This window comes from Curtobacterium sp. Csp1, assembly GCF_013347185.1.
In genome coordinates this window covers 1,438,645-1,496,315 of record NZ_CP054594.1, presented here as the reverse complement: position 1 = coordinate 1,496,315, position 57,671 = coordinate 1,438,645, and the positions used below count along the sequence as shown (strand labels likewise).

Genomic DNA, 57,671 nt, shown 5'->3' with positions numbered 1-57,671 from the left:
GGACGCCGTACCGGTCGCTCGTCGTGCTCGACACCCGGGGGACGGGCCGCGCGGCGATCGCGGTCGGCGACCTCGGGACCGCGGCGGACGTCACGGTCGTCGTCCCCGGGATGTTCTTCACCGTCGGCGGCCAGATGCACGACTTCACGGACACCGCCGGCGACGTGTACCGGGAGCAGACCGCGGTCGCCGGACTGGCCCGGCCGGACACCCGGCACGGCAGCGGCACGGGCGAGGCCGTCCTGGCGTGGATGGGCTACGAGACGCCGGACCTGTCGAACATCCTGTCGCTCGACCTCGCGAAGACCGGCGCCGGGCGGCTCGAACGACTGGTCGACGGGCTCGACGCCGTGCGCGGGACGGGGGAGAGGCCGCGGCTCAACGTCGTCGCGCACTCGTACGGGTCGACCACGGCGATGATGGCCCTGGCCTCCGGGCGGATGCAGGCGGACACGCTCACGGTCCTCGGCTCGCCCGGCAGCGACGTCCGTTCCGCGGCGCAGCTCGCCGTCCGCCACGGGCAGGTGTTCGTCGGTGACGCGCACGACGACCCGATCGCGGGCACCGGGTACTTCGGTACCGACCCGGGTTCGGCAGGGTTCGGCTCGACGCTGCTCGACCTGTCGGACGACCTCGCGGCGCAGGGCGAGGGCACGTTCCGTCGGCCGGTCGGGCACAACGACTACCTCAAGCCCGGGACGGCCTCGCTGCACGACGTTGCGCTCATCGCGGTCGGCCGCGGCGACCTCGTCCGGCACCAGGGCGGCGGCGGACCGGGCGGTGACGGCTCGACCCAGCCCCTGCCCGACATGTACCTGGTGCGCCCCCAGGACCTGCAGCCGCGGGACTGACCGCACCGCCCGACCGCCTGCCGGGGCCGTGGCGAGGCGGGCCGCGGCCGACGGACCGACGTGCCACGATCCTCCAGGCCGGCCCACGTGCTTCCTGAAGGGGTTCCTGTGGGCCGGTGCAGCCACCGACGGTTCCACGGCAGAACCACCCCAGACCACGCCCGTACGGTTCCGCCATGCGTGCGTTGCGGTGGCCCGGTGCCCTCTTGTCGTTCGTGGCGATCTCCGGCCTGGCCGGGATGCTCGTCGCGGTCGCGGTGACGCCGGCGGTCGCCGTCGCCGGCGAGGGCACCTCCGGCGCGGTGGCGTTCTTCGAGGACCTGCCGAGCTACCTCGACATCCAGGCCCCGCAGCAGGTGTCCTCCGTCTACGCGACGCAGGGCGGCCAGCAGGTCAAGATCGCGTCCTTCTACAGCGAGAACCGGACCGACGTCACCTCGAACGCGATGGCGGACACGCTCAAGCAGGCCGCCATCGACACCGAGGACCCGCGCTTCCGGCAGGAGGGCGGCATCGACGTCCTCGGCACCATCCGCGGCGTCGCGGCGACCGTCGTCGGCGGCGACGTGCAGGGCGGGTCGAGCATCACGCAGCAGTACGTCAAGAACGTGCTCGTGCAGCAGTGCGAGGAACTGACCGGCAAGGACGCAGCCGACACGCAGAAGAAGATCGCCGCCTGCTACCAGGACGCCGCCGGGGTCACCCCCCAGCGCAAGCTCCAGGAGATGCGGTACGCGATCGCCGTCGACAAGAAGTACTCGAAGGACCAGATCCTCACCGGGTACCTCAACCTGGTCGGGCTCGGCGGACGGGTCTACGGCGCCGAGGCCGGGGCCGAGTACTACTTCGGCGTGCACGCGAAGGACCTGTCGCTCCCGCAGTCCGCGACGCTCGTGGCGATCCTGAACAACCCGTCGAACCTGCGCATCGACCAGCCGAACGACAAGGACAACGGGCAGGCGAACGGCTACGCCCTGACGAAGGACCGCCGCGACTACGTGCTGCAGCGCATGTACGTGCACCACGACATCTCGAAGGCGCAGCTCGACCAGGCGAAGGCCACCCCGATCACGCCGAAGATCACCGACACCGCCAACGGCTGCTCCGCCGCGGCGAGCACGTACGACGCCGGGTACTTCTGCGACTACGTGCGGAACCAGGTGCTGCAGGACCCCGCGTTCGGCAAGACCGCGGCGGACCGGATCGAGACGCTCGACACGAAGGGGCTCGAGATCCACACCTCGCTCGACCTCGACCTGCAGGCCCAGGCACAGTCGGCGCTGTCGTCCTACGTCCCGGCCACCATGGACGGCGTCGACGTCGGCGGGACCAACGTCACCGTCGAGCCGGGCACCGGTCGCGTGCTGTCGATGGTGCAGAACACGAGCTACACGCAGAGCGACAACGGCGGTGCCGGCGCGACCGCGATCAACTACAACGCGGACACCGCGTACGGCAACTCCGGCGGCTTTCAGACCGGTTCCACGTACAAGGTGTTCACCCTGGCGGAGTGGCTCGCGTCCGGGCACACCCTGTCCGAGTCCGTCAACACGACCGAGCACACCTTCGCGCAGTCCGAGTTCACGAACTCGTGCGTGCGACTGGGTGGTGCCCCGTGGAAGGTCGCGAACGCCGAGAGCGTGCCCGCGTCGATGACCGTGCAGGCGGCGACGTCGGAGTCGATCAATACCGCGTTCGGCGCGATGGCGAAGCAGCTCGACCTCTGCAAGATCAAGGAGACCGCGCAGGCGATGGGCATCCACCAGGCGGACGGGTCCGCGCCGGACTCCAACCCGGCGTCGGTGCTCGGGACGAACAACCTGTCGCCCATCGACCTGGCGGAGGCCTACGCGGGCTTCGCGAACGGCGGCATCGTCTGCACCCCGACCGTGATCGACTCCGTCAAGGAGGCCGACGGCACGAGCATCACCCCGTCGCCCTCGTCCTGCACGCGGGGTGTCTCGCAGGAGGTCGCCGGCACCGTCGACTACGCCCTGCAGGGGGTCCTGACCGGCGCCGGGACCGCGGCCACGGCGAACCCGGGCGACTCCGTGCCGAAGTTCGCGAAGACCGGCACCACCGACGGTGACGTGCAGAACTGGCTCGTCACCTCGACGACGAAGTACACGAACGCGACCTGGATCGGGAACGTGCAGGGGAACGTCGGGCTCGCGAACGTGCCGTTCCCGCACGGGACGACCGGGTACAGCGCGAAGTTCGGGGTCGGCCGCTCGATGCTGACGTACCTCGACCAGACGCTGTCGGGCGGGGCGCTGCCGGCGCCGGACCCGGCCATGATCGGTTCGGTGGCGAAGGCGCCGTCGCCGTCCTCGTCCGGTGACTCGACTGCGGGTTCGGCTGCGGGTTCGGCCTCGTCCGGGCAGGGCGCCGGTTCGACGCCGTCCGCGCCGTCCACGCCAGCTGCTCCGGCTGCTGGTGGTGCTGGTGCTGGTGCTGCGGCCGGGTCTGGTTCTGGTTCTGGGTCTGGTTCGACGGGCGGCGGTGCGTCCGGCGGCGGATCCGGGAAGGGCGGGACGACCGGGCCCGGCTCGGGTTCCGGCAAGTAGCGGACAGGAGGCGCGGTGCCGGCTCGGTGGGTCGGCGCCGCGCCTCCGCTGTGTGCGCAGGCCGCGTGCGGCGTGCGGCGTGCGGGGCGCGGCGCGCGGTGCGGCGGCGCGTGGCGTGCGGTGCGGCTGTGTGTGGCGCGGGGCACGTGGCGGCGAGCGGGCGAAGTACGCGGTGTCCCGCGGGAGTGGCGCGACGATTCCGCCCGCTCGGGTTCCGGGGTCGGCTGCGCGCCGCGGGACCGGGCCCGCGCGGCGGACCGGGGCCGTGCCTCCAGGCCGTGACGGGGCGATGCTCGCGACCGCGAGCGAGCGTTCCGTGCGGTGCGCGCTCCGGGCGGCGAGCGGGAAGCGCCCACTCGCGTGTAGCGAGGCGGCGAGCGGGCGGAAAGGGCGCGTCGCCTGGCGGGGTGGTCGCGGATACCGCCCGCTCGCGGTGGCGGGGCGGCGTCGCGACCGCGGGCGGCGGGGTCCGTGCGGACGGGAGGCGGCGAGCGGGCGGAAAGGGCGCGTCGCCTGGCGAGGTGGTCGCGGATACCGCCCGCTCGCGGTGGCGGAGCGGGGTTGGGACCGCGGGGACGCGGTTCGTGCGGATGGGAGGCGGCGAGCGGGCGGAAACGGCCCTTCACCTGGCGGGGTGGTCGCGGATACCGCCCGCTCGCGGTGGCGGGGTGGCGTCGCGACCGCGGGCGGCGGGATCCGTGTGGACGGGAGGCGGCGAGCGGGCGGAAACGGCCCTTCACCTGGCGGGGTGGTCGCGGATACCGCCCGCTCGCGGAACGGGAACGGGAACGGGAACCGGGGCGGGGTGGGAACGGGCCCGGAACCGGAGCGGGACCCGCGCGTCGGGACCGGCCAATAGACTGGTGCGCATCCCACGAACCGATCGACGGAGCACCATGCCTGACATCACGAGCGAGCAGGTCGCGCACCTGGCGAACCTCGCCCGCATCGCACTCACGCCCGACGAGATCGAGAAGCTGACCGGGGAGCTGTCGCACATCGTCGAGAGCGTCGCCAAGGTCGCCGAGGTCGCGACCGACGACGTCCCCGCGACGAGCCACCCCGTGCCGCTCGGCAACGTCACCCGACCCGACGTGGTGGGGCAGACGCTGACCCAGGAGCAGGCGCTGTCCGGTGCCCCCGACTCCGACGGCGAACGGTTCCGGGTGACGGCGATCCTCGGCGAAGAACAGTAGGCGACAGAAGATGACCGACGACATCACCAAGCTCAGCGCCGCGGCGCTCGCCGACGCCCTCGTGGCGCGCGACGTCTCGAGCGTCGAGGCCACCCAGGCCCACCTCGACCGCATCGCGGCCGTCGACGGGGACGTCCACGCGTTCCTGCACGTCAACGAGAACGCCCTCGCCGTCGCGAAGTCGATCGACTCGCGCCGAGCGGCCGGGGACGACCTCGGTGCCCTCGCGGGCGTGCCGATCGCGATCAAGGACGTCCTGTGCACGCAGGACATGCCGACGACCTCGGGTTCGAAGATCCTCGAGGGCTGGCGGCCGCCCTACGACGCCACCCCGGTCGCCAAGCTCCGCGCCGCCGGCCTCGTGCCGCTCGGCAAGACGAACATGGACGAGTTCGCGATGGGCTCGACCACCGAGTTCTCTGCCTACGGTCCGACACACAACCCGTGGGACCTCGACCGGATCCCCGGCGGGTCCGGCGGTGGTTCGGCCGCCGCGGTCGCCGCGCACGAGGCACCGTTCGCCCTGGGCTCCGACACCGGCGGGTCGATCCGTCAGCCGGGCGCCGTCACGGGCACGGTTGGCGTGAAGCCGACGTACGGCGGGGTCAGCCGCTACGGCGCGATCGCGCTGGCGTCGAGCCTCGACCAGATCGGCCCGGTGTCGCGGACGGTCCTCGACGCCGCGCTCCTGCACGACGTCATCGGCGGACACGACCCGAAGGACTCCACGTCCATCCCGGACGCCTGGCCGTCGATGGCCGCCGCCGCGCGCGAGGGCCTGCAGGCGGACACGCTCCGCGGGCTCAAGGTCGGCGTCGTGAAGGAGCTCGCCGGTGGCGAGGGCTTCCAGGCCGGCGTCACCCAGCGCTTCCAGGAGACCGTGGCGATCCTCGAGACCGCCGGTGCCCAGGTCGTCGAGGTCGACGCCCCGAGCTTCGCGTACGCGATCAGCGCCTACTACCTGATCCTGCCGGCCGAGGCGTCGTCGAACCTCGCGAAGTTCGACTCCGTGCGCTTCGGCCTGCGCGTCACGCCCGAGAACGGCGCGACCGTCGAGGACGTCATGGCCGCCACGCGCGAGGCCGGCTTCGGCCCGGAGGTCAAGCGCCGCATCATCCTCGGCACGTACGCCCTGAGCGCGGGCTACTACGACGCGTACTACGGCTCCGCGCAGAAGGTCCGCACCCTGGTGCAGCGCGACTTCGCGGCCGCGTTCGAGCAGGTCGACCTGCTCATCAGCCCGTCGGCCCCGACGACCGCCTTCCCCCTGGGGGAGCGGCTCGACGACCCGCTGTCGATGTACCTCAACGACCTCACGACGATCCCGGCGAACCTCGCCGGCGTGCCCGGCATGAGCATCCCGAACGGCCTTGCGCCCGAGGACTCGCTGCCGACCGGCGTGCAGCTGATGGCCCCGCAGCGCGAGGACGCCCGCCTGTACCGCTACGGCGCCGCCCTCGAGCGCCTGCTCGAGCAGCAGTGGGGCCACCCGCTCATCGACAGCATCCCGGACCTCGACCCGTACCAGCAGTCCGCTGCGCAGGAAGGTGTGATCTGATGGCGCAGAAGGACGCGCTGATGGACTTCGACGAGGCGCTCGAGCGCTTCGAGCCGGTGCTCGGCTTCGAGGTCCACGTCGAGCTCGCGACGAAGACGAAGATGTTCTCGGACGCCCCGAACTTCTTTGGTGGCGAGCCGAACACGAACGTGACGCCGGTCGACCTCGGGCTCCCGGGGTCGCTGCCGGTCGTGAACGAGCAGGCCGTGCGCTACTCGATCCAGCTCGGGCTCGCGCTCGGCTGCTCGATCGCCGAGTCCTCGCGGTTCGCCCGGAAGAACTACTACTACCCGGACAACCCGAAGAACTACCAGATCTCGCAGTACGACGAGCCGATCGCGTTCGAGGGCGAGGTCGAGGTCGAACTGGCCGACGGCACGATCTTCAACGTCCCGATCGAGCGCGCCCACATGGAGGAGGACGCCGGCAAGCTGACCCACGTCGGCGGTGCCACCGGTCGCATCCAGGGCGCCGAGTACTCGCTCGTCGACTACAACCGCGCCGGGGTCCCGCTCGTCGAGATCGTCACGAAGCCGATCTTCGGCGCGAAGGACCGCGCCCCCGAGCTCGGTGCCGCCTACGTGCAGGTCATCCGTGACCTCGTCCGTGCGCTCGGCGTCTCCGAGGCCCGCATGGAGCGCGGCAACCTGCGCTGCGACGCGAACATCTCGCTGCGCCCGTGGGGCCAGGAGAAGCTCGGCACCCGCACCGAGACGAAGAACGTCAACTCGTTCCGCGCCGTCGAGCGCGCGATCCGCTACGAGATCCAACGGCAGGCCGCGATCCTCGCCGCCGGCGGCACGATCACGCAGGAGACCCGGCACTGGCATGAGGACACCGGCCGCACCTCGGCCGGCCGACCGAAGTCCGACGCCGACGACTACCGCTACTTCCCGGAGCCCGACCTGCTCCCGGTCGTGCCGGACCCCGCCGTCGTCGAGGAACTCCGCGCGTCCCTGCCGGAGGCCCCCGTCGCGCGTCGTCGTCGCCTCAAGGGCGAGTGGGGCTTCAGTGACCTCGAGTTCCAGGACGTCGTGAACGGCGGCCTGCTGGACGAGGTCGAGGCCACCGTCGCCGCGGGTGCGTCGCCGCAGGCCGCCCGCAAGTGGTGGACGGGCGAGATCAGCCGTGTCGCGAACGCGCAGGAGACCGCCGCGGGTGACCTCGTGTCGCCGCAGCACGTCGCCGAGACGATCGCGCTCGTCGAGTCCGGGGACCTGACCGACCGCCTGGCACGCCAGGTGCTCGAGGGCGTCATCGCCGGCGAGGGCTCGCCCGCCCAGGTGGTCGAGTCGCGTGGGCTCAAGGTCGTCTCCGACGACTCCGCCCTGACCGCCGCCGTCGACGAGGCCCTCGCGGCCCAGCCGGACGTGCTCGCCAAGATCCAGGACGGCAAGGTCCAGGCCGCGGGCGCGATCATCGGCGCGGTCATGAAGGCCATGAAGGGCCAGGCCGACGCGGCCCGGGTCCGCGAGCTGGTCCTGGAGCGCGCGCAGCAGTCGTAGCGCGACCAGCAGACGGACTGGAGGCACGTGGCGGGTCCGCCACGTGCCCCCAGTCCGTCTCGCGGCCCGTCTGCGGTGCGGTCACCGATCCTGGGGACGCGTCAGCGACCCGGTGACAGGATGGGTCGTGACCGCAACGATCCGCGCCGTCGGGACCGCCGTCCCCACCACCACCCTCGACCAGGCGGCGGTGCGGGACCTGTTCGCCGGCCAGCCCGACCTCGGCAGGCTCGGCCGCCGACTCGTGCCGGCCGCCTTCGACGGGTCCGACGTCGCACACCGGCACACGGTCCTCGAGGAACTCGACAGCGCGCGGCCCGGCGGCACCTTCCGGCAGGACGACGGCGCACTCGTCTCGCCGTCCACGGGCACGCGGAACGACCGCTACCGGGACCTCGCCCCGGCCCTGTTCGTCGACGCAGCCCGGGACGCCGTCGAGCGCGCGGGGATCGAGCCCGCACGGGTGACGCACCTCGTCACGGTGTCCTGCACGGGGTTCACCCAGCCCGGGCCGGACATCGACGTCGTCGCGCAGCTCGGACTGCCCGCCGGGGTCTTCCGGCACCACATCGGCTTCATGGGGTGCTGCGCGGCCTTCCCGGCGCTCCGCATCGCCGCCGCGTTCACCGAGGCCGACCCGGACGCGGTCGTGCTCGTCGTCTGCGCGGAGCTCTGCACGCTGCACGTCCGCGCCTCGGACGACCCAGACCAGATCGTCGCGAACAGCGTGTTCGGGGACGGGGCCGCCGCGGTCGTCGTGACGCAGGGCGGGCCCGGGCTCCGGATCGAGCGCTTCGCCACCGCCACGGTCCCCGAGGGGGCCTCCGAGATGGCGTGGAACATCGGCGACGAGGGCTTCGAGATGATCCTGTCGACGGCCGTGCCGAAGCTCGTCGGCGTGCACGTGCCTGCCGCGGTGCAGGGGCTGCTCGGCGAGGGCGAGACCCCGTCGGACGTGCCGGTGTGGGCCGTGCACCCCGGTGGCCGGGCGATCGTCGACCGCGCGCAGGAGTCGCTCGGGCTGCCGGACGCGGCGGTCGCGTCGAGCCGGAACGTGCTCCGCGACCACGGCAACATGTCGAGCGCGACGGTGCTGTTCGTGCTCCGCGACGCCCTCGAGCAGGGTGTGCCGGACGGGTCGTCGCTCGTGGCGGTCGCCTTCGGCCCCGGGCTGACGGTGGAGAGCGCCCGACTGACGGCGGTCCCGGCGTGAGCGGACGTGCCGGAGTGGAGCCGCGCCTCCAGGCCGTGGACCTGAGCGCCCGGGCGACGGACCTGCGCGAACTGATGGACGACCCGGACTGCGACCCGCGCGCCCTGGAACGGACCTTCCGGCGGTTCGCCGTCGTGAACGCCCTGGTCAGCGGGTGGCGCGCGGCGTGGCGGACGCACGTCGTGCCGGCGCTGCCCGCATCGGGACGCGCGCGGATCCTGGACCTGGGGTGCGGCGGGGGCGACCTGGCCCGGGCGCTCGTGCGCTGGGCGGGGAGCGACGGGTTCGCGGTCGAGGTCGTCGGGATCGACCCCGACGAGCGGGCGATCGCGTCGGCGCGCCGCTCCACCCCGCGGGGCGTGACGTTCCGACAGGCGTCGAGCGGCGAGCTCGTGGCCGCGGGGGAGCGCTTCGACGTCGTGGTGTCGAACCACGTGCTGCACCACCTGGACGACCCGGCGCGAGCGGCGTTCCTGGCGGACTCGGAGCAGCTCGCGACGAGTCGGGTGCTGCACTCGGACATCCGGCGGTCGCGGCAGGCCTACCGGGCGTACGCGGTGGCGTCGCCGCTCGTGGCGGCCGGGACGTTCGTGCGGGTGGACGGACTGCGGTCCATCCGGCGGTCGTTCACCGTGCCCGAGCTGCAGGACGTGCTGCCGGCGGGGTGGCGGGCGGAGCGGGCGGCGCCGCACCGGGTGCTCGCGGTGCGGGACGCCTGAGGGGAGCCCCGCGCGCGCCGGGTGCGCCGCGCGCGCCGCCAGCCGCGCGCTACGGGCGCAGCAGCACCTTGATCGCCCGCCGCTCGTCCATCGCCGCGTACGCCTCGGCCGCCTGCTCGAGGGGCAGCTCGAGGTCGAACACCTTGCCCGGCTCGATCGCCCGCGACAGCACGTCGGGCAGCAGCTCGGGGATGTACGCGCGCGCCGGGGCCATGCCGCCGCCGACGGTGATGTTCTTCGCGAACAGGAACGGCATCGGCAGCTCGGGGTCGCCCGCCGGGACGCCCACGTAGCCCACCGCACCACCGGGACGGACGACCCGGAGCGCCTGGTCCATGCTCTCCGCGGTGCCCACGGCCTCGAGGGCGCAGTCCGCGAGGTCCCCGCCGAGCAGCTCCCGCACCGCCGCGACGCCCTCGTCGCCGCGGGTCTCGACGACGTCCGTGGCGCCGAACTCCCGCGCGAGGGCCTGACGGTCGGCGTGCCGGCTCATCGCGATGATCCGCTCGGCACCCAGGCGCGCGGCCGCGAGCACGGCGGACAGCCCGACCGCGCCGTCGCCGACGACCACGACGGTCTTGCCCGGCCCGACCCCGGCGGAGACGGCCGCGTGGTGCCCGGTCGAGAAGACGTCCGACAGCGTCAGCAGCGACGGCACGAGGTCGTCGTCCACGTGACCCGGCACGACGACGAGCGTCGCGGCGGCGTCCGGCACGCGGACGTACTCGGCCTGCGCGCCGCCGAGCGGGTGCCCGTACGCGTCGGGCGTCACGCCGAAGGTCGACCCGTGGTCGCAGCCGCTCGTCATGCCGTGCGCACAGGCCTGGCAGGTGCCGTCGTTCGTGGTGAACGGTGCGATCACGAAGTCGCCGACGGACAGGCCGGTGACCGCGTCGCCGAGGGTCTCGACGACACCGACGAACTCGTGGCCGATCGCGCGGGGTTCCGTCGTGTCGCGGACACCACGGTACGGCCAGAGGTCCGACCCGCAGACGCAGGCTGCGGTGACCTTGACGACGGCGTCGGTGGGGTCGATGACGGTGGGGGCGTCACGCTCCTCGACGCGGATGTCGCGGGGGGCGTGGATGACGGTTGCGCGCACGATGGGCCTTCCGATCGGTGGTGGTCACGGCGCGTGCCGAGACGCGCCAGGGTGCCGGCGCCGTTGCGGGACCCGTCGACACTACGCTTCCCGGGTGGACGACGACCGGTACGGCAGTGACGTGCTCTCGGGCGACTGGCGCTCGCAGGGCGTCAAGAAGGTGCGGCAGGTGCCGCTCGAGCGCGACATGGTGCTCGAGGACCCGGACTCCGGCTGGGCGGGCGCCGTCGTGGGCCTCGAGGCGGGCAACGTCTCCTTGGAGGACTGGAAGGGGCGCACCCGCGCCTTCCCCTTCACCGGGCAGTTCCTGCTCGAGGGCGAACTCGTCACGCTCGGCCGCCCGCAGGCCCCGGTCGGCCGCTCCGGGGGTGCGCGTCCGGCCGCCGGTCCGACAGGTGGTGCGGCTGTCCCGGCCGGGAGGATCGGGGCAGCGCCCGCCGTCCGGCACGCGTCCGACGGTGGTCGCCTCCGCACCGCGTCCGGGTCGTTCGCGGTCGAGCAGCAGCGCGCGCGGGTGGCGCTCCCGTCGCGGATCATGGTCGAGGGCAGGCACGACGCCGAGCTCGTCGAGAAGGTCTGGGGCGCCGACCTCCGCGTCGAGGGCGTCGTGGTCGAGTACCTGGAGGGCGTCGACAACCTCGCCGAGGTGCTCGACGAGTTCCGGCCCTCGCGTGACCGTCGTGTCGGCGTGCTCGTCGACCACCTCGTCCCCGGGTCGAAGGAGTCCCGCTTCGCCGACGCCGTGATGCGCGGGAAGTGGGGCGCGCACGTCCTGGTCGTCGGGCACCCGTTCGTGGACGTCTGGCAGTCGGTGAAGCCGTCGCGGCTCGGGCTGACCGAGTGGCCGACGATCCCGCGCTCGATCGAGTGGAAGAAGGGGATCCTGCAGCACCTCGGCTGGCCTGCGGACGAGCAGGCCGACGTCGCCCGTGCCTGGCAGCGGATCCTCGGGCAGGTGCGGACCTTCGCCGACCTGGAGCCGCAGTTGCTCGGACGCGTCGAGGAGCTCATCGACTTCGTCACCGAGCCGAAGGCCTGACCCACCCGGCCACCCGCGCGCTCCCGATGCGGGGCGGGCGCACCACGTGCCTCCCGGCGGTTGCGGCCTGTCCGCCTGCCCGCCTCGCCCACGCGATCGGGCGGGATCCGAGGGTCGCGTCCGGCTGAGCCATCCGTTTCCGCCCAATCGCCGGGGGGCGCTCCCGCGTCGGACGCGCGTGCGCGAGCGGGCGGAATCCGCGGCCCGCGCCCGGACAGGTGGTCCGTTTCCGCCCGCTCGCCGGGTCGGGCGCTGCCGGGCCGGTCCGCGCGTGCGCGAGGGGGCGGATTCCGCGGCGGGCGTCCACAAGCGTGGTCCGTTCCCGCCCGCTCGCCAAGGCGGGTGCCGGGCCGGGGGCGGGTGCTGCCGGGCCGGGGCGGGTGCGCGAGCGGGCGGAATCGGCGGGACCTGTCCGGCTGAGCGATCCGTTTCCGCCCGCTCGCGCGCGGTCCCGGGGTGAACGGCGTGTCGCGGCCTACTGTTGAGGGATGGACGGCATCGACGGGCGTGTACGCGGCGCCGTCGACGTGTGGCTCCGCTGGCTGCCGCGGTGGCAGATCGGCACAGCACGGCCGAGGACCCGGATCTGCCGGAAGTGCACCGGGTCCCCGATCGCGAGTGCGGCGGGCTTCGGGCCGGACGTCCCGCACGCCGTGCAGCACGCACTGATCGGGCGGATCTCGACGATCATCGAGGACGCCGTGGACGACTACACCGCGAAGAACCTCCCGCTGCTGCAGCGCGAGCTCGAACGGGCCGCGGCACGGAAGCGGCACGCGGGGTACCAGCCGACCGAGGGACTGTCGCCCGAGTTCCAGGGACTGGACGTCGATCCGGAGCCCTCGGCGGGGGAGCCGTTCCTGTTCACCCTCGGCGATCTGACCGGCACGGGCGCGGCGGAGCAGGCCCCGCGCGAACCCCTGTCCGAGGAGGCGAAGGCCGCGCTCCGGCACGAGATCGCGCTGTCCGACGAGTGCGCCCGCGCGACCGGGACGGCGGTGTGCCTGGCGCTCGTGGAGCACCGGCCGCGGATCGCCGAGGCCGTCGAGCGCCTGGTGGAACCGCAGATCGCGGCGCTCGTGTCGGACATGTTCCGCGGGTTCGACGGCCCGGAGGCCACTCGCGACGGCCTGTTCTGAGCGTGGAGCACCAGCGCGGCGATCGTCAGGACACCGCGCGGAGCGTCCGGCCCGGGATGACGGTGCCGCGGAGCGAACGGTGCTCGACCGGACGGGACGGGTCGTCGATGCGGCCGACGACGAGGTCGATGGCCTCGCGGCCGATCCGCTCGATGGGCTGCTCGAGGGTCGTGAAGCCGATCCAGTCGTTCGCCAGCGGGAAGACCCCGTCGAACCCGGTCACCGAGAGGTCCTCGGGCACACGGATCCCGCGGCGGGACAGCGCGTCGCAGAGCTCGAGCATCAGCCGGTCGGTCGGGCACATCACGGCCGTGGCACCGGACTCGCGCACGACGTCCTGGACGTCCGCGGCCAGCTCGGACACCGGTCGGACGAAGCTCGCGTCGAGGTCGACCACGCGCACCCCGCGCTCCCGGAGCCGCTCGACCATCGCGTGGGTGCGAGCGTGCTGGGTCAGGGCGTCCCCGACCGGGACGGTGAGCACGACCGCGGTCCGGTGACCCGCGGCGACGACCGCGTCCGCGATCGTCGCGCCGCCGTGCGTCTCGTCGCAGTACACGCTCGACAGCGCCGGGTGCAGCTCGGGTCGACCGGCGACGACCGTCGCGATGCGGGGCGCGAACTCGGCGATCTCCGCCGCGGGCATGAGGCCGCTGCAGACCACGAGCCCGTCGACGCGCATCGACACGAGGGCGGCCAGTGCGGACTTCTCGTCCTGCACGCGTCCGACCCCGGTGGTGGTCACGACGCGGTAGCCGAGCTCGGAGGCCCGCCGTTCCATCACGGCGTGCAGCGCGGTGTAGACCATCGACGAGGCGTCACGGACGAGCATCCCGATGGTGTGCGTGCGGCCGCTGACGAGCCCCCGCGCCATGGCGTTCGCGACGTACCCGAGCTCGGCCGCAGCACGTTCGACGCGCTCGCGGGTCCCGTCGGAGAACCGTCCGGTACCGGACAGCACCCGGGACACCGCGGACTTCGAGACGCCCGCGCGGGCCGCCACGTCGAGGATCGTCGGCTGCGCGCCGCGCCCCCGGGGTCGCCGGTCGCCGTCGGCCTCGCCGCTCACCTGCCCGCCGCGGGGTGCCGGGTCCGGCGCGAGCGACGCGCGCCGGTGACCGCGGCCACGACGGCGCGCCATCCGACCACGAACACGGCGAGGACGATCGTCGCCACGATCACGAACGACAGCGGCAGGGGGTCGCCGGAGACGTCCCCCTGACCGGTCAGCACGCGGAGCAGCAGCCCGACGACGACCGTGGCCACCCAGACGACCACGCCCGTGGGCCACACCCGCATCGGCGCACGCCAGGCCCGGACGACGAGGAAGCCGACGAGCCACCCGGCGAGGAACGGGTACGCGGTCGTCCAGACGCCGGCGGCCGAGGTGGTCTCGCCGTGTGACGAACGCCCGATGGTCGCGAACGCGACGACCAGGACGACGTCGACGACCGCAGCGGTCCAGGTACGGGTGCGTGCGTGCATGCCGTCATCATCGCAGGCTGCGCAGCGGACCGGAGCCTGAACGTCCCGGTACGTCGAGTTCACCCGGTGGCGACGTCTCCGGCACCCGTCGTTCACCCGGGGTCGCCACACTCGACCACCGTGCGGGAACGTTCCCGCACCGCGCGTCACCGCACCGCACCGCACCGCACCCCAGACCCACCCGCGTCCCACGCGCCCCACCCCACCGCACCTCCCGACCCCACGAACCAGGAGACCCCCGACGTGAAGACACGAGCCGTGCACCCCCGGTCCCTCGCCGGCATCGCGATCGCCGCCACCGCAGCCGTCGCCCTGTCCGGCTGCGTCCAGAGCGCGAACGCCTCGAGCGCGGGCGACGACGCGAGCAACGGCACCACGAACCTCACCGTGTTCATCAGCGGCGACACCAACGTCCAGGCGCTCTGGGACGGGTCGCTCATCCCCGCGTTCGAGAAGGCCCACCCGAACGTCCACGTCTCGACGAGCATCGACCTGCACGGGCAGCACGACGCCCAGACCCAGGCCAACCTGACCACCGCGGTCAAGGCGGACAAGACCGTCGCGTACGACCTGGTCGACGCCGGCTGGGTCTCCACCGTCGGCAAGGCCGGGCTGCTGTCCACGGTCAGCGCCAGCGCGATCCCGAACCTGAAGAACGTCCCCGAGGCGACGAAGCGCCAGGGTGGCGACGCCGCGATCCCGTACCGGGCGTCGAGCGTCCTGCTCGCCTACGACACGAAGAAGGTCACCGACCCGCCGAAGACGCTCGACGACCTGCTGGCGTGGATCAAGCAGCACCCGGGCGAGTTCGCGTACAACTCCCCGGCGTCGGGCGGCTCGGGCGGCGCGTTCGTCATGACGGTGCTCGCGAAGTACCTGTCGGGGTCGGAGCAGGCGTCGATGCAGACCTCGTACGACAAGTCGCTCGAGTCGAAGTGGGACGAGGGATTCCAGACCCTCAAGGACCTGGGCCCGTCGATGTACCAGAAGGGCGTGTACCCGAACGGCAACGACCAGGTCCTGCAGCTCCTCGGCTCCGGGCAGATCGCCATGGCCCCGGTCTGGAGCGACCAGTTCATCACCGCGCAGAAGGCCGGCACGATCGGCAAGGACGTCGCCTTCACGCAGATCTCCGACCCGTCGTTCACCGGGAGCGCGAGCTTCCTCGGCATCCCGAAGACCGAGCCGGAGGCGAAGAAGCAGGCCGCGGAGGAACTCGCCGACTTCGTCCTGTCGTCGAAGGGGCAGCAGCTCGTCGCGAGCGCCGTCTCCGGCTACCCGGTGGTCCCGCTCGACTCGCTCCCGAAGTCGGTCGCCCAGCAGTTCGCCGACGCCGACCCGTCGACCCTCCGCCTCGGCTTCCAGAGCCAGTTCGCCGCCGACATGAACGCGGCGTGGGACGCGAAGGTCCCGCAGTGACGCAGGTGACCGACCGGGAGGCCCGTGGCGACTCCGCCACGGGCCTCCCGCCCGCCCCGTCGCCGGCTCCGTCGCCGGCACTGACCGGCCGCACCGGTCCGTCTCGGCCCTCGCGCCCGCAGCCCGGTCCGTCGCCGGAGGAGCGCCGCCGTCGGCGCCGCGCCGCCGGGACCGGGCTCGCGCTCGTCGCCGCCCCGGTGCTCGTCGTCGTGCTCTTCGTCGGCGTCCCCGTGGTGAACGCCGGACTGTTCTCGCTCGGCTCCACCGGCGGCCTCAACCAGGCGCTCGCCGACATCGGGCAGGACACCGTGCACGGGTTCTCGTTCGCGGTGTACGGCGCGCTGCTCGGCGACCCCGTCTTCCGCCGCGACCTGGTGGCGACGCTCGGCGTGACCGCGCTGTCGACCGGCCTGACGGTCGCGCTCGCGGTCGTCGTCGCGGTCGTGCTCCGGCTCCGCGGCGGTGTGGTCGGGTCGGCCCTCAGCGTCCTGGCGGTCGTGCCGATCTTCGTGCCGGTCGTCATCGCGAGCTGGTCGGTGCTGACCTTCACGGACGGCCAGGGGTTCGTCAGGAGCCTCGGCGCGCAGGTCGGCCTCGACCTGCCCGTGTGGGGATACACGCTGGTGGCGGTCGTCTTCGGCAGCGTCTGGACGAGCCTGCCGTTCGCGGTGCTCATGATCGCGGGTGCGCTGCAGGGCGTGCCCGACGCGCTCGTGGACGCGGCCCGGGACGCCGGCGCGGGGACGTGGCGGGTGGTCTGGCGGGTGCTCCTGCCGATGGCCGCGACCCCGCTCGTGATCGCGACGACCTTCACCGTGATCGGGGTCCTCGGGTCGTTCACGGTGCCGTACTTCACCGGCCCGAACGCCCCGTCGATGCTCGGCGTCGACATCGCGAAGTACTTCCAGGCCTACAACCGCCCGCAGCAGTCCACCGCGATGGCGTTCGTCGTGTTCGCCTTCGCCGCCGCGGCGAGCGTCTTCTACATCCGCTCCACCGTGCGGGCGAACGCACGGGAGCTCGCGACGAAGGGAACGGCACGATGACGCAGCACGGCGGGACGATCCGGCGCGCCACGGGGACCGCGCTCGTGTGGGCCACCGCGGCCGTGCTGGCGGTGTTCATCGCCGGCCCGCTCCTGTGGCTCGCGGCCCGCGCGTTCGCGACGAGCTGGACGTACCCGAACCTGCTGCCGGACGGGTGGACGCTGCACTGGTGGACCACCGTGTTCGACGACCCCGGGCTCGGCGTCGCGGTGCAGAACTCGCTCGTGCTCGCCCCGCTCACGGTGGCCATCGCGGCCGTGGTGTGCCTGCCGGCGGCGTGGGCGATCAGCCGGATCGACTTCCCGGGCCGGCGGGTGGTGCTCGTCGGGCTGTTCGCGACGAACGCGTTCCCGAAGATGGGCCTGTTCGTGACGATGTCCGCGATGTTCACCGCGCTCGACCTGATGAACACCGTCGCGGGGATCCTCATCGTGCACGTCCTCGGCTGCGTGGTGTTCATGACCTGGCTGCCCGCCGCCGCGTTCTCCGCCGTCCCGCGCTCCCTCGAGGAGGCCGCGCGTGACGCCGGCGCCGGTCGCTGGCGCACGTTCCTGACGGTCACGCTGCCGATCGCGTGGCCGGGGATCCTGGTCGCCGTCGTGATGTCGTTCCTCGCCTCGTTCGACGAGGCCCAGGGCACGTACCTCGTCGGCGCCCCGACCTACATGACCATGCCGACCGAGATGTACTCGCTCGTCCTGAACTCCCCGCGACAGGTCTCGGCGGTGTTCGCGATCGCGCTGAGCATCCCCTCCGTCCTGCTCATGACCCTGGCGCGGAAGCACATCATGGGCGGCCGTCTGGCGGACGGCTTCCAGATCCGATGACCGACACGACCACCCAGAAGGGCGACCAGATGACGGACGCACCCTTGCTCACGGACCGCGCCACGCGCCTCCCGGCCGGTTCTCCCGACCCAGCGGAGGACCGCAGCGCGTCCACCGGACTGTCGGTACACGGTCTGCGGAAGACCCTCGGCGGGCGCGACGTCGTCGCCGGCATCGACCTCGACGTCGCACCGGGCGAGCTCGTCTCGCTGCTCGGGCCCTCCGGATGCGGCAAGACGACCACGCTCCGGATGGTGGCGGGGTTCCTGACGGCCGACGCCGGCGTGGTGACCATGGGCGACCGGGACGTGACGACCCTCGGGCCGGAGCGCCGGCCGAGCGCGATGGTGTTCCAGAACTACGCGCTCTGGCCGCACATGACGGTCGCGCAGAACGTGGCGTTCCCGCTCCGCACCCGTCGCGTGCCGAAGGCACAGACGGCGGAGCGGGTGCGCGCCGCGCTCGAGCTCGTGGGGCTGACACACCACGCGACCTCGAAGCCGACCGCGATCTCGGGTGGCGAGCAGCAGCGCGTCGCGCTCGCGCGCGCGGTCGTGCAGGAGCCGGACGTGCTGCTCCTCGACGAGCCGCTGTCGAACCTCGACGCGAAGCTCCGCGTCGGCGTCCGTGACGAGATCCGGCGCATCCAGCAGCGCCTCGGCATCACGACCGTGATCGTCACGCACGACCAGGACGAGGCGCTGAGCATCTCGGACCGGATCGCGGTCATGCACGACGGGCGGATCGAGCAGATCGCGACGCCCGCGGCGCTCTACGCCCGGCCGGCCACGCTGTTCGTCGCCGGCTTCATCGGGTCCGCGAGCACGGTGGCGGGTCGGTTCCTGACCGGGACGCCCGCGACCGTCGGCGCGGACGACACGGTGCTCGTCCGACCGGAGCAGGTGACGCTCTGCGAGGACTCGCCGCTCCGCGCGACCGTCGCCCGTGTCCTGGCGCGCGGGCACTTCGCCGAGGTCGTGCTCGCCGCGGACGACGCCGAGCTCCGGGCGTACGTGACGGGGCCGCCACCCGCGGTCGGGAGCGAGACCGGCGTGCGGTTGGGCGAGGTCCTGGTCTACCGTGACGGCCTGCTCGCCGAGGTGGTCCGGTGACCGCCGCGCAGCGTGCGGCCGACGTGGTCGGGTCGGTCCCGTCTGCCGCGTCGGACGTCGTGGTCGGGTCCGCCGGGTCCGTAGCGGTGGCACCCCCCGGCACGGCCGGGAGGCACGGTGCCCGTCCGCCACGCCTCGTCGCCCACCGCGGTGCGCCGCGGGTCCGGCGCGAGAACACGCTGCCGGCGGTCGCCGTCGCGGCGGCGCTCGGCGCGGAGACGATCGAGGTCGACGTCCGACGCACGGCGGACGGCGTCGCGGTCCTGCTGCACGACGAGACCCTCGGCCGGATGTGGGGCGACGCCCGCCGGGTCGCGGACGTCGACTGGTGCGACGTCGCCCGGCTCGGCAACGGGATCGACCGCATCCCGCGGCTCGATGCCGTGCTCGAACGACTGGACGGCGAGTCCACCACGCTGCTCGTCGACCTGACCGACCCGGAGGACGCCGTCGTCGCCGCCCGCACGGTCGCCGGGCACGGTGGGGCGGTCCCCGTCGCCTGGTGCGGCTCGGTGCCGGCGATGGTCGCGGTGCGCTCGGTGCTCCCGGACGCCGACGTCTGGTTGGTGTGGGAGTCGCTGCTGCCGCCCACGCCCGAGGACCTCGACGAGCTCGCACCCTCCACGCTGAACCTGGAGCTCGCGTTCCTGACGCCCGACACCGTCACCACGGCGCACGCCCTCGGCCTGCAGGTCTCGGTGTGGACCGTCGACGAGGCCGAGCCGGCCGCCTGGGCCGCCGCGCAGGGCGTCGACTCGATCACCACGAACGACGTCGGCCTGGTCCGGGCGGCGATCGAGGCCGCCGCGCGCCGCGGGCCGGACGCCGGGGACCGCGAGCCGACCGAGACCGAGGTCGCCTCGCGGGCGCAGGCGCTCGCGCACCGGTTGGCGCACGAGGTGATCGCGTTCACGCGCGAGCACCCCGTCGGCGAGGTCACGACGAAGGCGCACGCCGCGGACCTCGTGACCGACGTCGACCGGATGGTCGAGCAGTTCGTCCGCTCCCGGGTCCGCAGCGCGTTCCCGACGCACGGCTTCACGGGCGAGGAGTACGGCGCGTCCCCCGGCGACCGCCACCGCTGGTACCTGGACCCCGTCGACGGCACGACGAACCTGGTCAACGGCGTGCCGTGGACCGCGATGTCGCTGTGCCTGGTCCGCGGCGGCCGTCCGCTCGTCGGCGTCGTCGCCGACCCCTGGCGCGGCGAGGTCCTCGAGGCCCGGCGGGGGCGCGGCGCGGTGCTCCGGGAGCGCCCGCTCCGGCTCGACGACGTCCCGCGCTCCCTCGCCGGAGCCGTCGTGGGCACCGAGCTGGACGGTCACCGGCCGTGGCCGGGCTTCGAGGCGTTCCTGCACGCCCTCGCCGACCGGTCGTGCACGCTGCGGGTCCAGGGCTCGGGCACGATGACGATCGCCCAGGTCGCCGCGGGTCGGGGCCTCGGGGGCTGCGTCGGTGCGTTCTCGCCGGTCGACCACGGTGCCGCGGTGCTGCTCGTGCACGAGGCCGGTGGCGTCGTGCTCACACGGGGTGGCCCCGTCGACGGGTTCCCGCCGGAGGGGGAGCCGTTCCTCGTCGCCCACCCGGGTGCCGCGGACGAGCTGCACGCGGTGTGGACGGCGGCGCTCGCCGCGGGATCTGCGGCGGGTCGGGGCCCGTCGAGCTGACCGGGCGGGGGCTCTCGGCCGACTCTGTGCGTGCGTACAGTCAGCGGTCGTCGCCGCTCCCTAGGGTGGCAGTCCACGGCACGTCCCGACCGGGCCGTCCCGCACCGAAGGAGCATCGCCATGGGATTCCTCGACCGTCTGCTCGGCCGTCCCGACCGGGACCGCCAGACGCCGGACCAGTGGGGGCAGCCGCAGGCCGGACAGCCGCAGTGGGGGCAGCCCCAGCAGCCCGCGCAGCAGCAGGGGTACCGGTACGGGCAGCAGTCGTACCAGGTCCCGCCGCAGCAGCCGGAGACCGGGGGAGCGGGCGGGACCGCCGAGGACGAGCGGGCCGTCGAACGGTACCGCTACCTCCTCCGCACGGCACCGCCGGAGCGCATCGAGGAGGTCCACGCCGAGGCGTTCGCCACCCTGTCGCCCGAGCAGCGCCGGATGGTCTACGACGAGTTCACCCGGTCGGCGCCCGCCGGCGAGGCCCCGCGCGGGGACGACCCCCGTTCCCTGGCCCAGGCGGCGACTCGGTCCGAGATCCGGCAGCCCGGGTTCATGGAGCGGTCGCTCGGTGGGATGGGCGGCGGTGCCGGCGCGATGGGCCAGCGCGGCGGTCCCTCGTTCGGGAGGATGATCGGTGCCTCGATCCTCGGCACGGTCGCCGGCTACGTCATCGGTTCGGCGATCATGAGCGCCTTCCTGCCGGACGCGGGATCGTTCGACGGCGGTACCGATGCTGCGGGTGACGGTGGTCCGGAGGACACTGGTGCCGAGAACGCGTCGTACGACGACGGTGGCGGCTCCGACTTCGGGGGCGGCGGCGGCTTCGACGACTTCGGTGGCGACATGGGCGGCGGATTCGACGTCTGACGCCGAGGCCACCGACCCTCCGACACCGAGCATGTCCGACGAAGGAGCGGCATGGCCATCATCGAGGCCTCCGGGCTGACCAAGACGTACCGCTCGAAGTCCGGCCCGGTGCACGCCCTGGCCGGGCTCGACCTGTCCGTGCCCGAGGGGACCGTGACGGCGCTCCTCGGCCCGAACGGCGCGGGCAAGACCACGACCGTCAAGGTGCTGACCACCCTGGTCACGCCCGACTCCGGCACCGCGACGATCGACGGCGTCGACGTCGTGGCCGATCCGCAGGCCACCCGGCGCTCGATCGGCGTGTCCGGGCAGTACGCGGCGGTCGACGAGAACCTGACCGGGTTCGAGAACCTCGAGATGATCGGCCGGCTCTACCACCTCGGTCGCCGGACGGCGCGGCAGCGGGCGCGGGAGCTCATCGAGGTGTTCGACCTGGCCGAGGCCGGGGACCGCCCCGTCAAGGGCTTCTCCGGCGGCATGCGACGGCGCATCGACCTCGCGGGTGCGCTCGTGATGAACCCGCGGGTGCTGTTCCTGGACGAGCCGACCACCGGCCTCGACCCGCGCAGCCGCCTGGCGCTCTGGGGCATCATCGAGGGTCTCGTGTCGGACGGCGCGACCGTGCTGCTCACCACGCAGTATCTGGAGGAGGCCGACCAGCTCGCCGACGACATCGCCGTGATCGACGACGGCACCGTGATCGCCGAGGGCACCGCCGACGAGCTCAAGGCCCAGGTCGGCGGCCACCGCGTGGTCGTCACGCTCGTCGACCCGGCCGACGCGGACGCGGTCTACACCGTGCTGCAGCGGTACGGGGTCGGCGCAGTCGAGACCTCCGGCGACCGCCGGACCTCGGGCATCGCGGTGGAGGCCGGTCCGGCCGCCCTCCAACGGGTGCTCGCCGACCTCGGCGCCGCCGGGATCGAGCTGCACGACGCGGGCATGCGGCGCCCGACCCTCGACGACGTGTTCCTCCGGCTCACCGGGCACGCCGCGACCGCGGACGAGGCGGCGGCGACCGGCGGGGCGGGGCCGGGACGATCCTCCCGGCGGGGTCGCGGTGACCACGGCGCGACGTCGGCCGACACGGCGGACCAGGCCTCGGAGCGTGTCCGGTGACCGCCGTCGGCACGGCGTCCGGACGCCAGCTGCCCGTCGTCGTCACGTCGCCCGTCGCGGTCTGGTTCGAGGACGGCTGGACCGTCACGAAGCGGAACCTCGTGAAGATCAAGCGGTCCCCGGACATGCTCGTGTTCGCGGTCCTGCAGCCGATCATGTTCGTGCTGCTCTTCAGCCAGGTCTACGGCGGCGCGATCCAGGTGCGGGGGACGGACTACACGCAGTTCCTGATGGCGGGGATCTTCGCCCAGACCGTCGTGTTCGGGGCGACGTTCTCCGGGTCCGCGATGGCGCAGGACCTGAAGGAGGGGCTGATCGACCGCTTCCGGACGCTGCCGATGTCGGCCTCGGCCGTGCTGGTCGGGCGGACGAACTCGGACCTCGTGCTCAACGGGATTTCGATGGTGATCATGATGGCCACCGGGCTCGCCGTGGGGTGGCGGGTGCAGTCCGCGCCGCACGAGTTCCTCGCCGGGGTCGGGCTGCTGCTGCTCTTCAGCTACGCGTTCAGCTGGGTGATGGCCCTGCTCGGGATGAGCGTGAAGACCCCGGAGGTCATCAACAACGCCTCGTTCATGATCCTGTTCCCGCTGACGTTCATCTCGAACGCGTTCGTGCCGAGCGAGACGATGCCGCTCGTCCTGCGCGTGTTCGCGGAGTGGAACCCGGTGTCGTCCCTCGTGCAGGCCGCGCGTGAGCTGTTCGGGAACGTCGGGACGGCGCCCGTGCCGGACGTCTGGACGATGCAGCACCCGGTGCTCACCGTGCTCGTCGGGATCGCCGTGATGCTCGCGGTCTTCGTGCCGTGGGCGGTGGACAAGTACACCCGGATCAGCGCGAAGTAGACCCGTGCTCCCGCGGACCACCGGGACCGCTTACCATCGTCTCTCGTGACAGCGACCGATGCCGAGCGCGCCGCCCAGCGCGACGCCACCGAGCAGGCCCCCGACCGGAGCACCAGGCTCCGGCGATGGATGCTGCACGGGGCTGACCAGGGGGCCTCGCACCAGGGACCGCACCAGGTCGAGGTCGAGAAGACGCACCCGTGGTGGCGGGTCATGTGCCTGACCGGCGTCGACTACTTCTCGACGCTCGGGTACCAGCCGGCCATCGCGGCCCTCGCCGCCGGGCTGCTGTCCCCGATCGCCACGATCGTGCTCGTCCTCGTGACCCTGTTCGGTGCGCTCCCGGTGTACCGTCGGGTCGCGCAGGACAGCTTCAAGGGTGCCGGCTCGATCATGATGCTCGAGAAGCTCCTGCCCTGGTGGGCGGGGAAGCTCTTCGTGCTCGTGCTGCTCGGCTTCGCGGTGACGGACTTCATGATCACCATGACGCTGTCGGCCGCCGACGCCACGGCGCACATCGCCGAGAACCCCTTCACGCCGCACTGGTTCACCGACATCCCGGTGCCCCTGACGCTCGCGCTCCTCCTGCTGCTCGGCGTCGTGTTCCTCCGCGGCTTCAAGGAGGCGATCGGCATCGCCGTCGGGCTCGTCGCCGTGTACCTGACGCTCAACGCCGTCGTCGTGGGGGTCGCGCTCTGGCACGTGTTCGAGCGTCCCGTCGTGGTCGACGACTGGTGGACCGGCCTCACCACGCAGCACAGCAACCCCCTCGTGATGATCGGCATCGCGCTCGTGGTGTTCCCGAAGCTCGCACTCGGCCTGTCCGGCTTCGAGACCGGCGTCGCGGTCATGCCGCAGGTCCGCGGCGACGCCGCCGACGGCACGAGCGCACGCCCCGAGGGCCGCATCCGGGGGACCCGTCGCCTGCTCACCACCGCGGCGATCATCATGAGCTCGTTCCTCATCACGTCGTCGATCGCGACGACGTTCCTCATCCCGCAGCGCGAGTTCCAGCCCGGCGGGCAGGCGAACGGCCGGGCCCTGGCGTTCCTGGCGCACGAGTACCTCGGCAACGTCTTCGGCTCGGTGTACGACTTCTCGACGGTCGCGATCCTGTGGTTCGCGGGTGCGAGCGCGATGGCGGGCCTGCTCAACCTGGTGCCCCGGTTCCTGCCCCGCTACGGGATGGCGCCGCAGTGGGCCCGTGCGACGCGTCCGCTCGTGATCATCTTCACGCTCATCGCCTTCGCCATCACGATCCTGTTCGAGGCCAACGTCGACGCCCAGGGCGGCGCGTACGCGACCGGAGTCCTCGTGCTCATCACGAGCGCCGCCTTCGCGGTGACGCTGTCCGCGCGCCGGAAGCAGCAGCGGAAGCGCGTGGTGGCCTTCGGGGTCATCACCGTCGTGTTCGTCTACACGACCGTCGCGAACATCATCGAACGGCCGGACGGCGTCCGGATCGCCGCGGTGTTCATCGTCGCGATCGTGGTCGTCTCGCTGGTCTCCCGTGTCCGCCGCTCGTTCGAGCTGCGGGCGTCCTCGATCGAGCTCGACGCCGTCGCCCGGCAGTTCATCGAGGCCGACGCCGACCAGTTCAGCGCCGTGTGCATCATCGCGAACGAGCCGGGTGCCGGCACCGCTGCCGCCTACCAGGCGAAGGGGCGCGAGGAACGACGCGACTCCGGCATCCCCGCCCGCGTGCCGACGATGTTCCTCGAGGTGCTCCCCGCCGACTCGTCGGACTTCGAGGAGGACCTGCTCGTCGAGGGCCACGTCGTGCACGGGCACCGCGTGCTCAAGGTTCGCTCTGGCAACGTGCCGAACACGATCGCGTCGACGCTGCTCGCGATCCGGGACATCGCCGGGGTCGTGCCGGGCATCTACTTCGAGTGGAACGAGGGCAACCCGATCCGGAACGCGATCCGGTTCGTCTTCACCGGCGTCGGCGACGTCGCCCCGGTCACGCGAGAGGTGCTCCGAGAAGCCGAACCGGACGTGAACCGGCGGCCGACCGTCCACGTGTCGTGACCGACGGGGCGGTCGTGCACCGCGCCTCCCGGCCGCTCGGCGGGTCCGTGGCGGTGCTCGTCGCCGCCACGGTGTGGGGCACGACCGGCACCGCGACGCACTTCGCCCCCGGGGTCCCGGCGTTCGTGTTCGGGGCCGTCACGTTCGGACTCGGCGGGCTCCTGCTCGCCGCGACGACCGGTCGCCCGGCGGTCCGTGCCCTGGGTCGGGCGGGGACCCGCGGCTGGGTGCTGCTCGGCGCCGCGTCGCTCGTCGTCTACGCGGTGGCCTTCTACGCCGCGCTCGCCGACGCGGGGGTCGCGCTCGGCACCACGGTCGCGATCGGGTCCTCGCCGGTCTTCGCCGGTCTGGTCGAGTGGGTCGCCGACGGTCGGCGGGCGAGCGGCCGCTGGGTCGTGGCGACCCTGGTGAGCGTCGCCGGCATGGTGCTCGTGACGCTCGCGCGCTCCGAGGCCGCTGGCTCCGGGGCGCTGCCGGTGGGGCTCGGGAGTGCGCTGCTCGCCGGGCTGACCTACGCGACGTACTCGTGGGCGGTCGCGCGCGGGATGCACGCGGCCACGCGGACCGTGCCCGTGCCGGTCCCTGCGCCGGAGCCGGCGCGCGGACCGGGCGTCGGTGACGCGCGCGGCGTCCTGGGCGCGGTGTTCGGGCTCGCGGCGCTGCCGCTGGTCGTCCTCGCCCTGGTCGCCGGTCGGGACGCGCTCGTGCTCGGGGTGAACTGGCCGGTGTTCCTCTACCTGGCGCTCGTGCCGACGGTGCTCGGGCACTCCCTGTACGCCGTCGGACTCCGGAGCGTCAGTGCCTCGGCCGCGACGCTGCTGTCCCTGTTCGAGCCGGTCGTCGCCGCGGTGCTCGCCGTGCTCGTCGTCGGGGAACACCTCGGCGGAGCCGGCTGGACGGGCGTCGCCCTCGTGGTCGGCGGCCTGGCGCTGCTCGCGCTGCCGGGTGGACGCCCGGCAGCGCGGGAGCGATCGGTCCGGGTCAGTTCCCGGTGATCTGGTCGCGCACCTTGCGCCGGAGCACCTTGCCGATCATCGAGCGCGGCAGGTCCTCGACCACGACGATCCGTCGCGGCACCTTGTAGGCCGCGAGCTGGTCGAGGGACCACGCGCGGAGCGCCTCGGCGTCGAACGTCCCCGGGTCCTTCGGCACGACGGCCGCGACGACCTGCTCGTTGCCGCCCTGCGTGATGCCGACGACCGCGACCTCGCGCACGCTCGGGTGCTTGAGCAGTGCGTCCTCGACCTCGGACGGGGACACGTTGAACCCGCCGGTGATGATGAGTTCCTTGAGCCGGTCGACGATGCTGACGAAGCCGTCGGCGTCGATCGACACCACGTCACCGGTGCGGAACCAGCCGTCCGGGGTGAAGACCTCGTCGGTCGCCTCGGCCTTGCCCCAGTACCCGCGGAACACCTGCGGGCCCTTCACCTGGAGCTCGCCGGCCTCGCCCGTGCCGAGCACCTTCGTCGGGTCGTCCGGGTCGACCACACGCGCCTCGGTCGACGAGAGCGGGAGGCCGATCGCGCCGAGTCGCCGCTCCGGGGAGACCGGGTTCGCCATCAGCACGGGGGAGCACTCGGACAGGCCGTAGCCCTCGACGAGGTACCCGCCGGTGTGGGCCTCCCACGGCTCGACGACGTCCTGCGACAGCGGCATCGCGCCGGAGATGCCGATCTCGATGCCCTGCAGCGACACCTTCGCCGAGTCGGCGGCGTGCTGCAGGCGGGTGTAGATCGGCGGCACGGCGGGCAGGAACGTCGGCGGGTGCTTCTTCATCGCCTTGAGGACGAGGGCCGGGTCGAACGCCGGGAAGAGCACCAGGCGCGAGGCCATGCTCATCGCGAAGGTCAGGCAGAGCGTCAGGCCGTAGGCGTGGAACATCGGCAGCACCGCGTACACGGTGTTGTCGCCGCGGCGGATCTGCGGCACCCACGCGCGTGACTGCGCGGCGTTCGCGAGCAGGTTCCGGTGGCTGAGCACCGCGCCCTTCGGCACCCCGGTGGTGCCGGACGTGTACTGGATGAGCGCGACGTCGCTCGTCGCCGGACGCGGGTGCCGCTTCGACAGCTTCCGCGTCGACACCAGGTCGTCCCACTTCGTCGTGCCGCGCACGCTCGTGGTCAGCTTCGCGCGGGACTCCCGCGCCTTCGCGACCGGCAGCGCCAGGGCGAGGCGCGTCGTGCGGGGCATCGCACGGGTCAGGTCGACCGAGACGATCGCGTCCACCGCGACGTCGGCGGGGAAGTCCTGCAGCGTGGCGACCGACTTGTCCCACGCGATCGCGACCTTCGCGCCGTGGTCCTCGAACTGGTGCCGGAGCTCGCGGGCCGTGTAGAGCGGGTTGTGCTCGACGACGATCGCACCGAGCCGGAGCACCGCGTAGAAGGCCACCACGTGCTGCGGGCAGTTCGGCAGCACGATGGCCACCCGGTCGCCGGCCGTCACGCCGAGCTTCCGCAGTCCGTTCGCGGCGCGCAGGATCTGCTCCTGCAGGTCCGCGTAGGTGGTGGTCCGGCCGAAGAACTCGAGCGCCACCTTCCCCGGGAACCGTGCCGCGGAGTGCTCCACGATGTCGGCGAGGGAGCCCGTGGGCTCCTCGATGTCGTGCGGGACCCCCGGGGCGTACGAGGCAAGCCAGGGACGAGGCGTGTCGATGCTCACCCGGCCAACCTACCGGCGGGGTGCTGCCGACGGTCAGTGCTGACTGTCAGGGGCGCGACGGACGATGGGTGCATGCCTTCCGTGTCCGACGCGTTCCGCACCCGCCTCAACGACACCTTCACCAACGGCGCCACCGAACGACCGGAGTGGATCGACGCCCTCGAGCAGGGCTCCGACGCCGGGTTCTTCGGACCGGGCTCCGCCACCTGGGCGGTGCACGGCGGCAACCACACCGTGCTCGCGGGCGTCCGCGCGCTCCTCGTGCAGGCGCTGCACCCCGGTGCGCTCGCCGGCGTCGCCGACCACTCCCGCTACCGCGAGGACCCGTTCGGACGGCTCGCCGGCACCATCCGCTGGATCTACACGGTCTCGCACGGCGACACGGAACAGGCCACGCACGCCAGCCAGTGGGTGCGGAAGCTGCACGAGCGGGTGGTCGGGGAGTACGTCGACGGCCACGGGGTCACCCGGCCGTACGCCGCGAACGACCCGGACCTGGCCCGCTGGGTGCACCTCGCGTTCACCGACGCGTTCCTCTGCAGCGCGCAGGTCTGGGGAGCGCCGATCCCCGGCGGGGCCGATGCCTACGTCCGCGAGTGGGCGATCGCCGGACGCCTGATGGGCGTCGACGACGCGCCCGAGTCCGAGTCCGAGCTCCGCGCGCAGATGAACGGGTACCTCGACCGCGGCGAGCTCAAGGCCGACGCCCGCACCCACGACGTGGTCCGGTTCATCAAGGACCCGCCGCTCGCGCGGCTGCTGCGTCCCGGTTACCGCGCGCTCTTCGACGGGGCGGTCCTGTCGCTCGACCCGCGGCACCGCTCGATGCTCGGCCTGCGGACGCCGGCCGTCGGCCCGGTGGCCCTGCCCGTCCGTCAGGTCGCGGGCGTGGTGCTCGACGGGATCGGCGCGGTGCTCGGGAACACCCCCGGATCGGAGCGCGCGGCGCTCGTCCGCATCGCCCGCCTGCAGGGCGCGTCCGACGCGACCGACTGACGGACAGGAGGCACGGTGCCAGCCGGCACCGTGCCTCCTGTCCGTCCCCCGGTGCGTCAGAAACCGGACGGCACCCGCGGCGTGTAGGCGGACTCGAGTCGCGACACCTCGTCCGGGGTGAGCTCGATCGCGGTCGCGGCGACCGCGTCGTCGATGTGGTGCTCCTTGGTCGCGCCGATGATCGGTGCGCTGACCGCGGGCTTCCCGGCGACCCACGCGAGGGCGATCTGCGCCATGCTCGCGCCGCGCGCCTCGGCGACCTGCTGCACCGCGTCGACGATCGCGCGGTTCGCGGCCTCGTCCTGCCGGTAGAGCGTCTTGCCGAACTCGTCGGTGTCCGCGCGGCTGCCGGAGCCCTGCGCGTCCCAGGGGCGGGTGACGCGTCCGCGGGCGAGCGGGCTCCACGGGATCACGCCGACGCCCGTCGCCTGCGCGAACGGGTGCATCTCGCGCTCCTCCTCGCGCTCGAGCAGGTTGTACTGGTCCTGCATGCTGACGAACCTCGTCCAGCCGTGGCGCTCCGCGACGTGCTGCATCTGCGCGAACTGCCACGTCCACATGCTGCTCGCGCCGAGGTAGCGCGCCTTCCCGGCCTTGACGACGTCGTGCAGTGCCTCCATCGTCTCCTCGATCGGCGTGTGCGGGTCGAAGCGGTGGATCTGGTACAGGTCCACGTAGTCCGTGCCGAGGCGGGTGAGCGAGGCGTCGATCTCGTGCATGATCGCGGCGCGGGACAGCCCGGCGCCGTTCGGGCCGGGGCGCATGCGGTTGAAGACCTTGGTGAAGACCTGGACCTCCTCACGCGGGGCGATCTCCTTGAGGAGCGTGCCGGTGATCTCCTCGCTCGAGCCCGCGGAGTACACGTTGGCGGTGTCGAACGCGGTGATGCCGGCTTCGTACGCGCGACGGACGAAGGGCCTGGCGTCGTCGATGTCGACGCTCCACGGGTGCGCGCCCTGGTCCGGTCGGCCGTACGACATCATGCCGAGGACGACCCCGCTGATCTCCAGGCCGGAGGCTCCGAGGCGCGTGGTCGGCACACGGGTGCTCGGGGTCGTGTCCGTGTCCGTGGCCGAGCGGGCGGTATGTGCTGCGTTCTGGTCGGGCTGGTCGCTCGTTCCGCCCGCTCGGCGCGAACGGGCGGAATCTGCTGCGTCCAGGTCGTCGTGGTCGTTCGTTTCGCCCGCTCGACTCGACCGGGCGGAAGCTGCATCGCTCATGCGTTCACCCTGGCATCGCGCCCTGTGACGGCGAGCAGGCGGACCTGCAGCGGAGCGTCGTCGTCGACGTCGACCGGGGCGGCGTAGAGGCCGGTCGCGGCGAGGTCCTCGATCTGCGGCTCGAAGTACTCCCACACTGCGCGGACGAGATCCTCGGGGAGCGTCTCGTTCGACCCGGTCGCCCGTGCCAGGTCCCAGGTGTGGATGGCGATGTCGCTGGTCTGTTCGGTGAGGTACTGCCGCGCGCTCACGACGTCGGTGCTCAGGTGCACGGGGACGTCAGCGGGCGAGTTCCGCCAGGCCTCGGTCGCGTCCGCCGCGTACTTCGCCCACTCGGCGGGCAGATCGGCGCCGATCGGCTCGAGGTCGGCCTCGGCCTGCGCGTAGTCGCACCCGGTCAGGAGCTTCGGGATCCACCGCTGCTCGTCGATCACGTGGGCGACGAGGTCCCGGGTGGTCCACTCGGAGTCGGGGGTGGGGGCGTCCCAGTCGGTGACGGCGTCGACGCGGCGGCCGAACTCGGCTGCTGCGAGGGCCTGCAGCGCGATCCAGTCGGTGGCCATGATGGTGCTCCTGTTCGTCGGGACGGGTCGTCGGTGGTCGACGTCTGTCCGGTCCTGGTGGAACGGCAGGCGCGAGCGGGCGATTCCCGTCGTTCATCGGTCACGGTACGCCGGGGCGGGCGGGCGAGATGGGGTCTGGCGAGCGGATGGGTTCGGGCGAACGGGCGGAATCGGCGGGGTTGGTGGTCGCTGCGGCGCACATCTCGCCCGCTCGCGCTCGGCTGCTCGTGTTCGCGCCCGACGACGCCGATGCCGACGGACACGCCAGGCCAGGCAGGCACCAGTGGCCGGGAACGCCGAACGGCCCGGCTCCGTGGGGGAGGAGCCGGGCCGTTCGCCGGGTACTGCAGGTGTTCGGTGCCCTGGTCAGCCGCTGAGCGTCACGCGGACGAGCTGCAGCCGGACGGGGTCGAGGGTGCTCAGGCCGCCTGGAGGACGAACTGCACGTCGAGGTTGATGGTGACGTCGTTGCCGAGCGTGAAGCCACCGGCCTCGAGCGCAGCGTTCCAGTTCACGCCGAACTCGGTGCGGTCGATCTTGGTCGTCGCCTCGGCACCGAGCTTGACCTGGCCGTAGCCGTCGGTCGTGACGCCGCCGAACTCGGTCTTCAGGGTGACGTTCTTGGTCACGCCACGGAGCGAGAGCTCGCCGTCGATCAGCATGTCGTCGCCGTCCTCGCGGATGCCGGTCGACTTGAAGGTCATCTGCGGGTGCTCCTCGGCGAGGAAGAAGTCGCCGGTCGCGAGGTGCTGGTCGCGCTGCTGCTGCTTGGTGTTGACGCTGGCGACGTCGATCGAGGCCTCGAGCGTCGAGTCGAGGGGGTTCTCGGCCGTGACGAGCGTGGCGTCGAAGCGCTCGAACGAGCCCTTGACCTTGCTGATCGCGAGGTGGCGGACGGAGAAGGTGACCTCGGAGTGCGTGGGGTCGATCTTCCAGGTACCGGTCTGGTAGCCGGGGATGGCGGAGGCGGTGAGCGTCATGGTGACTCCTTCGAAGCGATGGTCTGCGGTTCCCGAACAGCACACACTTTTACATGCGCCTGCATCGAACCCGATGGTAGCCCATTCTGCACCCGTTTGGTTGAAGCGTCAACCAATGTTCACGAGACAGACGTGAGCCGATGCCACGGACGTGAGTCGTGCCTCCCGTCCGAACCCGTCCGCAGGAGGCGAGCCACCCGCCGGACGAACTCGTCGACCAGCGGGCCGACGTCGTCGGCGGTCGCTCGTACCAGCCACCAGTCGACGTCCTTCAGGCGTTCTCCGCGGGTGAGGTCCTTCCGGAAGGTGCGGGCGTCGGTGCGGTGCAGATCGCTCTCGTACTCGATGGCGACGCGTGCGTCCGGGTAGGCGAGGTCGACACACGCGACCCAGCGGCCGTGCTCGACGACGTCGTGGTTCCGGAGCGGTTCTGGGAGCCCTCGCCGGACGAGTGCGAGTCGGAGGCGGGTCTCGCCGGGGCTCCGCGACCCGACCCGGACGAGTTCGAGGGCTGCCCTCGCGCGCCGGGTGCCCCGCGCGCCGCGGTGTCTGCGCAGGGCTCGCCGGAGCTCGTCGACGGTGCACCAGTTCAGCCAGCCGACCAGTGCGTCGCCGACGACGACGAGCTCGTCAACCGTCAGGGCGGTGGCGAGCATCACGAAGGTGTCCTCGGGAGCGACGAGGGCGGCGGCGCCCGAGTACACCACTCGGATGCGCCCCTGCATGGTGCGGTGGCCGATCGTCCCGCGAACCCGCAGTGCCTGGTCCGTCCCGATGGTCGTGACGTGCACGCGTCGGTCGCGTTCGAGCCGCACGGGCAGCGGGACGCCCAGCAAGTGGGCGGCGGTCGCGTGGCTGAACGCCTGATCGCGGCGCAGTCGTGGTGCGACGGCGCGTGCGAGCTCGTCGTGCGAGCGGGGTGCTGTCCAACTCCGCGTCCCGTGGAACGGTCGGACGAGGCGGCGGGAGCGCAGGACGGCTTGCGAGACGCCGCGGTGCAGGGCCTCCCGGACGCGGAACGGCCGCGTCCGGAGGCTGTGGGGGAAGTGCGCTGCGAAGACCATGCCGGCAGCGTTGCCCAGCAGGCCGGGCCGTGGGCGGTCGGAGCGATCGACTGTGGATGGTCGGGCCGCGATGCGGGTTGTGGAGGAACGGGAGCGAGGGGCTGGAGCGGGAGCGAGGGGCTGGAGCGGGAGCGGGCGGGCGCGGCGCGGGAACGCGTGCGGGTCGCGGTACGCGAGCGGGCGGAAGGGGCCGTGGACGGGAGGTGCGGGGCGCGTGTTCCGCCCGCTCGCGTCCGGCGGGCGGCGCGGACGGCGCGGGCGGCGCGGGCGGCGCGGACGGCGCGGGCGGGGCGGGCGGGGCGGGCGGCGCGGCCGGCGCGGACGGCGCGGGCGGCGCGGGCGGCGCGTGAGCGGGCGGAAACGACGTAGGACGGGAGCCGCGGGGCGCGTATTCCTCCCGCTCGCGTCCCAGGCGCCCCGCCCCGCGCACCCCGCCCCGCCCCGCGCACCTCGCCCCGCCCCGCCCGCACCAACCAGGTACTCGCACGGCCACTCATCGCCGCCCGGGCCCCGGTAGCGTCAGGACCATGGAATTCAGGTACCTGGGCAAATCCGGACTCAAGATCTCCGAGATCACCTACGGCAACTGGCTGACGCACGGCTCGCAGGTCGAGAACGACGTCGCGACCCAGTGCGTCCGCGCCGCCCTCGAGGCCGGCATCACCACGTTCGACACCGCCGACACGTACGCCAACACCGCCGCCGAGACCGTGCTCGGCGAGGCGCTGAAGAGCGAGCGCCGCCAGTCGCTCGAGATCTTCACGAAGGTCTACTGGCCGACCGGGCCGAAGGGGCACAACGACGTCGGCCTCTCCCGCAAGCACATCATGGAGTCGATCGACGGCTCGCTCGAGCGCCTCCAGACCGACTACGTCGACCTCTACCAGGCACACCGCTACGACCACGAGACCCCGCTCGAGGAGACCATGCAAGCCTTCGCGGACGTCGTCCGCCAGGGCAAGGCGCTCTACATCGGCGTCAGCGAGTGGAACGCCGAGCAGATCCGCGCCGGCGCCGCACTGGCGAAGGAGCTCGGGTTCCAGCTCATCTCGAACCAGCCGCAGTACTCGATGCTGTGGCGCGTCATCGAGGGAGAGGTCGTGCCCGCCTCGAAGCAGCTCGGCCTCAGCCAGATCGTCTGGTCGCCGATCGCCCAGGGCGTGCTGACGGGCAAGTACAAGCCGGGCCAGCCGGCCCCCGAGGGCTCCCGCGCCACCGACGAGAAGGGCGGCGCGGACATGATCAAGCGGTTCATGCGGGACGAGGTCCTCGAGGCCGTACAGCGCCTGCAGCCGGTCGCCGACCAGGCCGGCCTGACGCTCGCCCAGCTCGCGATCGCGTGGACGCTGCAGAACCCGAACGTGGCCTCCGCGATCGTCGGTGCGTCCCGCCCGGAGCAGGTCACGGACAACGTCAAGGCAGCGGGCGTCACCCTCGACGCCGACGCGCTCGCCGCGATCGACGACGCGCTCGGCGACATCCCGGAACGCGACGCGAGCAAGACGGTCAGCCCGGAGCGGCGCCCCGCGTAACGCGCGACGGACCGACGGACGGGAGGCACGGTGCCGGCTGGCACCGTGCCTCCCGTCCGTCGTCCCGTCACCACACAGCGCTCGCTACCGTCCAGACGGACGGGGGATCTGACCCCTGATCAGCCGAAACGCTGACGGATGTTCACTGATGAACAGCAGGTGTCGCGGAACTGGCAGGGTCCTGGCAGACCGTGTACCCCACCCAAACCACCCCGTCGCGTGCCCCCGAAGAGGGGGCATGACCCGAACCGACACCCCCGTTCTGGTGCCACCCGGCATCGGGCCGGTGCCGACCCCCGTTGCAGTTCCCGCCGCACGCGCCGCCCACCCAGCGGCATCCGCCGGCCCTGCGGTGACCGTGGCTCGGCGGGCGCTCGCCTCCCGCCTGCGCGCCACGGCGACGCAGCTCGCCTCGTTCGGCGCCATCGGCGCCGTCTGCTTCGTGATCGACCTCGGCGTCTACAACCTGCTGCGCGCGACCGTCCTGACCGACGGTCCGATCGCCGCCAAGATCGTCTCCGCCGTCGTCGCCACCGCGGTCGCGTGGCTCGCGAACCGCTCCATCACGTTCCGCTCGCAGCGGCAGGTCGGCCGGAAGGAGACCCTCCGCGAGGGACTCCTCTTCGCCGTCACGAACGTCGTCGGCCTCGGCATCGCCGCAGCCTGCCTGTTCGTCTCGCACTACGTCCTCGGCTTCACCTCGACCCTCGCCGACAACGTCGCCGGCAACGGGGTGGGCCTCGTCCTCGGCACCGTCTTCCGGTTCGTCGCGTACAAGGCCCTCGTCTTCCGTTCCACCGACGCTCACGCGAAGGAGCACGCCGCATGACCATCACCGCCACGCTGCTGACGGCCGCCGGGCCGCTGCTGCAGCCGAACGAGGGGACCGGGCCCGCAGGGAACCTCCCGAACCGTGGGACCACGGACGTCCCGACGGGAGGCTCGGGGCAGGCCCCGCAGGTCGCCTGGTCGCTGGGTGAGTGGATCGGGTACTCCGTGCTCATCGCCGTCTCCGTGCTGCTCACGGTGATCGCACTCACCACTCTGTGGTGGATGCTCCACGCATGGCGGTCACGAGACGCCCTGAAGTCGACGAGCTTCAGCCAGACACCGTTGCCCGCGGCGCACCGCTTCACGCTCCTCGTGCCCGGGCGGCACGAGCAGGACGTGATGGGCCAGACGCTCGACATGCTCGCCACGCAGGACCACCCGGACTTCGAGATCATCGCGATCGTCGGCGAGGACGACCCGGAGACCGACGCGGTCGTCCGGGCCGCCGCGGCCCGCCACCCGTCCCTCATCAAGGTGGTCGTGGACGACACGGCGCCGAAGAACAAGCCGAAGGCGATGAACCTCGCCCTGCAGTACGCGACGGGCGACATCGTGGGCGTGTTCGACGCCGAGGACGAGGTCTACCCGCGCCTGTTGAGCCTCGTCGACTCGCGGTTCCAGGAGACCGGTGCCGACGTCGTACAGGGCGGTGTGCAGCTCATGAACTTCCGGTCGAGCTGGTGGGCGCTCCGCAACGTGCTCGAGTACTACTTCTGGTTCCGGTCCCGCCTGCACTTCCACGCCGGTTCGAAGTTCATCCCGCTCGGCGGCAACACCGTGTTCGTGACGAAGGAACGCCTCGACTGGTCGAACGGCTGGGACGCACACTGCCTTGCAGAGGACTGCGAGCTGGGTGTGCGGCTGTCCGCCGACGGCGCGAAGGTCGTCGTCGCCTACAGCCCTGAAGCCGTCACCCGCGAGGAGACCCCGCCCACGTTCGCGTCCCTGCTCAAGCAGCGGACCCGGTGGAACCAGGGGTTCCTCCAGGTGCTCGGGAAGGGGGAGTGGAGGAAGCTGCCCTCGTTCCGTCAGCGGTTCTTCGCGCGGTACATGCTGACGATGCCCTTCGTCCAGGCCGCGACCGGCCTGCTGATCCCGCTGAGCGCCCTGATGATCCTCTTCGTCAAGGTGCCCACCGCGATCGCGCTCATGACGTTCATCCCCGTGGCGCCGACGCTCATGCTGCTCGCCGTCGAGGTCGTCGGGCTGAACGAGTTCGGCCGGCTGTACCAGGAGAAGGTCCGGGCGCGTGACTACGTGTTCCTCGTGCTCGGGCTCGTGCCGTACCAGGTGTTCCTCGCCGCGGCTGCGGTCCGGGCGGTCGTCCGGCACGTCAAGGGCCAGAACGGCTGGGAGAAGACCGAGCACACCGGCCAGCACCGCACGGGAGCCGTGCAGCAGGAGGTCGTCGGGTTCGCGAACGCCGTGACCACCGACGCCGGGACCCGCGAACTCGCCGGTTCGACCGCAGGAGGTGGCCGATGAGCGCCAGCATCACCCACACCACCGGGATCCCGGTCCGGGGGGCTGCATCGTTCTCCGGCGTCCGCGGGTGGTTCCGGGTCCATGCAGCCAGCCTCGGCTGGCTCGTGCCGGTCCTCGCCGTCACCGTCGTCGTGCAGGCGTGGAACATGGCCGGCACGCCGCAGCGCATCGACGACGAGGGCACCTACACGGCGCAGGCCTGGGCGATCGGGCACCTCGGCGAGCTCACCCACTACACGTACTGGTACGACCACCCGCCGCTCGGGTGGATCCAGATCGCCGGGTACACCGCGTTGACGGGCGCCTTCGCCCGCTACCCGTTCGCCGTCGAGGCCGGCCGCGAGGCGATGGTCTTCTTCGCCGCCGTGTCGAGCCTCCTGCTCTTCGTCCTCGCTCGCCGACTCGGCGCTGGTCGGGCGACCGCGGCCGCGGCAGGGCTCGTGTTCGCGCTCTCCCCGCTGGCCCTGCAGTACCACCGCACGGTCTACATCGACAACGTGGCGACGCCGTGGCTCCTCGCCGCGTTCGTCCTCGTGCTCAGCCGGCGTCAGCAGCTCGCCGGGTTCGCCGGGGCGGCAGCCTGCCTGGGCGTGGCCGTGCTCTCGAAGGAGACCTACCTGCTCGCGCTGCCGTTCCTCGTCTGGATCGCCGTGCGTCGGGCCGACCGCAGCACACGCCGGTACACGCTGAGCGTGGCCGGCGCGGTCCTGGTCGTGATCGGTGGAGGGTACCTGTTGCTCGCCGCGGTCAAGGGCGAACTCCTGCCCGGCAGCGGCCGGGTGAGCCTCCTCCAGGGCATCACCTACCAGCTCGGATCCCGTGCCGCGTCCGGCTCCGTCTTCGACGCGGGGAGCCTGGCGAACCAGGCGGCGTCCCAGTGGTGGGCGCTCGACCCCGTGTTCATCGTGCTCGGCACGGTCGCGGCGGTCGTCGGGCTCTTCCTGCGTCGGGTCCGACCGATCGCGGCGATGCTGGTGTTCCTGCTCGCGATGATGTTCCGTCCGAACGGGTACCTGCCGGTGCCCTACGTCATCGTGCTCGTCCCGTTCGCGGCGCTGCTCGTGGCGTACACGGCCGAGCGGGCGGTCCTCGCCGTCGCGGGGCGGACACGCAGCCGCGCGGGGAGCCGGATCGGCGGCGTCGCACGACGCGGGCTGGGGGCTGCCTGGGTCGCCGTCACCGCGACCGCGCTCGCCGTGGCCGTCCCCCTCTGGGGCGTCCAGCTCCGCGGGTTCCTGGTCGCGGACCTGGACCGGCCGATGCAGCAGGCCGAGCAGTGGGTCGGCGACAACGTCCCGAAGTCGTCACGGCTGCTCGTGGACGACGCCATGTGGGTCGACCTGGTCCGTGACGGTTTCGCCCGCGACAACGTGATCTGGTACTACAAGCTCGACACCGACGCCGCCGTGCAGCGCCAGTCGCCGAACGGGTGGAAGGACTCGGACTACGTCGTCACGACCGACTCGATGCGCACCGGTGGCAACTCGTCGCGGGACGTCTCGCTCGCGGTCCAGAACTCGACGAGTGTCGCGAGCTTCGGCACCGGTGACCAGCGCGTGGACGTCCGTCGCATCCACGCAGCGGGGACGACAGCCGCGGACGAGGCCATCACCGCCGCCACGAACGGGCGGAAGACGATGGGCACCGAGCTGGCACAGAACCCGGCGCTCCGTGCCGACGCCGGCACGAGGTCCCAGTTCCGCGCCGGTCAGGTCGACTCCCGTGCGATGCTCGCCCTCGGGCAGGTCCTAGCCGACCAGGACGTCCGCGTCGACCGTTTCACGTCCCTGACCGGCGAGGAGGGGCAGCCGTTCCGACGGGTTGTCCTGCACACGAGCAGCGGCGAGACCGCCGTCCGGGTCGCAGACACCTTCGCGGCGATGAGCGAAGCGATCCGACCGGCGGACATCGAACGGGACGGCAGCCGGGTCGTCGTGACCTACGCCCCCGCCGACCCGACCACGACGCCGACCACGGCGTCCTGAGGCCGCTGGCTGCGTGCCCACCCACGTGACGAGCAACGGCCGCGAGCGGGCGGCAACGGCCGTACTGGGCACGAGGAGCGAGCAGGTTCCGCCCGCTCGCTCGCTGGCCCCGACCCGGAAGCCCGACCCGAAGTCCCGACCGGAGACACCGAACCCGATCCCGGAACCCGACCCCGAGGAGCACCACGATGCACACCACCGACACCACCGACACCACCGACACCACCGACACCACCGACACCACCGGAACCACGAACACCCGCGTCGCGGCGCGGCATGCCCTGTCGCGTCGCGCAGCCCGCCGCCCGCTCGTCGTCGGCGGCGTCGCTGCCGCCCTCGTCGCCGCTGCCGTCGGGCTCACCGTTCCGCAGACGGCGACCGCGGCAACGTCCGGCGACGAGGGCTGGCTGCGCGTCGGTCACCTGTCCCCGGACACCAAGGGGGTCGACGTCGAGCTCACCAGTCTGTCCGGCGGCAAGAAGGTCTTCGAGCTCGACGACGTGACCTACGGCCAGGTCAGCCCGTACCAGGAGCTCCCGGTCGGGACCTACGTGCTGTCCATGCGCGCTGCCGACGACCCGGACTCCACGCCGGTCATCTCGACCGACGTGCAGGTGCAGCAGGGCGACGCGAACACCGTCGTCGCCTACGGCAAGAACGACGACCTCAAGACGACCGCGTTCACCGACGACCTGCAGCAGCCGGGCGACGGCAAGGCGAAGCTGCGGCTCGTGCAGGCGGCGACCACCGCGAAGGAGGTCGACGTCAGCACCGCCGACGGCACCACCGTCGCGCAGGACGCCGCGTTCGGGACCGCGACCCGGTACGCGACCGTCGGTGCGGGGAAGTGGCGGCTCGACGTCTCCGGCGACGGGCAGCGTGGGACCGCTGACGTCGACCTCGCGGGCAACACCGTGTCGACGCTGTTCGTCCTCGACGACAGCAAGGGGGACCTCACCGTCGTCCCGGTGACCGACGCCGCAGCCACGGCGGCCACCCCGTCGGGCGGCGTCCAGACCGGCGGCGGTGGCTCCGCCGCAGGACGTCCCGTCACCGAGTTCACGCACGCGGTCGTCGCGGCGTTCCGCTCGCTCTTCCGCTGACGGGCAGGAGGCGCGGTGCACGTGAGCGGGTCCGCCCACGGGCGCCGCGCCTCCGCCACGACCGTCCCCGACCACCGGAGAGGTACAGCCGGCATGACCCGCAAGACCTGGATACCCATCGCCGCCGCGGCGACGCTCGTCGTCGCCGTCGGCGCCGCGCTCGTCGCCGTCCGCCCGTGGAGCGCGACGGCGCCGCAGGCCTCGATCACCTCGAACGCCACCTCGACGTCCGCTCCGGACGTCGACCGGAGCGCCGCGCAGTTGCGCTCCGACTTCATCGACCGCTACGTGCGCGACGGCCGGGTCGTCCGGACCGACCAGGGCGGCGACACCGTGAGCGAGGGGCAGGCCTACGGCCTGCTCGTCGCCTACGCGAGTGACGACCGGAAGACCTTCGGCGAGGTCTGGTCGTGGACGGAACGCCACCTGCTGACGGACGACCACCTGCTGGCGTGGCGGTGGACACCAGGAGCCGGCGTCGCGGATGACCAGTCCGCGAGCGACGCCGACCTCGACGCGGCCCGCGCCCTCGTGCTCGCGGGAGAGCGATGGGACGACGCGCGGTACACCGAGGCGGGGAAGACCCTCGCCGCGGCGATCCTCGACCACGAGACCGCCGAGACCGACCTCGGCACGATCCTGTTGCCAGGGCCGTGGGCCGACCGGGAGCCCTACCGCTACAACGCGTCGTACGCATCGCCGGCGGCGTTCCGCGTCCTGGAGCGTGCGACCGGTGACCGACGTTGGGCAGCGCTCGCGGACGGGTCCCGCGCCGCGACCGCCGCGGTCCTCCGGGCCAGCGCCCTTCCGAGCGACTGGTCTCAGGTGCACGCCGACGGTGCAGTCGACCCGATGGCGGCGTCCGGCGACCAGGGACCGGTCGTCTACGGGTGGGACGCGATGCGACTCCCGCTCCGTTGGGCCGAGGCCTGCTCCGCACCTGACCGGGCCCTCGCCGGGCAACTCGCGCCCACGCTGCGGCGCAGCACGACGCTCGCGGCGCAGCTCGACCTCGGCGGCACAGCCGTGACCACGGACACCAGTGCGCTCGCCTACGCCGCCCGGGCGGCCGCCGAGCAGGCGGACGGTTCGTCGTCGGCGGTGACCGCGGACCTGCGTCGGAGCGACCGGACGTCGGCGACGACCCGGACGTACTACGGCGACGCCTGGGCGGCGCTCGGCGCGACGATGCTCACGTCGGACGTCCTCGGCGGGTGCGCGGTCGGTCCCCGGAGCGACTCGTGAGCGGACGCCGGGCCGCTGCGCCGCGTCGCGAGCACCCGACCACCGTGGTGCGCGGGCGACGTCGAGCGAGCGGGCGTCGCGGGGTGGTCGTCGCCGGAGCGGTCGCGGCCGTGCTCGTCGTCGGCGGCATCGCCGGGGTGGCCGTCGCAGCGACCGGCGCCGGCGGCGCTGCGACCGGCCGTGCCGCGGGGACCAGCGCGTCGGCGTCGACCGATCCCGGCGCCGCGAGGAACGGGTCCGGCGGGAGCGACACGTCCGGGTTCCAGGACCCGGCCGCACCGGCGGCGCGGTCGAACGCGACGCCGGTCCGTGTGGAGATCCCGGCGATCGGCGTCTCCTCGGGGCTGGAGGACCTCGGCCGCGGTCCCGCCGGCGAGCTGGACCCGCCGAAGGACTGGGACAGTGCCGGCTGGTTCTCCGGTGGGATCGTCCCCGGGCAGGTCGGTCCCGCGGTCATCGCGGGCCACGTCGACAGCCCGACCAGCGCCGCCGTGTTCTACCGTCTCGACGAACTCGTGCCCGGTGACCAGGTGCAGGTCGGGATGTCCGACGGGACCACCCGTACGTTCACCGTCGAGCGGTCCGAGCGTGCGGCGAAGTCCGCCTTCCCGACGAGCGACGTCTACGGCAGTGCGCCGACGCCCCAACTCCGGCTGATCACGTGCGACGGCACCTTCGACACCGCGACCGGCCACTACACGGACAATCTGATCGTGTTCGCAGACCTGTCGTCAGGATAGGCCCGACGCGCTTCGGTATCGTCTGACCCGACCCGCAAGGAGCACCATGAGCAAGTCCCTGGTCATCATCCCGACCTACGACGAGGCGGAGAACGTCCGTCCGATCGTCGCGCGCACCCTCGCCGCGACCGACGACAGCGTGCACGTGCTGGTCGTCGACGACAACTCCCCGGACGGCACCGGCGACATCGCCGACGCGATCGCCCGTGAGACCGACCGGGTGCACGTGATGCACCGCACGGTCAAGGACGGCCTCGGCGGCGCGTACCTCGCGGGGTTCGCCTGGGGTCTGGAGCACGGGTACGACAAGCTCGTCGAGATGGACGCCGACGGCTCGCACCACCCGGAGTACCTCCCGTGGATGCTCGAGCTCGCCGACTCGAACGACCTGGTCCTCGGTTCCCGTTGGATCAAGGGCGGTGAGGTCGAGAACTGGCCCTGGTACCGCGAGCTGCTGTCCCGCGGCGGGAACCTGTACACCCGGATGGCGCTCGGCATCGCCGTGCGGGACGCGACGGGCGGCTTCCGGGTCTTCACCTCGTCGGCGTTCGAACGGATCGACCTGGCCGGTGTCGCCTCGAAGGGCTACTGCTTCCAGGTCGACCTGTGCTGGCGCGCCCTCGAGGCCGGCCTGCGCGTCGTCGAGACGCCCATCACCTTCACCGAGCGCGAGTTCGGCGTCTCGAAGATGAGCGGCAACATCGTGCGCGAGAGCCTGACCCTCGTCACGAAGTGGGGCATCGACCGCCGGCTCCGCGAGCTCCGCTCGCTCATGCGCGATCACCGGCGGCTGCCCTCGGTGCGCCGCAACGCGCACGCGGTCGGCGACCGCACCGCCTGACGCGGCGGGTCTGCCGGACCTGCAGGACGGACGGGAGGCGCGGTGCCGGCTGGCACCGCGCCTCCCGTCCGTCCGGTGGTCGCCTCGGCGACCCCCGTCGCCTTGGTGAGCGCCGTCGCCGTGGTGACCACCGTCGCCGTGGTGACTACCGGAGCACGACGACCCCGCGGCCGTCGAAGTGGACGCGGCCGTCCTCGACCGAGGCCGACCCGAACCGGTAGAGCTCCTCGCCCGAGCTGTCCGGGACCGGCACGTCCGCGGCATCGTCGGCGAAGTGCACCACGACGTGGACGGGCGCTGCGTCAGGTCCGAGCAGCCCGCGCGTGAGCACGAGCCACCGGTCGTCCGCGTCGAAGCGGACCGCGTTCGCCTCGTAGCGGTGGTCGACGAACGCCTGCTCGGTCCGACGCAGCGCGACGAGCACCCGGTAGGCGCGGAGGATCGCCGCACCCCGCTCCGAGGTGACGTCGGCCCATTCGAGCTTGGAGTTCGTGAACGTCGTCGGGTCCTGCGGGTCGGGCACCGTCGACTCGTCCCAGCCGTGCTGCGCGAACTCCTTGATGCGTCCCTCGGCCGTCACCTTGCCGAGTTCGGGCTCCGGGTGCGAGGTGAAGAACTGCCACGGCGTCGTCGCAGCGAACTCCTCGCCCATGAACAGCATGGGCGTGAACGGCCCGAGCAGGGTCAGCGCGGCCGCGATGACGAGCGACTCGTCGTCGAGGGTCGCGGCGAGCCGGTCACCTGCGGCCCGGTTGCCGATCTGGTCGTGGTTCTGGTTCGCGACGACGAGGGCGGTCGCGGGCGAGGTCCCGCGGTCGATCGGTCGACCGTGCCGCTTCCCGCGGAACGACGACCACGTACCGTCGTGGAAGAACCCGTGGTCCAGGACCTTCGCGAGCGCCGACAGCGGGGCGAAGTCGGCGTAGTAGCCGTTCGTCTCCCCGGTCACCGCCACGTGCACGGCGTGGTGGAAGTCGTCGGACCACTGACCGGTGAGGCCGTACCCGCCGGCTTCCTGCGGGCGGAACATGACCGGGTCGTTGAGGTCCGACTCCGCGATGAGCGACAGCGGGCGTCCGACGGACTGCGCGTACGCCTCGGTCTCGGAGGCCATCGCCTGCAGGACGTGGGGCCGGGTGGTGTCGCGGATGGCGTGCACCGCGTCGAGGCGGAGCCCGTCGACGTGGTGGTCGCGGAACCACATGCGCACGTTGTCGAGCACGTACCGGCGGACCTCGGGGTCCTCGACGTTGACCGAGTCACCCCACGTGTTGCCGAGCCCCTGGAGCAGGTACGGCCCGTACAGCGGCAGGTAGTTCCCGCTGGGCCCGAGGTGGTTGTACACGACGTCCTGGATGACGCCGAGGCCGAGCGCGTGCGCCGTGTCGACGAACCGGTCGTAGGCGTCGGGACCGCCGTAGGGGTGGTGCACGGCGAACCAGCCGACACCGTCGTAGCCCCAGTTCCACTCGCCGTTCACCGCGTTGACGGGGAGCAGCTCGACGAACTCCACCCCGAGCTCGACGAGGTGGTCGAGCTTGGCGGCCGCGGCGTCGAGCGTGCCCTCGGGGGTGAAGGTGCCGACGTGCATCTCGTAGATCACGGCCCCACGGGCGGGCCGACCGGTCCACGAATCGTCGGTCCAGGCGAAGCGCTCGGGGTCCACGACCTCGGACGGGCCGTGCACGCCCTCGGGCTGGTACCGGCTGCGCGGATCGGGTCGGACGGAGTCGTCGTCGTCGATGCGGAAGCCGTAGCGCGCGCCGACGACGGGGACGACCTCGTCGGTCGCCCACCAGTCGTCCTCGCCGCGGGTCATGGCGTACTCGGTACCGTCGACGACCAGGCGCACGCGCTCGGGGTTCGGCGCCCAGACGGCGTAGCGGGTGGGAACGGTCATGCGTGACCCTCCAGGATCTCGATCTCGGCCTGCTGGTCGGAGACCGCAGCGGTGTTGTTCGTGCTCGTGCCGGGGTCCGCGCCGGACGTCACCGGTGCGGCGTCGTGCTCGGCTCCGTTGGGGTCGGCGTCGGCGACGTCCGCCGGGACGAGCAGGGCGACGGGCAGGTCGGCGAGCAGCGCCGACAGGGCGATGCCGCGGGACGCCGGGAAGCGACGACCGGTCAGCAGGTCGACCCGGTCGGCCGGCACCGGGTGGACGAGCGTGTCGCCCCACCCTCCGACGCGCTCGAGCCCGACGGGCAGCCGCGTCGCGACCGTCACGGCACCGCCGCGGTCGAACGCGAGCACGTGGTCGGCGGCGATGCCGGTGGCCTCGAGCCCGAGGTACCGGGTGAAGAGCTCGGGGTGATCGCGTCGGATCCGCAGGGCGCGGCTCGTCACGAGGACCTTCGCCGCACCGTCCAGGCCGACCTCGGGTAGCTGCTCCGGACCGGTGCCCTCGGGGCCGTCGAGCGTTGCGAGGACGTGCCGCAGCTCCGTGTGGTCGACCGGGCGGCGGTTGTCCGGGTCGACGAGCGAGCGGTCCCACGCCTCGGTGCCCTGGTAGACGTCCGGGACGCCCGGCATCGTCAGCTGGACCAGCTTCTGCGCGAGCCCGTTCGACCAGCCGGCCGCGTCGATCGTGCGGTCGAGCTCGTCGAGCACCGCGACCACGCGCGGGTCGTCGAACGCGGCGTCCACGAGGGCGTGCATCTGCTGTTCGAAGGCCTCGTCCGGTTCGGTCCAGGTCGTGCTGTCTCCGGCTTCGCGCGAGGCCTTCTCGGCGTACGCGTGCAGGCGCTCGCGGCTGGCCGGTCGGGCACCCACGATCGCCTGCCAGAGCAGGTCCGCGAACACCGCGTCGTCGAGCGGCGCGAGGGCGTTCAGCTGCTCGAGGGCGCTCGACCACTCCGACCCGAGCTCGGCGAGCACCGCGATGCGGGCGCGGGTGTCCTCGCTCCGCTTGGTGTCGTGCGTGGTCAGCGTGGTCATCGTGTGCGGCCAGCTGCCCTGACGCTCGCGCTGCGCCTGGTGGAAGTCGTCGACCGACACCGCGAACACGCTCGGGTCGCCGCCGACCTCGCTCAGGGAGCTCAGGCGCGACGTCCGGTAGAACGCGGTGTCCTCGACGCCCTTCGCCATCACCATGCCGGAGGTCTGCTGCAGGCGGAGCGCCGCGGCGTGCCCGGGGTCGACGAGCGCCGGCGCGATCCGGTCGATCACGTCGTCCAGGTCCGGTCGCGTCTCGGCTGCGCGCTCCAGGGCGGCGATCAGGTGGTGGACGCCCTCGGGCAGGTAGGTGCGGTAGACGTCGAACGATGCGACGATCTCGGCCACCGCGTCGACCACGCGCTCCTGCGGCAGGTCACCGGCCGTCGACGCGAGGAGCCGGGCGAGTCGCGCGACCTCGCTGCCGAGGATCCCGTCGGCGATGCCTCGGCGGGTGTCGTGGGTCAGCTGCTGCCAGTCGGCCGGTTCGGCACCGGACGCGGCGGTCAGCGCCTCTTCGCCCGCGGGGTCGACGAAGACGCGGTCGACGACGCCGAGCGCGTCGTAGCCGGTGGTGCCGTCGACGGGCCACGAGGACGGGAGCTGCTCGCCCGGCTCGAGGATCTTCTCGACCAGCGTGTAGGCCCCGCCGGTCAGGTCCGCGAGGTCCTGCAGGTACACGGCCGGGTCGTACAGGCCGTCCGGGTGGTCGATGCGCAGGCCGTCGACGAGCCCGTCGCGGAACCAGCCGCCGATCGTGTCGTGCGAGGCCGCGAACACCTCGGGCTCCTCGACGCGGATCGCCGCGAGGGTGTTCACCGCGAAGAACCGGCGGTAGTTCAGCTCGTGGTCCGCGCGCTTCCAGTGCACGAACGCGTAGTGCTGGCGGGCGTGCACGGTCTCGACGTCGTCGCCGTCCTGCACGGTCCCGGGAGCGGTCGGGTAGGCGGTCTCGCCGACGTACAGCCGACCGTCACGCAGCTCGACGGCGTCGAGCAGGCGGTCGTCGAGCACGGGGACGCGGACCTTGCCGTCGCCGGCTTCCCAGTCGACGTCGAACGCCCACGCGACCGGGCTGGCCTGGCCCTGTTCGAGCAGCGACCACCACCACGGGTTCGCCTCGGGCGTCGCGACGCCGACGTGGTTCGGGACGACGTCGACGAGCACGCCGAGTCCGGCGGCGTGGGCGGCCTCGGCGAGCCCGCGCAGCGCTGCGTCGCCGCCGCGCTCGGTGTCGACGTGGGAGTGGTCGACGACGTCGTAGCCGTGCTGCGAACCGGGCTCTGCCTGCAGCACGGGGGAGAGGTACACCCAGTCGGCGCCGAGGTCGCGGATGTGCTCGACCACGTCCTGCGCCCGGGTCAGGTCGAAGTCGGGTGTGACCTGCAGTCGGTAGGTGGACGTGGGGACGCGTCTGGCGGTCACCTGGTGGCTCCTGTGCTGTCGGGTTCGGGAGTGGCGCTGTAGTCGGCCGGCTCGGAGCTCGCGGGCTCGGAGGTCGACGGGTCGGTGCCCGCTGGGTCCGTCGCCGAGGTGGTGGGCGAGGCCGCGGGGTTGGTCGGCGTGGACGGCTTCGTGTCCGTGGCGGCGTCGACCGGGGCCGTCGTGACCTCGTGGTCCGGCTCGGCACGGAGCACGATCATCGACCGCGCGGGGACGTCGAGCGGCGTCCCCGCGTCGAGGACCTCGTCGCGGGCACCCGGATCGGCGGTGTCGATCCGCACGGTCCACCCCGGCGAGTACTCCTCCGGGGGCAGGGTGAACGTCACGACGTCGTCGTGCGCGTTGTAATACGTCAGGAACGCCACGTCGGTGACCCGCTCGCCCCAGCGGTCGCGCCCGCGGATGCCCTCGCCGTTCAGGTACATGCCGACGCTCTTGCCGAAGCCGGAGTCCCAGTCCTCGGGGTCCATCGCATCACCGGAGGGCGTCAGCCACACGACGTCGGGGAGCGGCTCGCCCTCGCTCCGGCGGACCGGACGGCCGTTGAAGTACCGCGTGCGGCGGAAGGTCGGGTGGTCGTGCCGGAGCTTCACGACGTCGGCGGTGAACTGGATGAGCTCGTCGTCGGCGTGCTCCCAGTCGATCCAGCTGATCGGCGAGTCCTGGGCGTAGACGTTGTTGTTGCCGCCCTGGGTCCGCCCGAGCTCGTCACCGTGCGCGATCATCGGCACGCCCTGGCTGAGGAGCAGCGTCGCGAGGAAGTTCCGGCGACGCTGCAGCCGGAGCGCGTGCACCGCCGGGTCGTCGGTCGGCCCCTCGACGCCGGAGTTCCACGAGCGGTTGTGGCTCTCGCCGTCGTTGTTGTCCTCGCCGTTGGCCTCGTTGTGCTTCTCGTTGTAGGCGACGAGGTCGTACAGCGTGAAGCCGTCGTGGGCGGTGATGAAGTTGATGCTCGCCTTGGGGGTCCGGCCGTCGTGCTCGTACAGGTCGGCCGACCCGGAGATGCGGGACGCGAACTCGCCGAGGGTCGACGGCTCACCGCGCCAGAAGTCGCGCACGGTGTCGCGGTACTTGCCGTTCCACTCGGACCACTGCGGCGGGAAGTTGCCGACCTGGTAGCCGCCGGGACCGACGTCCCACGGTTCCGCGATGAGCTTGACCTGCGACACGATCGGGTCCTGCTGGACCAGTTCGAAGAAGGCTGCGAGCCGGTCGACCTCGTAGAACTCCCGCGCCAGGGCGGCCGCGAGGTCGAAGCGGAACCCGTCCACGTGCATCTCCGTCACCCAGTACCGCAGCGAGTCCATGATCAGCTGCAGCGAGTGCGGGTGACCCACGTTGAGCGAGTTGCCGGTGCCCGTGGTGTCCATGTAGTACCGCTTGTCGTCCTCGACCAGGCGGTAGTAGGCGGCGTTGTCGATACCGCGGAACGACAGCGTCGGCCCGAGGTGGTTGCCCTCGGCGGTGTGGTTGTAGACGACGTCGAGCACGACCTCGATCCCCGCACGGTGCAGCTCGCGCACCATCGCCTTGAACTCCTGCACCTGCTGCCCGCGGTCGCCGGACGACGAGTAGTGCGAGTGCGGCGCGAAGAACCCGATGGTGTTGTAGCCCCAGTAGTTCGACAGCCCCTTCTCCTGCAGGGTGGAGTCGTTCACGAACTGGTGCACCGGCATGAGCTCGAGGGTGGTGACGCCCAGACGCTTCAGGTGCTCGATGACCGCCGGGTGCGCGACGCCGGCGTAGGTGCCCCGTTGTTCTTCGGGGACGTCGGGGTGTGTCTCGGTGAGGCCCTTGACGTGGGCCTCGTAGATGACGGTCTCGCCGTACGGGATGCCCGGCGACCGGTCGCCCTGCCAGTCGAAGAAGGGGTTGATGACGACCCCCTTCATCATGTGGGGCGCCGAGTCCTGGTCGTCGGTCGAGTCCGGGTCGCCGAACGTGTACGAGAACAGCGCCTGGTCCCAGTCGATGTCGCCACTGGTCGCCTTGGCGTAGGGGTCGAGGAGCAGCTTGTTCGGGTTGCCGCGCAGTCCGCTCGCCGGGTCGTACGGGGCGTGCACGCGGAAGCCGTACTCCTGCCCCGGTGCCACGTTGGGCAGGTACGCGTGCCAGACGTGCGCGTCGACCTCGACCAGGTCGACGCACTCCTCGTTCCCAGCGTCGTCGAAGAGGCACAGTTCCACGCGGTCGGCGACCTCGCTGAACAGGGCGAAGTTCGTGCCGCTGCCGTCGTAGGTCGCCCCGAGGGGGTACGGACTGCCGGGCCAGGTGTGCAAACGGTCCTCCAGGTGTGGGTGCCGCCAACGTATCGGCGCGGCCCCTCCGCGTCCGCAGACAAGCCCCAGCAGTGGACGAGGGTGACTCCGCGCGTCGCTGTGGAGGAGTGGCCGAGTAGCCTCGCGCGCATGGCCAACATCGTGAGTCAGATCGCAGACAAGGTGCGCCCGATCGGCGTCTCCACCAACTACGGCGAGCCGGTCGAGGTCGGCGACCAGACCCTCATCCCGGTGTCGCTGGGCTGGTTCGGCTTCGGCGGCGGCGGGGACGGCGACGACAACGGCGGCGGGGGTGGCGGCGGCGTGTCGATCCCCGTCGGCGCCTACGTGCGCCGTCCCGGACAGGACCTGCAGTTCGAGCCGAACCTCATCTCGCTGCTCGCGGTCAGCATCCCGACCATCTGGGTGACCGGCAAGGCGCTCGCCAAGGTGGTCCGCGCACTCAAGAAATGACCACAGGACGGACGGGAGGATCGTGGCGACGCCGCCACGGTCCTCCCGTCCGTCATCTGGTCGTCACCCGTCTAGACTGCTGCCACACACACGGGAGTCCGGGACCACCGGGCTGAGAGGGAGCGAACGGCGCTCCGACCGTCGAACCTGATCCGGGTCATGCCGGCGCAGGGAGGAGTCAGCACCATGCCTGCAACCATGCAGTCCACCGTCCCGTCCACCACCCTCCGGCGGTCGCTCCGCTGGCGCGTGGTCGACATCGTCGTCGCCAGCGTCCTCGCGGTCGCGATCGGCGTCGTCTTCAAGCTCTGGGAGTTCGGCTACGAGCCGCTCAGTGCGGGAGCCGCCCTCGTCCTGCCGGGATCGCAGTCGCTGTTCGGCGGCGTCTGGCTGCTCGCCGGGCCGATCGTCGCGATCGTCGTGCGGAAGCCCGGAGCCGCCCTGTACGCCGAGATGGTCGCCGCCTCGGTCGAGGCGCTGCTCGGCACGCAGTGGGGGTGGCTGACGCTCGAGGCCGGCCTCGTGCAGGGCCTCGGCGCCGAGCTCGTCCTCGCGCTGTTCCTGTACCGCGTGTACCGGCTGCCGGTCGTCGTCCTCGCGGGGGCGGCCGCCGGGCTCGCGCTCGGCATCAACGACACCGTCCTGTGGTACCCGGGGCTCGACGTCGGGTTCAAGGCCGTCTACGTCGTGTGCGCCGTGGTCTCCGGCGCCGTCATCGCGGGTGCCGGGTCCTGGGCCATCGTCCGGGCGCTCGCCGCGACCGGAGTCCTGTCGCAGTTCGCGGTCGGCCGGGAGCACGCCAAGCGCACGACCCGCAGCGCGGCGTGACGGCCGTGTCCGCCGGTCGCGCGGACGCAGCGCCCGCGACCGAGGTCCCGGCGAGCACCGGCCCGGCCGGCATCGTCTTCCGTGACTGGGGGTGGCGCTACGCCGCCCGCGACGAGTGGGCGATCCGCGGAGTCGACCTCGCGGTGCGCCCGGGGGAGCGGGTCGCCGTCGTCGGACCGTCCGGCGCGGGCAAGTCGACGCTGCTGCGGGCCGTCGCCGCGGTGCTGCCCGACGAGCCGGACCCCGAGGACGACACCGCCGCGGCCGTCCAAGGCGCGGTGCTCGTCGACGATGCCGCACCGGGGACGGTCCGCGGGCGGGTCGGCCTCGTCATGCAGGACCCCGAGGCGCACACCGTGATGTCGCGCGTCGGGGACGACGTCGCGTTCGGTTGCGAGAACACCGGCGTGCCGCGGGACGAGACCTGGCGGCGCGTCCGGTCGGCGCTCGACCTGGTCGGCCTTGACCTGCCGCTCGACCGGTCCACGACCGCGCTGTCCGGCGGGCAGCGGCAGCGGCTCGCACTCGCGGGCGTGCTCGCCATGCGTCCCGGCGCGCTCGTGCTCGACGAGCCGTGCGCGAACCTCGACCCGGACGGCGTACGTCAGGTGCACGACGCCGTGCGCGCGGTCCTCGACGAGACCGGTGCGACGCTGCTCGTCGTCGAGCACCGGATCGGCACCTGGCTCGACCTGGTCGACCGGCTCGTGCTGCTCGCTCCCGCCGGCGGGGTCGTCGCGGACGGCACGCCGACCGAGGTCCTCGCCGCGCACGGTCCGGCGCTCGCGGCGGCGGGCGTGTGGGTGCCCGGGTCGGAGCCCGCACGGGGCTCGGCTCGGCAGGCGGTCCCCGGGGAGGACCGCGCGCACGCTCGGGCGCTGCTCGACGCTCGGGGACTCGCGACGGCGCGCGGCCGGGGGCACCGGGTCGGCAGCGGCATCGACCTGACGGTCCGGCACGGGCGTGTGCTGGCGGTGACCGGGCCGAACGGCGTCGGGAAGTCGACGCTCGGCCTGACGCTCGCCGGGCTGCTCGCGCCCGACGCCGGCGTCCTCGAGGCCACCTCCGCCCTCCGGCACGGCCTGGCCGGGGCGGCGCCGTCGTCCTGGTCCAGCCGGGAGCTCGCCGGCCGGATCGGGACGGTGTTCCAGGACCCCGAGCACCAGTTCGTCGCGGCCACCGTGCGGCAGGAGCTCGCCGCCGGACCTCGGGCGCTCGGTCAAGCGCACGTCGAGGACCGGGTGGATCGGGTGCTCGACGACCTCGGGTTGGCGCACCTGGCGGACGCGAACCCCTTCACGCTGTCCGGCGGCGAGCAGCGACGGCTCGCGATCGGCACGGTGCTCGTGGCGGAGCCCGACGTGCTCGTGCTCGACGAGCCGACCTCCGGACAGGACCGCGCCACGTGGCAGGCCGTCGTGGACCGGCTCGGCGCGCTCGCGGACGCGGGGACGGCTGTCGTCGCCGTGACGCACGACCGCGACCTGGTGCGGGCGCTCGACGCGGACGAGGTGGTGCTCGGCCCGGAGGGCGTGCGACCGGCCGGCCCGGGCGGTCTGCGGCCGACCGGCCCGGGGACGGCGGACGGTGTCGTCGCCGACGTGACGGGGGATGCCAGGCCGGTCGTCCCGGGGACCGCAGCCGACGCGCGAGGGCGATCCGTGCCTCCCGTCCGGCCCCGCGGGATCCGCGGGGTGCAGCCCGTCGCGTCCCTGCTCGGGGTGCTCGCGCTCGGCCTGCTGCTCGTCCTGAGCCTGGACGTCGTGTCCGCAGCGGTCGCGCTCCTGCTCGAGGTCCTGCTGCTGCCGCTGCTCCGCATCCCCTGGCGCACGCTCCTGCTCCGGACCGCACCCCTGACCGCAGCGGTCCCGCTGACGGCCGTGAGCATCGCGCTGTACGGCCGGCCGTCCGGACGCGAGTGGTTCGACCTCGGCTTCGTGCACGTCACCGACGGGTCGCTCGAGCTCGCCCTGGCGACCGCCCTCCGGGTGCTCGGCGTCGGGCTGCCGGCGATCGCGCTGTTCGTGCGGGTCGACCCGACCGACCTGGCGGACGGGCTGGCGCAGCTCCTGCGGCTGCCCGCGCGGTTCGTGCTCGGGGCACTGGCGGCGGTGCGGATGACGACCCTGCTCGGCGGGGACTGGCGGCAGCTGCGCAGTGCTCGTCGTGCCCGGGGGTTGGCCGACACCGGGCGGCTGCGTCGGGGTGCATCGATGGCGTTCGCGCTGCTCGTGCTCGCGCTCCGGCGGGCGACGACGCTCGCGGTGGCGATGGAGTCGCGTGGGTTCGGGGCGCCGGGTCGGCGGACGTGGGCGCGACCGGCGCGCTTCGGCGGCCCCGAGTGGGCGATGGTCGCGGTGCTCGTCGGGATCGGTGCGGTGTCGGTCGCGGTGGCGGTGGGCACAGGGATGTGGCGTGTCTGACGGGGTCGTGGACGGCCTCGCGGCTGCGGCGGCAGCTGCCGCTGCCGCTGCTGGTGCTGCTCCGGGTCTCCGTGCGGCTTCCGGGCGGGGGCGGCTCGTCGTGCTGGTCGACGGGCGCTCGGGGACCGGCAAGACGACGCTCGGCGACGCCCTCGGGGACCGGCTCGGCGCCCGGGTCGTGCACCTCGACGACGTCTACCCGGGGTGGGACGGGCTCCGTGCGGCGGCTGACGCGGTGGTGACGGACGTCCTCGGCGCCCGCTCCGGCTACCGGCGGTGGGACTGGACGACGTCGAGCCCGGCGGGGTGGGAGTCGATCGACCCGGACGTGCCGCTCGTCGTCGAGGGGTGCGGTGCGCTGTCCCGGGCTTCGGCGCCGCTCGCGTCCTTCCGCGTCTGGCTCGAGGCGGACGACACCGTCCGGCGCGACCGGGCGATCGGCCGTGACGGCGAGGTCTTCGCCCGCGAGTGGGACCGGTGGGCAGCGCAGGAGTCGTCCTTCATCGCGGCGGAGGACCCGGCGGCGCTGGCGGACGTGGTGGTGCGGACGTAGGGGTGCCGGGTGGACCCGGGGTCGCGCCGTGTGGACTCGTGGTCGCTACGCCCACCCGAGTTCGTGCAGCCGCTCGTCGTCGATCCCGTAGAAGTGCCCGATCTCGTGCACCAGCGTCGTGTGGACCTCGTCCCGGAGTTCCTCGACGGTGTCGCACTCCAGCAGGTGCTGCTTCCGGAACACCACGATCCGGTCCGGGAGCTCGCCGAAGCCGTACTGGCCACGCTCGGTCGCGGCGACCCCGTCGTAGACGCCGAACAGGTCGGAACCGTCCTCGGGCTCGTCCTCGACGACGAAGACGACGTTGTCGAGTCCGGCAACCATCTCGTCGGGCAGCCGGTCGAGCTCGTCGGTCACGAGCTCCTCGAACGCGTCGGCGGACATCTCCATCACGGGCACGATCGTGGCACAGCGGACTGTCCGACGGCTGGAGCGTCACGACCCGTCGTCGGTCGACCTCCCCAGCTCGATCCCGGCAGCCGACAGGGCTCGGCCCATCGCCGAGGCGGCGGTCGCCGCCGCTTCCGGGGTGACGTGCAGGGCATCGACCCGCACGAGCTGGTCGTCGATCACCGCGGGACAGCGACTGCTCGCGCACCAGACGGGCGTGGTGTCGACGAGCCTGACGCCGTCCAGGCGGGCGACCAGGCGCCGCTGCTGCGCACTGGGCCGCGTCTCGCACATGGCCGGTCGTCCGCCCGGAACAGCGCAGGACCGGATGTCGGGTCCGACCGGGTTCGGGAGCAGGAAAGCGATGGCCGCGTCGGTCCGCGTCTCGTCGAGCAGATCGCGGAGCCCGTCGACCAGGGGCGTGGACTCATCCCGGGAACCCTCGGCGTTCATCACGAGCACGAGGTCCGGCTGCAGCTCCTCGATCGTCGTCACCACCTGCTGCTTGTGACGCTCGCAACCGTCCCCGTCGGTGTCGAAGTGGATCTCGGCGGCGGTGAAGGGACACCCGAAGCGCGCGAGGTCCAGGATGCGCCACGCAGATCCCTCGCCCTCGACGAGCTGGCGGAGAGCCGGCATCGTGAAGGCAGCGGTGGAGTCACCGACCAGGACCGCGAGTCGGCCGTCAGGCGCGCCGAACGTGCACGACGTCCTGTCCCGCCCTCCTGTCTGTTGCGAGCAGCGGAGCACGTCGGCCCAACGCGGGGACGACACCTGTCGGGTGAGGTAGTCGTCCGCCGAGACGTCGTCGATCGACGGGGTCGTCGACGGCCAGCTGCGGAGACCGAGTCCGGCGCGGATGGCTGCTGCGCGTCGCTGGTCCAGCGCGGGACCGGCCGTGCCGTCCGGGTTGAGGTCGGTGTCGTCCCGGTCCGGGTCGGCGACGGCGCCGGTCCGGTCCGGATCAGCGGCCGGATCTCGTTCCGCCGTCGCCGCGACCTCGCCGTCCGCCACCGAGGAGTCGACCCGGGACTGGTCTGCTCCGACCGCCTTGACACAGAGCAGGATCGCGATCGTCGAGAGTGCGACCATCCCCGCCAACAGGGCCCGGGACCGGTCCTGTCCGAGTCGCCCCCGGGCGCGGTGTCGGAGGGGGCGTCGCGATCTCGACGGCGTGTCGCGCTCTGGTGCTGACCTGGCCGTCGCCCACGACCGGACCGGGCGTTCGACGCCCCAGGTCGTCGCGATGGACAGGGCGAGGGGGACGAGCAGGGACAAGGGGAGGAGGACGTGGGGCGGGGCACCCGGGAGGACGGCAGGCAGGAGGACGATGACCGGCCAGTGCCAGAGGTAGAGCGGGTAGCTGATCGAGGCCAGACCCTGCGCCGGCGCCGAGACCAGCCTCGGCGACTCGCGGTTCTGCCCGCCGCTCAGGATGATCCCGGCGGCTGCCAGCACGGCAGGGATCGCGATCGGCATCGGAGCACCGAGACGCTCGTCACCAGCGAGCAGGACCGCCAGGAGCACCGTTCCGCTGCATGCTCGGACCACTCGGCGCAGTCGGTGGTGGTGCCCGAGGGGATCGGGCACGAAGGCCAGCAGTGATCCGCTCGCGAGTTCCCAGACGCGGGACTGGGTCGCGAAGTACCCGCCGACCGGCTCGGCCATGCCCGCACACAGTGCTGACGCGACCGCGAGGACGAGAACGAGCGCGACGGCCGCGCGCCGTGACCACCCCAGGACGAGGACCATCAGGAGCGGCCACGCCAGGTAGAACTGCTCCTCGACCGCGAGCGACCAGAAGTGCTGCAGCGGAGACGGTGGGGCATCCCGCGCGAAGTAGTTCGTCCCGTCCGCCGCGAAGTGCCAGTTCGCTGCGCCGATCGCAGCGAAGACAGCGTCACGAGCGACGCTCGCTGCGCGGCCGCTCGGGAGGACAGCGACGGCGATCACGACGGTGACGGCGATGGTGATCGCCGCGGCGGGCAAGAGGCGGAGGGCTCGGCGTCGAGCGAACCCGAGGAGATCGATCCGTCCGGTGCCGCTGTGTTCGCGGAGCAGGTTCGTCGTGATGACGAAGCCCGACACCACGAAGAAGACGTCGACGCCGAGGTAGCCCCCGACGGGCCGACCGAGCAGATGGTCGAGCACCACAGCGAGGATCGCGACGGCCCGGAGGCCTTCGATGTCCGATCGTCGTGTCGTTGGTGCGGTGGTCACGCGGCCAACGCTAGGAACGACTCTGCGCCTGGAGCGAGTTCTTCACATGTCGTACTTCGCGGGCCCGGTTGTCCACAGGCTGACCGCGTCGTCGCGACAACGGAGAAGCCCCGGTCCGAAGGACCGGGGCTTCTCTCGATGGGGTGAGTAACGGGTCTCGAACCCGCGACCTCCTAGACCACAACCAGGCGCTCTACCAACTGAGCTATACCCACCATGCTGTCCCCGGACCAGCCGGAGCAACCCCTCAATAGTAGTACATGCCGCGGCCTGCGTGGACCACTACTCGGCCGCGGGCTGGGCGAGCCGCGGAGCCCACTGCTCGACCACCGCGGCGGCGACGGCACGCACGTCCTCGGTCGTCGGGCCGGGCTCGGGGATGAAGCCCGCGCGTCGGTAGTACTCGAGTTCGCGGATGGACTCGAGGATGTCGGCGAGGGCGCGGTGCCCGCCGTGCTTCTCCGGCGCGTTGAAGTAGACGCGCGGGAACCAGCGGCGGCAGAGCTCCTTGATGCTGGAGACGTCGACGCTGCGGTAGTGCAGGTGACCGTCCACGCGCGGCATGTACTTGGCGAGGAAGGCGCGGTCGGTGCCGATCGTGTTGCCGGCCAGGGGAGCGGAGCCCTCGGCGGGGACGTGCTGGAGGATGTACTCGAGCACCTGGTACTCGGCGTCGGCCAGGCTCACGCCGTGCGGGATCTCGTCGATGAGCCCCGAGGTCGTGTGCATGTTCGTGACGAACTCGTTCATGTTGTCGAGTGCGGACTGGTCCGGCTTGATGACGATGTCGAACCCGGGGTGCACGGGGACGAGGTCGAAGTCGGTGATGACGACGGCCACCTCGACGAGCTCGTCGACCTGGAGGTCCAGGCCGGTCATCTCGCAGTCGATCCAGACGAGGCGGTCGTTCGCAGTTGCCATGCGGACGATCCTATTCCGCGGGTGTGACGCTGCTGTCCGTGCTCCCGCGCCTGTGGATGCCAGCCCGGGCCGGGTGCGCGTCGGACCGGCCGCGCCCAGCGGCGATGCGCAGCGTCGCGGACGGCCCGTGCCTCCAGTCCGGACCGGCCGAGCTGTCCGAACTGTCCGACTCGGGCGACCAGCTGACGCTCCGTCCGCGAGCGGGAGGAATCGGCGCGTCGCCCTCTGGACTTGCTGCACCTTCCGCCCGCTCGCGTTCCCGCACTGCCGCCCGGTGCCGCACGCCGCCCGTACCGAACGCGATCGGTCTCGCGAGCGGGCGGGATCCGCGTCTCATCCGCCCGGACCGCCGCACACACCGCCCGCTCGCGGCTGGGCGCGGTTCCAGCGCATCCACGCACCGCGGCCCACGGACCACGGACGCGGCCCGCGAGCGGGCGGAAACCGACCCGCCCGGCGCGAGACCGCCGCGCACTCCGCCCGCTCGCTCCCGAAACCCGCTCGCTCCCGAGGCCCGCTCGCTCCCGAAACCCGCTCGCTCCCGAGGCCCGCTCGCCCCCGAGACCCGCCCCGCCCCCGAGACCCGCTCGCCCCCGAGACCCGCTCGCCCCCGAGACCCGCCCCCCACCCCCGCCCGGGCGACGGCGCGCCCGCCCGCCCCCGCACCTGCACGGACGGCC

General features: G+C 72.5%; 46 protein-coding genes, 1 tRNA gene and 1 riboswitch (1 of these 48 running past the window's edge). Of the genes, 32 read left to right on the top strand and 15 right to left on the bottom strand.

Features of this window, described 5'->3' with window-relative positions; genetic code table 11:
• The 7 genes from HUN58_RS07220 to HUN58_RS07190 all read left to right on the top strand — a co-directional run.
• On the top strand, positions 1-851 hold the 3' portion of the coding sequence (locus tag HUN58_RS07220) for an alpha/beta hydrolase (RefSeq protein ID WP_180225552.1). It extends 484 nt beyond the left edge of the window; only the last 851 of its 1,335 coding nucleotides appear in the window; its start codon lies beyond the left edge, outside the window; the stop codon is at positions 849-851.
• A gap of 176 nt (positions 852-1,027) precedes the next feature.
• Positions 1,028-3,418, top strand: coding sequence for a transglycosylase domain-containing protein (locus tag HUN58_RS07215; protein WP_180225549.1), 2,391 nt, complete (start codon positions 1,028-1,030; stop codon positions 3,416-3,418).
• 896 nt (positions 3,419-4,314) lie between these two features.
• A complete protein-coding gene (gene gatC, locus HUN58_RS07210; protein ID WP_058728900.1) occupies positions 4,315-4,614 on the top strand; it encodes an Asp-tRNA(Asn)/Glu-tRNA(Gln) amidotransferase subunit GatC in 300 nt (99 codons plus the stop codon).
• Positions 4,615-4,624: 10 nt separating this feature from the next.
• Complete coding sequence (gene gatA / locus HUN58_RS07205) at positions 4,625-6,172, top strand: Asp-tRNA(Asn)/Glu-tRNA(Gln) amidotransferase subunit GatA (protein ID WP_141860634.1); 1,548 nt, start codon at positions 4,625-4,627, stop codon at positions 6,170-6,172.
• Complete coding sequence (gene gatB / locus HUN58_RS07200) at positions 6,172-7,677, top strand: Asp-tRNA(Asn)/Glu-tRNA(Gln) amidotransferase subunit GatB (protein ID WP_144802323.1); 1,506 nt, start codon at positions 6,172-6,174, stop codon at positions 7,675-7,677. The genes gatA and gatB overlap by 1 nt, the downstream gene beginning before the upstream one ends.
• 127 nt (positions 7,678-7,804) lie before the next feature.
• Entirely contained in the window at positions 7,805-8,890 is a 1,086-nt protein-coding gene (locus tag HUN58_RS07195; RefSeq protein WP_180225548.1) for a type III polyketide synthase, read from the top strand.
• The gene (locus HUN58_RS07190; RefSeq protein WP_257222132.1) at positions 8,887-9,609 is read left to right on the top strand and encodes a methyltransferase domain-containing protein; all 723 of its coding nucleotides are present in this window, start codon (positions 8,887-8,889) and stop codon (positions 9,607-9,609) included. The genes HUN58_RS07195 and HUN58_RS07190 overlap by 4 nt, the downstream gene beginning before the upstream one ends.
• 49 nt (positions 9,610-9,658) lie before the next feature.
• Here HUN58_RS07190 and HUN58_RS07185 read toward each other — a convergent pair whose 3' ends face one another.
• Positions 9,659-10,711, bottom strand: a complete 1,053-nt coding sequence (locus tag HUN58_RS07185; protein WP_114848999.1) for a zinc-dependent alcohol dehydrogenase family protein — start codon at positions 10,709-10,711, stop codon at positions 9,659-9,661.
• Between the two features lie 94 nt (positions 10,712-10,805).
• On the opposite strand from HUN58_RS07185, the gene HUN58_RS07180 reads away from it, so the two are divergent.
• Both HUN58_RS07180 and HUN58_RS07175 read left to right on the top strand, forming a co-directional pair.
• A complete protein-coding gene (locus HUN58_RS07180) occupies positions 10,806-11,750 on the top strand; it encodes a DUF3097 domain-containing protein (RefSeq protein WP_229666746.1) in 945 nt (314 codons plus the stop codon).
• Positions 11,751-12,238: 488 nt separating this feature from the next.
• On the top strand, positions 12,239-12,889 hold the full coding sequence (locus HUN58_RS07175) for a spermidine/putrescine ABC transporter substrate-binding protein (protein ID WP_208745451.1): 651 nt from the start codon (positions 12,239-12,241) through the stop codon (positions 12,887-12,889).
• A 25-nt stretch (positions 12,890-12,914) separates the two neighbouring features.
• Here HUN58_RS07175 and HUN58_RS07170 read toward each other — a convergent pair whose 3' ends face one another.
• Complete coding sequence (locus HUN58_RS07170; RefSeq protein WP_254631639.1) at positions 12,915-13,892, bottom strand: LacI family DNA-binding transcriptional regulator; 978 nt, start codon at positions 13,890-13,892, stop codon at positions 12,915-12,917.
• A 62-nt stretch (positions 13,893-13,954) separates the two neighbouring features.
• The gene (locus HUN58_RS07165) at positions 13,955-14,374 is read right to left on the bottom strand and encodes a DUF3054 domain-containing protein (RefSeq protein WP_114849003.1); all 420 of its coding nucleotides are present in this window, start codon (positions 14,372-14,374) and stop codon (positions 13,955-13,957) included.
• Positions 14,375-14,617: 243 nt separating this feature from the next.
• Here HUN58_RS07165 and HUN58_RS07160 point away from each other — a divergent pair, with 243 nt between their 5' ends.
• The 10 genes from HUN58_RS07160 (at position 14,618) to HUN58_RS07115 (ending at position 26,296) form a co-directional block, all read left to right on the top strand.
• Positions 14,618-15,793: an extracellular solute-binding protein gene (locus HUN58_RS07160; protein ID WP_229666742.1), complete on the top strand. Its 1,176-nt coding sequence runs from the start codon at positions 14,618-14,620 to the stop codon at positions 15,791-15,793.
• A complete protein-coding gene (locus tag HUN58_RS07155; protein ID WP_254631638.1) occupies positions 15,790-16,839 on the top strand; it encodes an ABC transporter permease in 1,050 nt (349 codons plus the stop codon). The genes HUN58_RS07160 and HUN58_RS07155 overlap by 4 nt, the downstream gene beginning before the upstream one ends.
• Entirely contained in the window at positions 16,836-17,666 is an 831-nt protein-coding gene (locus HUN58_RS07150) for an ABC transporter permease (RefSeq protein WP_114849005.1), read from the top strand. The genes HUN58_RS07155 and HUN58_RS07150 overlap by 4 nt, the downstream gene beginning before the upstream one ends.
• Positions 17,663-18,778, top strand: coding sequence for an ABC transporter ATP-binding protein (locus HUN58_RS07145; RefSeq protein ID WP_141860646.1), 1,116 nt, complete (start codon positions 17,663-17,665; stop codon positions 18,776-18,778). The genes HUN58_RS07150 and HUN58_RS07145 overlap by 4 nt, the downstream gene beginning before the upstream one ends.
• Complete coding sequence (locus HUN58_RS07140) at positions 18,775-20,445, top strand: inositol monophosphatase family protein (RefSeq protein ID WP_208745448.1); 1,671 nt, start codon at positions 18,775-18,777, stop codon at positions 20,443-20,445. Before HUN58_RS07145 ends, HUN58_RS07140 begins: the two co-directional genes overlap by 4 nt.
• 120 nt (positions 20,446-20,565) lie before the next feature.
• Positions 20,566-21,306 (top strand): hypothetical protein, encoded by a 741-nt coding sequence (locus HUN58_RS07135; protein WP_180225546.1) that lies wholly within the window; start codon positions 20,566-20,568, stop codon positions 21,304-21,306.
• Positions 21,307-21,357: 51 nt separating this feature from the next.
• Positions 21,358-22,425 (top strand): ATP-binding cassette domain-containing protein, encoded by a 1,068-nt coding sequence (locus HUN58_RS07130; RefSeq protein ID WP_208745447.1) that lies wholly within the window; start codon positions 21,358-21,360, stop codon positions 22,423-22,425.
• Positions 22,422-23,270: an ABC transporter permease gene (locus tag HUN58_RS07125; RefSeq protein WP_217483555.1), complete on the top strand. Its 849-nt coding sequence runs from the start codon at positions 22,422-22,424 to the stop codon at positions 23,268-23,270. The genes HUN58_RS07130 and HUN58_RS07125 overlap by 4 nt, the downstream gene beginning before the upstream one ends.
• 129 nt (positions 23,271-23,399) lie before the next feature.
• The gene (locus HUN58_RS07120; RefSeq protein WP_241490242.1) at positions 23,400-25,301 is read left to right on the top strand and encodes an amino acid transporter; all 1,902 of its coding nucleotides are present in this window, start codon (positions 23,400-23,402) and stop codon (positions 25,299-25,301) included.
• Positions 25,298-26,296: a DMT family transporter gene (locus tag HUN58_RS07115; protein ID WP_180225544.1), complete on the top strand. Its 999-nt coding sequence runs from the start codon at positions 25,298-25,300 to the stop codon at positions 26,294-26,296. Before HUN58_RS07120 ends, HUN58_RS07115 begins: the two co-directional genes overlap by 4 nt.
• Here the strand turns inward: HUN58_RS07115 and HUN58_RS07110 are convergent.
• Positions 26,283-27,965, bottom strand: coding sequence for a long-chain-fatty-acid--CoA ligase (locus HUN58_RS07110; RefSeq protein WP_208745446.1), 1,683 nt, complete (start codon positions 27,963-27,965; stop codon positions 26,283-26,285). The two genes, HUN58_RS07115 and HUN58_RS07110, sit on opposite strands and share 14 nt — an antisense overlap.
• A 72-nt stretch (positions 27,966-28,037) precedes the next feature.
• Here HUN58_RS07110 and HUN58_RS07105 point away from each other — a divergent pair, with 72 nt between their 5' ends.
• On the top strand, positions 28,038-28,961 hold the full coding sequence (locus tag HUN58_RS07105) for an oxygenase MpaB family protein (RefSeq protein ID WP_180225543.1): 924 nt from the start codon (positions 28,038-28,040) through the stop codon (positions 28,959-28,961).
• 56 nt (positions 28,962-29,017) lie between these two features.
• Here the strand turns inward: HUN58_RS07105 and HUN58_RS07100 are convergent, their stop codons facing one another.
• From HUN58_RS07100 to HUN58_RS07085, 4 genes are all read right to left on the bottom strand, one after another.
• Complete coding sequence (locus tag HUN58_RS07100) at positions 29,018-30,001, bottom strand: aldo/keto reductase (protein ID WP_302694870.1); 984 nt, start codon at positions 29,999-30,001, stop codon at positions 29,018-29,020.
• Between the two features lie 176 nt (positions 30,002-30,177).
• Positions 30,178-30,744, bottom strand: a complete 567-nt coding sequence (locus tag HUN58_RS07095; RefSeq protein ID WP_114849013.1) for a TIGR03086 family metal-binding protein — start codon at positions 30,742-30,744, stop codon at positions 30,178-30,180.
• Between the two features lie 419 nt (positions 30,745-31,163).
• On the bottom strand, positions 31,164-31,724 hold the full coding sequence (locus tag HUN58_RS07090; protein ID WP_058743086.1) for a YceI family protein: 561 nt from the start codon (positions 31,722-31,724) through the stop codon (positions 31,164-31,166).
• 119 nt (positions 31,725-31,843) lie between these two features.
• Positions 31,844-32,788: a hypothetical protein gene (locus tag HUN58_RS07085; RefSeq protein WP_180225542.1), complete on the bottom strand. Its 945-nt coding sequence runs from the start codon at positions 32,786-32,788 to the stop codon at positions 31,844-31,846.
• A gap of 527 nt (positions 32,789-33,315) precedes the next feature.
• On the opposite strand from HUN58_RS07085, the gene HUN58_RS07080 reads away from it, so the two are divergent.
• From HUN58_RS07080 to HUN58_RS07045, 8 genes are all read left to right on the top strand, one after another.
• Positions 33,316-34,320, top strand: coding sequence for an aldo/keto reductase family protein (locus HUN58_RS07080; RefSeq protein ID WP_180225541.1), 1,005 nt, complete (start codon positions 33,316-33,318; stop codon positions 34,318-34,320).
• 238 nt (positions 34,321-34,558) lie between these two features.
• Positions 34,559-35,149, top strand: coding sequence for a GtrA family protein (locus HUN58_RS07075; RefSeq protein ID WP_114849016.1), 591 nt, complete (start codon positions 34,559-34,561; stop codon positions 35,147-35,149).
• Complete coding sequence (locus HUN58_RS07070; RefSeq protein ID WP_208738895.1) at positions 35,146-36,636, top strand: glycosyltransferase; 1,491 nt, start codon at positions 35,146-35,148, stop codon at positions 36,634-36,636. Before HUN58_RS07075 ends, HUN58_RS07070 begins: the two co-directional genes overlap by 4 nt.
• Positions 36,633-38,621, top strand: coding sequence for a glycosyltransferase family 39 protein (locus tag HUN58_RS07065; RefSeq protein ID WP_114849017.1), 1,989 nt, complete (start codon positions 36,633-36,635; stop codon positions 38,619-38,621). The genes HUN58_RS07070 and HUN58_RS07065 overlap by 4 nt, the downstream gene beginning before the upstream one ends.
• Before the next feature lie 188 nt (positions 38,622-38,809).
• Entirely contained in the window at positions 38,810-39,724 is a 915-nt protein-coding gene (locus HUN58_RS07060; RefSeq protein WP_180225540.1) for a DUF4397 domain-containing protein, read from the top strand.
• A gap of 93 nt (positions 39,725-39,817) precedes the next feature.
• Positions 39,818-40,969 carry a glycosyl hydrolase family 8 gene (locus HUN58_RS07055; protein ID WP_180225539.1) on the top strand — a complete coding sequence of 384 codons (1,152 nt, stop codon included), beginning with the start codon at positions 39,818-39,820 and terminating at the stop codon, positions 40,967-40,969.
• Positions 40,966-41,709 carry a class F sortase gene (locus tag HUN58_RS07050; protein ID WP_141860665.1) on the top strand — a complete coding sequence of 248 codons (744 nt, stop codon included), beginning with the start codon at positions 40,966-40,968 and terminating at the stop codon, positions 41,707-41,709. Before HUN58_RS07055 ends, HUN58_RS07050 begins: the two co-directional genes overlap by 4 nt.
• Before the next feature lie 46 nt (positions 41,710-41,755).
• Positions 41,756-42,550, top strand: a complete 795-nt coding sequence (locus HUN58_RS07045) for a polyprenol monophosphomannose synthase (RefSeq protein WP_114849020.1) — start codon at positions 41,756-41,758, stop codon at positions 42,548-42,550.
• 145 nt (positions 42,551-42,695) lie between these two features.
• Here the strand turns inward: HUN58_RS07045 and treZ are convergent, their stop codons facing one another.
• The 3 genes from treZ to glgX are packed head-to-tail and all read right to left on the bottom strand — an operon-like array spanning position 42,696 to position 49,203.
• Positions 42,696-44,450 carry a malto-oligosyltrehalose trehalohydrolase gene (gene treZ / locus HUN58_RS07040; RefSeq protein WP_180225538.1) on the bottom strand — a complete coding sequence of 585 codons (1,755 nt, stop codon included), beginning with the start codon at positions 44,448-44,450 and terminating at the stop codon, positions 42,696-42,698.
• Positions 44,447-46,906 carry a malto-oligosyltrehalose synthase gene (gene treY, locus HUN58_RS07035; protein WP_180225537.1) on the bottom strand — a complete coding sequence of 820 codons (2,460 nt, stop codon included), beginning with the start codon at positions 46,904-46,906 and terminating at the stop codon, positions 44,447-44,449. The genes treZ and treY overlap by 4 nt, the downstream gene beginning before the upstream one ends.
• Positions 46,903-49,203, bottom strand: a complete 2,301-nt coding sequence (glgX, locus tag HUN58_RS07030; RefSeq protein WP_254631637.1) for a glycogen debranching protein GlgX — start codon at positions 49,201-49,203, stop codon at positions 46,903-46,905. The genes treY and glgX overlap by 4 nt, the downstream gene beginning before the upstream one ends.
• 129 nt (positions 49,204-49,332) lie before the next feature.
• Here glgX and HUN58_RS07025 point away from each other — a divergent pair, with 129 nt between their 5' ends.
• The 4 genes from HUN58_RS07025 (at position 49,333) to HUN58_RS07010 (ending at position 53,460) form a co-directional block, all read left to right on the top strand.
• Positions 49,333-49,656 (top strand): hypothetical protein, encoded by a 324-nt coding sequence (locus HUN58_RS07025; protein ID WP_058769316.1) that lies wholly within the window; start codon positions 49,333-49,335, stop codon positions 49,654-49,656.
• 80 nt (positions 49,657-49,736) lie between these two features.
• Positions 49,737-49,848: riboswitch (TPP riboswitch) on the top strand.
• Entirely contained in the window at positions 49,843-50,484 is a 642-nt protein-coding gene (locus HUN58_RS07020) for an ECF transporter S component (protein WP_180225536.1), read from the top strand. It overlaps the preceding riboswitch by 6 nt.
• The gene (locus HUN58_RS07015) at positions 50,481-52,907 is read left to right on the top strand and encodes an ATP-binding cassette domain-containing protein (protein WP_180225535.1); all 2,427 of its coding nucleotides are present in this window, start codon (positions 50,481-50,483) and stop codon (positions 52,905-52,907) included. Before HUN58_RS07020 ends, HUN58_RS07015 begins: the two co-directional genes overlap by 4 nt.
• Positions 52,900-53,460 carry an ATP-binding protein gene (locus HUN58_RS07010; protein ID WP_254631636.1) on the top strand — a complete coding sequence of 187 codons (561 nt, stop codon included), beginning with the start codon at positions 52,900-52,902 and terminating at the stop codon, positions 53,458-53,460. Before HUN58_RS07015 ends, HUN58_RS07010 begins: the two co-directional genes overlap by 8 nt.
• Positions 53,461-53,505: 45 nt before the next feature.
• Here HUN58_RS07010 and HUN58_RS07005 read toward each other — a convergent pair whose 3' ends face one another.
• From HUN58_RS07005 to orn, 4 genes are all read right to left on the bottom strand, one after another.
• Positions 53,506-53,850: a metallopeptidase family protein gene (locus HUN58_RS07005; protein ID WP_114849023.1), complete on the bottom strand. Its 345-nt coding sequence runs from the start codon at positions 53,848-53,850 to the stop codon at positions 53,506-53,508.
• A gap of 45 nt (positions 53,851-53,895) precedes the next feature.
• Positions 53,896-56,070 (bottom strand): acyltransferase family protein, encoded by a 2,175-nt coding sequence (locus tag HUN58_RS07000; RefSeq protein WP_180225534.1) that lies wholly within the window; start codon positions 56,068-56,070, stop codon positions 53,896-53,898.
• Positions 56,071-56,209: 139 nt separating this feature from the next.
• Positions 56,210-56,285: transfer RNA gene (locus HUN58_RS06995), tRNA-His, on the bottom strand.
• 67 nt (positions 56,286-56,352) lie between these two features.
• Positions 56,353-56,991: an oligoribonuclease gene (orn, locus tag HUN58_RS06990; protein ID WP_114849025.1), complete on the bottom strand. Its 639-nt coding sequence runs from the start codon at positions 56,989-56,991 to the stop codon at positions 56,353-56,355.
• Positions 56,992-57,671: the final 680 nt, after the last annotated feature.

Bases quoted from the DNA above. Each gene is read 5' to 3' on its own strand.
- HUN58_RS07060 (WP_180225540.1), top strand. From the start codon at position 38,810: ATGCACACCACCGACACCACCGACACCACCGACACCACCGACACCACC.
- HUN58_RS07055 (WP_180225539.1), top strand. From the start codon at position 39,818: ATGACCCGCAAGACCTGGATACCCATCGCCGCCGCGGCGACGCTCGTC.
- HUN58_RS07215 (WP_180225549.1), top strand. From the start codon at position 1,028: ATGCGTGCGTTGCGGTGGCCCGGTGCCCTCTTGTCGTTCGTGGCGATC.
- gatC (WP_058728900.1), top strand. From the start codon at position 4,315: ATGCCTGACATCACGAGCGAGCAGGTCGCGCACCTGGCGAACCTCGCC.
- HUN58_RS07025 (WP_058769316.1), top strand. From the start codon at position 49,333: ATGGCCAACATCGTGAGTCAGATCGCAGACAAGGTGCGCCCGATCGGC.
- HUN58_RS07130 (WP_208745447.1), top strand. From the start codon at position 21,358: ATGGCCATCATCGAGGCCTCCGGGCTGACCAAGACGTACCGCTCGAAG.
- HUN58_RS07120 (WP_241490242.1), top strand. From the start codon at position 23,400: ATGCTGCACGGGGCTGACCAGGGGGCCTCGCACCAGGGACCGCACCAG.
- treZ (WP_180225538.1), bottom strand. From the start codon at position 44,450: ATGACCGTTCCCACCCGCTACGCCGTCTGGGCGCCGAACCCCGAGCGC.
- HUN58_RS07150 (WP_114849005.1), top strand. From the start codon at position 16,836: ATGACGCAGCACGGCGGGACGATCCGGCGCGCCACGGGGACCGCGCTC.
- orn (WP_114849025.1), bottom strand. From the start codon at position 56,991: ATGGCAACTGCGAACGACCGCCTCGTCTGGATCGACTGCGAGATGACC.
- HUN58_RS07085 (WP_180225542.1), bottom strand. From the start codon at position 32,788: ATGGTCTTCGCAGCGCACTTCCCCCACAGCCTCCGGACGCGGCCGTTC.
- gatA (WP_141860634.1), top strand. From the start codon at position 4,625: ATGACCGACGACATCACCAAGCTCAGCGCCGCGGCGCTCGCCGACGCC.
- HUN58_RS07020 (WP_180225536.1), top strand. From the start codon at position 49,843: ATGCCTGCAACCATGCAGTCCACCGTCCCGTCCACCACCCTCCGGCGG.
- HUN58_RS07175 (WP_208745451.1), top strand. From the start codon at position 12,239: ATGGACGGCATCGACGGGCGTGTACGCGGCGCCGTCGACGTGTGGCTC.
- HUN58_RS07105 (WP_180225543.1), top strand. From the start codon at position 28,038: ATGCCTTCCGTGTCCGACGCGTTCCGCACCCGCCTCAACGACACCTTC.
- HUN58_RS07095 (WP_114849013.1), bottom strand. From the start codon at position 30,744: ATGGCCACCGACTGGATCGCGCTGCAGGCCCTCGCAGCAGCCGAGTTC.
- HUN58_RS07080 (WP_180225541.1), top strand. From the start codon at position 33,316: ATGGAATTCAGGTACCTGGGCAAATCCGGACTCAAGATCTCCGAGATC.
- gatB (WP_144802323.1), top strand. From the start codon at position 6,172: ATGGCGCAGAAGGACGCGCTGATGGACTTCGACGAGGCGCTCGAGCGC.
- HUN58_RS07005 (WP_114849023.1), bottom strand. From the start codon at position 53,850: ATGGAGATGTCCGCCGACGCGTTCGAGGAGCTCGTGACCGACGAGCTC.
- HUN58_RS07135 (WP_180225546.1), top strand. From the start codon at position 20,566: ATGGGATTCCTCGACCGTCTGCTCGGCCGTCCCGACCGGGACCGCCAG.
- HUN58_RS07165 (WP_114849003.1), bottom strand. From the start codon at position 14,374: ATGCACGCACGCACCCGTACCTGGACCGCTGCGGTCGTCGACGTCGTC.
- HUN58_RS07145 (WP_141860646.1), top strand. From the start codon at position 17,663: ATGACCGACACGACCACCCAGAAGGGCGACCAGATGACGGACGCACCC.
- HUN58_RS07090 (WP_058743086.1), bottom strand. From the start codon at position 31,724: ATGACGCTCACCGCCTCCGCCATCCCCGGCTACCAGACCGGTACCTGG.
- HUN58_RS07070 (WP_208738895.1), top strand. From the start codon at position 35,146: ATGACCATCACCGCCACGCTGCTGACGGCCGCCGGGCCGCTGCTGCAG.
- HUN58_RS07045 (WP_114849020.1), top strand. From the start codon at position 41,756: ATGAGCAAGTCCCTGGTCATCATCCCGACCTACGACGAGGCGGAGAAC.
- HUN58_RS07075 (WP_114849016.1), top strand. From the start codon at position 34,559: ATGACCCGAACCGACACCCCCGTTCTGGTGCCACCCGGCATCGGGCCG.
- HUN58_RS07065 (WP_114849017.1), top strand. From the start codon at position 36,633: ATGAGCGCCAGCATCACCCACACCACCGGGATCCCGGTCCGGGGGGCT.